Below are 57,671 nucleotides of genomic sequence, written 5' to 3'. Positions count from 1 at the left end.
ATTGAAAATCAACAAATTGTAAAACAAGGGGTATCAATTTTACAAGCTATGCTTACTGGTACAGAACATGGCGAGCATTAATTAAATTTTATTAGATGCAACCCTTTAAGGCTTAATCCTGTATTTATAATCGTTGTACAGAAGAAACTATTTCTCAATTAAACGTTATAAATTATGGATGTCACAAAAGAAAAAATTAATCGCCTTACTTTTCTAAAACAATTAGGATTATCAGGAGCTAGTCTAATGGCAGTGTACTGTGGTGTAACGATGACCTCCTGTACCAATGAAGGAGATATAGCAGGACCACTACCTACTGGCGGAATAACCTTTGATTTATCGGTAACTGCTAATGCAACCTTACTAACAAAGGGAGGATACATTGTAGATAGAACCAATAATATCGTTGTGGCTTATACTAATGTAGGTACTTACGTTGCTGTAACGTTGATTTGTAGCCATGAAGGGCAGAAACAAATAACCTATGCTACTGATAAATTTTATTGTACTGCACACGGAGCTACTTATGATAATAATGGCAAAGGAACTAATAGTTATGGGAGTGGTGGCTTAAGAACTTATACTGTTACACAAAGCGGTACAATTTTAACAGTAAGTTAGCGAGACGCTACACCCAAAAATTACGTATGTCTTTAATGACAGTAAACTACGAAATGGCTTTCAATAATTCATAAAGCCATTTCGTTTAAAAATTTAGACTTATGAAAAAATATCTATTAGTATTCAGTTGCCTATTGAGTTTCCAAAGCTTTTGTCAGGACGATCTCATGGATATGCTTAACAAGCAAAGTGAAACAAAAACTGAATATACTACCGCAACCTTTAAAGCTACGCGCTTAATCAATGGACAGACCATTGAAACGGTTAATAAGAAGCACCTTAATTTCTGGATTTCGCATAGATTCGGGGCAGTCAATTCAGGGTTTATTGATAATTTCTTTGGACTAGATGAAGCAAAAATCAGGTTGGGCTTAGAATATGGTTTAACCGATAACCTAACAGTTGGTGTAGGTAGAAGTTCGCAAGAAAAAACTTACGACTATTACTTAAAATACAAAGCTATTCGCCAGTCGACTAATGTGCCTGTTACTGTTACAGGGTATGTGAGCGGAGCAGCCAATACGATGATTACAGGTTATACCCTTGAATCTGGCTCAACATTGAAATTTAACGATAACCTTGAACGTCAGACTTATTGCGGACAAATCCTGATTGCTCGTAAATTCAGTGAGAAACTTTCCTTACAAGTCATGCCTACTATTATTCATTTCAATAAAACGGAGGTTACAGACATGAAAAGCGAGGTGTTATCATTAGGTTTTGGGGGAAGATACAAACTTTCTAAAAGGCTGAGCTTAAATGCCGAATATTACCTTACCGACCATGGCACTAGCAGTGTTTCTAGCAAATACCACAATTCTTTAGCCATTGGTTTTGACATTGAAACAGGCGGACACGTTTTCCAGTTGCATTTCACGAATTCAAAAGGAATGATTGAGCGTCATTTTATTGCTCAGACCATTGGACAGTGGAGTAATGCTGATATTTTTTATGGATTCAATATTTCCAGAACATTTAGTTTTGATGGAAAGTCAAACAAAAAAAAGAATTAATATGAAAAACCACTTCCTTACTTTTATTGGTGTTTTGTTGATAAGTCAAGCGAGCTACGCACAGTTATTCTATACGCAAACAGGCAAAACCAGCTTTTTTTCTAAAACGCCTTTAGAGGATATTTCAGCGGTAAACAGTGCTGTTTCGTCTATTTTGAACACGACTACCAACGATATTGCTGTGAGAATGAACATTAATCAATTCAAATTTCCGAACAGGTTAATGGAAGAACACTTTAATGAAAACTATTTAGAATCTGAGAAATTTCCTGCGGCAACATTCAAAGGGAAAATCGCTGAAAAAATAGATTTCACGAAAGAAGGTTCTTATGATGTTACTGTAAAAGGAGTCATGATGATTCATGGAGTAACGCGCGAGAAAGCCATTACTGGAAAACTAATCATTGGTAACGAAGGGATAGCCATAGAATCTAATTTTGAAATTGCTTTAGTTGATTATAAAATAGATGTTCCCAAATTAGTATGGGAAAAAATTGCAGAGAAAATATCCGTAAAGAACAATTTTATCCTGATAAAAAAGTAAGACACTTTGTAAAATGAAGCTTTTGAACATGTGTCATCCCGAATTTTAAAATCAAAAAAAGCGGTCGAAAAACTAATTTTGACCGCTTTTTTGATTTATGGATACAGATTATAGTTCCGTTAGGAACACTATATCGGTAGAAGAAGCATCCTATTAATCCCCCAAGCCCCATCGGGGCGAAATATTTCGCCCCGATGGGGCTTGGAGAGAATGTTATTTAGCAAATATAACTACCGATATTTCACCTCCATGAGGCTATTTTGTCAAACTTCCCTATTTTAAGAGAAATTCGGGATAACTCATATTTTTTATCGTTAAAAATTATCAAATATCATTTTTAATAAATACCGTTAACTGCTATTGATTAATCAAGCTAATCCTTCTTATTTTTAAAGCTATATTACCCTTCTTATCCTTTGTTCATTTCCGAACAAAAAGTGTATCATTTCCGAACACTTTTCAATAAAAATACAATACAATATACTAATTATCAGTAGTTTACATTTTTGGCATTATCTTCTCAATAAATTGTTCAAACAGAATGGTTAAATGATGAAACACATCTAATCTTATTAATTAATTTCAATACAATGGATAGAGTAATCGAAAAAAACAAATGGTCGGCAAAACGCATTCTTCCTTGGGTGGGGGGCGTGGCAATAGTTGGCCTGATTGCAGCAAGTTATTTCAATACCACAGGTAAAAGCAAATTGAATGTGGATGAAGGCAAAATTATGATTTCGGAAGTAAGCAAAGGAAGCTTCCAAGAGATTATTCCTATCAATGGTATTGTTTTACCTATTCAAACTATCTATTTGGATGCTAGTGAAGGCGGTAGAGTGGAAGAGCTTTTTGTGGAAGATGGTGCTATCGTAAAAAAAGATCAGCCTTTACTAAAATTATCTAACACCGACCTTGAGCTAGACCTTGCCAATCGTGAAACTTCTGTTTTTCAATTGATTACTCAAATGCAGTACACTCAAAACTTAGCCCGTGAAAACACCATTCGTCAACAAGCTAACTTAGCAGACATTGACAATGCATTGTTAGAAGCCAAAAGAGTGTATGATTTGAACAATCGTTTACATAAAGAAAAAGTGATTTCTGAACAAGATTATAAATCATCTCTAAACCTTTATAACTATAATGTTCGCCGTAAATCTTTGATTGAAAAAACGTTGAAGCAAGATTCAATCACAACGGCAACTCAGCTAACACAAATGAAAGAGACGGTGGCTCGTACGCAAGAAACGTTGAAGTTGATGCGTAAGAAAGCTTCTGATTTAATAGTAAAATCTCCTGTGGCTGGTCAGCTTACTTCAAGAAATGCAGAGGTCGGCGAAAACAAAGTACGTGGTGTAAGGTTAGGACAAATCGATGTATTGAGCGGCTTTAAAGTGCGTGCTGATATTGACGAACACTATATTTCAAGAGTATTCATTGGTTTAACGGGCGAGTTTACAATTTCAGACAAAACGTATAAGCTACGCGTTAAGAAAGTTTATTCACAAGTAACGAATGGACGTTTCCAAGTAGATATGGAATTTATAGGAACACCACCAAGCGATATACGTCGTGGACAAACTTTACAAGTACGTTTATCTTTAAGTGACCAAACTCAGGCTGTGTTATTAGCAAAAGGTGGGTTCTATCAACAAACTGGTGGAAACTGGATTTTCAAAGTAGGTGAAAACGGAGAAAAAGCTTATAAAGTAGATATTCAATTGGGTCGTCAAAACCCTGAATACTATGAAGTTTTGGAAGGCTTAAAACCAGGTGATAAAGTAGTAACGTCTAGTTATGAAAACTATGGGGATATGCAGGAATTGGTTATAAAGAAGGAGAGTAAGCAGTAAGCTGTGAGCTGTAAGCCATGAGTTTTGAGCTTTGGGTTAGATAGATTTTAGATTTTCATATATGTTATTATTTATGAAATCTTAAAAGTTAAAGCTCAAAGCTCACTTCTCAAAGTTAATAGCTATAATAGCTGTAAAAAATGAGCTTTGAGTTAGATAGATTTTAGATTTTCATATATGTTATTATTTATGAAATCCTAAAAGTTAAAGCTCAAAGCTCACTTCTCAAAGCTAATAGCTATACTAGCTTCGAACCATATCCATAAAGCATTTTTCTAATTTCGTTTACTTTATCATTAAGAAAATCATGGCTTTGTATGCTGATGTAGTTTAAATCTTTCGCTAATAATAATTGATACTCTAACTCAGAGGCAGACCCTTTAGCGATTGTTAAAAAACAGTTGAATTCGATATTACTTTCTCGACCACAACCTTCAGCAATATTGGTAGGAATAGATGAGCTAGAACGTCGCATTTGACTGATAAGTCCAAAAAGTTCATGTTTAGGAAAAAGAGTAGTTGTTTTATAAATTTCTAAGGTTAGTAAATGGCTTTTTTGCCACACTTGTAGTTTTTTAAAATCTCTCATTGTAGTATTTTTTAGGTATAAGATATGAGCCTTAAGCTGAAAGCTAATTGAACAATAATTTACTAATAACATAAATTAAAAACTAAAAAGTACAAAACTCATTGCTCAAAGCTCAAGGCTGAAAGCTAATTAAATAACATAAATCATAAACTAAAGTACATAGCTAAAACTCACTGCTTAAAGCTCAAGGCTCACAGCTCAAAGCTAAAAGCTAAAAATCTAAAACCATGTTAAAAATTACAGACTTAGAAAAGATTTACCGTACTGAAGACATCGAAACGGTTGCTTTAAATAAACTTTCATTAGAAGTAAAGAAAGGTGAATTTGTAGCCATCATGGGCCCTTCGGGTTGTGGTAAATCTACTTTATTAAATATCATTGGTATGTTGGACGACGCCGAAAAAGGTAGCTTTATGTTCAATGGCGAAGAAATCATTCATTTCAACGAGCGCCGCCGTGCTGACCTCCGCAAGCGTAATATTGGTTTCGTGTTCCAGTCTTTCAACTTGATTGACGAACTAACAGTGTATGAAAATGTAGAATTACCGCTTTTATACTTGGGTGTAGATGCCGCCGAACGCAAACAAAAAGTAGAAGCAGTATTAGAAAAAGTACAGATTATGCACCGTAGAAACCACTTTCCACAACAATTATCGGGTGGTCAGCAACAGCGTTGTGCCGTAGCGCGTGCCGTTGTAAATACACCAAAATTAATATTAGCCGATGAACCTACAGGTAACTTGGACTCTACGAATGGTAATGAAGTAATGCAGCTATTAACTGAACTAAACGAAGCTGGTACAACTGTTATCATGGTGACTCACTCTGAACACGATGCTCGCTATGCGCACCGTATCATACGTTTGTTAGATGGTAAAGTTGTAATGGAGAATATTTTGGGATAAAGAAAGCTATGAGTTGTAAGCTTTGAGCAGTGAGAAGTGAGTTCTTGTTGTCAAAGATAAAATTGCAAAGCTCATCGCTTAAAGCTCAAGGCTCATTGCTAAAACTGACAGCTAAAAAACCTTTAAAACCATGCTAAAGAATTATATAAAAATAGCTTTTCGCAATCTTTTGAGAAACAAAAGTTATGCTTTTATCAACATTGCAGGTTTGTCTTTAGGACTTACTTGTGCAATGTTGATTTTCGCCTTAGTTCGCTACCATTTTAATATTGATAAACATCACAGTAAATATGCAAATACTTACAGAATTGTAAGTGAATTTATATCAAGTGAAGGTGGTGAAAATTTCCATACACCGGGCATTCCGTATCCATTCGGGAAGGCTGTTTTAGCTTCGTATCCAGAAATCGAAAACCTTTCGATGACAGAAATACAAGGGGGCTATTTTGTAGCAGTTTCGTCGGGAAATGGCATAGATAAAAAATTTAAAGAAACCGAAGAAGGAGCATTCGTTGAGCCTTCTTTCTTCAAAATTTTTGACTATGAGTGGATTGCTGGTGGTAGTGAAGAGTTGAAAAACCCTAATACTGTGGTAATCAGTGAGAAAAATGCTATCAAGTATTTTGGAACAACTGACGTGCTTGGCAAAATCATTAAAAATGATGGTCGCTTGAGTCTAAAAATCGTTGGTGTTTTTAAAGATTATAAAGACAACACCGATTTTGCTTACCAAGTAATGACATCCTATGCTAGTTTGAAAGAATTTTATGGTTCAATCAACGATGATTTTGGCAGTACCAATAGTAGCACTCGCTGTATTGTTTCGCTGAATGATAAGTTCACTAAAGCCAATTGGGATAAGCAAATGCTGAATTTCGTAAAGAAATACAGACCAGATGAGGTAAAAACAATACGTTATCCGATGCAACCACTCAAAGAAATTCACTTTTCAGAAGATTATGGTGGCGTAAATAAAAACTTAATCCTATCACTCTTTGCCATTGGTATTTTCTTAATCATCACCGCAAGTATCAACTTTGTTAATCTAGCGACTGCTCAGGCATTGAAACGCTCAAAAGAAGTTGGTGTTCGTAAAGTTTTGGGTAGCTCTAAGTCGCAATTGTTCTGGCAATTTATGGCAGAAACTGCTATGATTACCATTACATCATTAGTGATTTCCTTATTTCTATTCCAATTTGGCGAGAAAATAGCACGTGAATATTTAGATGGAGCATTCAAATTTACTTTCTATTTCGATGCCTCAGTCATTCTTTATATCGTTGGTATCGTAGTAGCAGTAATTCTGCTTTCTGGAGCTTATCCAGCTTTAGTATTAGCAGGTTTCCAGCCCGTAATGGCTTTAAAAGGGAAAATTTCTACGCAACAAGTAGGAGGTTTTTCAGTAAGAAGAAGTTTAGTAGTAGTTCAATTTGCCATTTCGCAAATGCTAATCATTGGTATGGCTGTAGTTACTAGTCAGCTATCCTATTTCCAGAATACCGATTTGGGCTTCAAAAAGGATGCCATCATGACGGTGCAGCTACCATTTGTGCCTAGACAAGATATTGTAAAAATGAACACCTTTAAAAACTTAATTTCGGCTATCCCTGATGTTGAGAAAGTAAGTTTTTCAATGTCGGGTGCTCCACAATCTGGTTGGGTGAGTAGTACAAGTCTAAAATTTGATAACCGTCCGGAAAGTGAAAAATGGAGTACACACGCTAAAGGAGTTGATGCCAACTATTTAGATTTATATGGCATCAAACTAGTAGCAGGTCGAAACCTCTACCCTGCCGACTCTGTCAGAGAAGTAATTGTTAACGAAGCCTTTGTAAAGAAATTAGGGATTAAAGACCCTGCTCAAATCATCGGTAAAAAACTTGCCTCAAGAGGCAAGAATGTAGATATCGTTGGAGTAGTGAAAGATTTTCACCAACAATCGTTGGCAAATACCATTGACCCACTCTATATGACAACCGATGCTACTAATTTTTACTTTGCCAACTTAAAATTACGTTCGGCAAACTATCAAAAAGTAGTTAAATCGTTAGAAAAAGCCTTTAATCAAGTATATCCAGAAAGTTATTTCGATAATCAATTTGTAGACGAAGCCATCCAAAGAGCCTATCAGGAAGAAGAAACCATGGGCAACCTGATTAATTTCTTTGCGTTAGTGGCTATCCTGATTGGTTGTTTAGGGCTTTACGGATTGGTATCATTCATGGCTACTCAGAAAACCAAAGAAATCGGTATCAGAAAAGTATTAGGCGCAAGTGTTGGAAACATCTTGGCACTATTCGGAAAAGAATTTGCACAATTAATTATCATCGCATTTGTCATCGCCGCACCAGCAGCTTGGTGGATAATGAACGGTTGGCTACAAAACTACGAATACAGAATTAGCATAGGCGTAGGTATATTCTTGCTTTCTATAGGCACTACCATTTTAATTGCCGGCATTACAGTTGGTTATCGCTCTATTCGTGCATCGTTGGCAAATCCAGTAAAAAGTTTAAGAACAGAATAGTTTTGAATTTGGAGTTTTGAATGCAGCGTGAAGCGTATTTTTTTACCGAAATTCAAAACCTCAAATCCTTTAGTCATCAATCCCTAAAACTATGTTACAAAATTATTTAAAAATAGCTTTAAGAACTTTGCTGAGAAACAAAGCATATTCTGCCATTAATATCATTGGGCTTTCCGTAGGAATGGCTGTAGCGATGTTGATTGGTCTATGGATTTATGATGAAATTTCTTTTAATAAATACCACGAAAAATACGACCGCCTAGCACAAGTCATGCAAAACCAGACTTGGAATGGCGTAACAGGTTCGCAAACAGCAATGCCTTTGCCTTTAGCTCCTGAATTAAGAGCTAAATATGGTAGTGACTTTAAAAATGTCGTGTTATCGTCTTGGACATTCGAACGTGTTATAGCAGTTGGTGATAAGAAATTCACTAAAACAGGCAATTTCGTAGAACCAAAATTCCCTGAGATGTTTACCTTGAAAATGTTGAAAGGTACACAGCAAGGTTTGAAAGACCCTTATAATATCCTCCTTTCAGAATCAGTAGCTATTGCTTTATTTGGTAATACAGACCCAATCAATAAAGTAGTAAAGATTGATAATAAAACTGATGTAAAAGTAACAGGGGTTTATGAAGACCTCCCTCATAATACTAGTTTGAATGATGTTACCTTTTTATTGCCTTGGAGTTTATACTTGTCTACAACAGAGTGGGTAAGAAATTCACAAGACCAATGGAATAATAATTCGTTTCAAACATTTGCAGAACTGAACCCGCAGGCTGATTTTGATAAAGTTTCTGCTAAAATTAAATATGTGAAGTTCAATCACGATAAGCAAGATGCGGCTAAACCAATGGTTTTCTTGCATCCATTAAGTAAATGGCATTTATATTCAGAATTCAAAGATGGTAAAATTGTAGGTGGACGTATTCAGTTTGTATGGTTGTTTGGTATTATTGGAGTGTTTGTACTTTTATTGGCTTGTATCAATTTCATGAATTTGAGTACCGCTCGTTCTGAAAAACGTGCTAAAGAAGTGGGTGTACGTAAAGCTATTGGGTCTATGCGCTCACAATTAATCACTCAGTTCTTGAGTGAGTCATTATTGATTGTAGTTTTTGCTTTTATCCTTACCATTATTTTAGTACAACTTACGCTTCCTTGGTTCAATGAGTTATCGGATAAAAAGATGAATATACTATGGGGAAATCCATATTTCTGGATACTCAGTATTTCATTTTCACTGATTACAGGATTGGTTTCGGGAAGTTACCCAGCATTTTATTTATCATCTTTTGATCCTATTCATGTATTAAAAGGAACATTTCGTGTTGGGCGTTTTGCAGCTATTCCTCGTAAAGTATTAGTTGTTATTCAATTCACCGTTTCGGTTACTTTAATCATCGGAACCATTATTGTTTATCGCCAAATTCAGCATGCTAAGAATCGTCCAGTTGGTTATAGTCGCGACGGGCTTATTGCTATCAACATTAATACCCCTGAATTAGTAGGACATTATGATGCTTTGAGGAACGATTTATTAAAAACAGGTGCTGTTTATGAAGTATCTCAATCGTCAAGTCCGACTACTGGCGTATATTCTAATCAGATAGGTTTTGACTGGGAGAAAAAAGACCCTAATCTTCAAGCACTTTTTGGTGTCATTGCTGTATCGCACGACTATGGTAAAACCGTAGGTTGGCAATTTGTAGATGGACGAGATTTTTCAAGAAATTTCGCTACTGATACCTCTGCAATGGTTTTAAACGAGGCGGCAGCTAAATTCATCGGCTTTAAAGAGTCTGTTGGGAAAAATATCAAATGGAACGGTAAAAATTATAGAATAACAGGTGTTATAAAAGATATGGTAATGGAATCACCTTACGAGCCCATCAAGCCAACCATATTCTTTGTCAATTATGACTGGGCTAGTTTCTTCAATATCAAACTAAACCCTAAAATGAGTGCTACCGCATCATTAGACAAGGTAGGTGATGTATTCAGAAGATATAATCCTGGTAGTCCGTTCGATTATAAATTTGCCGACGAACAATATGCAAAGAAATTCAGTAGCGAAGAACGCATCGGAAAATTAGCGACTTTCTTTGCTTGTTTAGCCATCTTTATCAGTTGTTTAGGCATATTTGGTTTAGCTTCATTTACGGCAGAACAACGCACTAAAGAGATTGGCGTAAGAAAAGTATTGGGTGCTTCGATATTCAATTTATGGCAATTGCTTTCTAAAGACTTCGTGATTTTAGTAATGATTTCTTTCTTAATAGCTACCCCAATTGCTTATTATTTTATGAATGGCTGGCTGAAAAACTATGAATACCGTTCAGATATTTCATGGTGGATTTTTGGAATTTCAGGCTTAGGTGCTTTGGTGATTACGCTATTAACCGTAAGTTATCAAGCTGTAAAAGCCGCTTCAGCAAACCCTGTGAAAAGTTTAAGAACAGAGTAGATATAATACTGATTTTTGAGTTTTACCCGCTGATATTGCAGATTAATACCGCTGATTTTCGCTGACAAATAATAGTATTTGCGAAAATCAGCGGGTAAAATGGTACTTGGCAAATCCTGTGAAGACTTTTAAGTTTTACCCGCTGATATTACAGATTAATACCACTGATTTTCGCTGACAAATAGTATCTGCGTAAGTCAGCGAAAAAAATCTCTGAAAATCTGCGGGTAAAAACGCTATATCTAAAACATAAAACTTTCAGCATCTTTCAATGATATTACCAACCTAAAACTTTGAAACCCATGTTCAGAAATTATCTAAAAATTGCAATAAGAACACTGTTCAGAAATAAGGTTTATTCGTTCATCAATATCGGTGGATTGGCAGTGGGTATGGCAGTAGCGATGCTGATTGGGCTTTGGGTTTATGATGAATTATCATTCGACAAATACCATAAAAATTATGAAAGTATAGCACAAATCAGAAGACTTGGGACAGAGCCTACTACAGGGGAAATCAGAGGTGGAGAAGCCATGCAGTTTCCAATGGGGGCTTTGTTGAAAAAAACATATAAACAGTATTTTAAACATATTTTACTAGGCTTTTGGGTAGGCGACTTCACGCTTTCTCTCAATGATAAAAAGCTATCAAAAAGAGGTGAGTTTATAGAACCAGGTATTGCAGACATGCTTTCTTTAAAGATGTTAGCTGGAAACTATGCTGCCTTGAATACGCCTAACTCTATCATTATTTCAAAATCAACAGCCGATGCAATTTTTGGGACTACTGACCCAATGAACAAAAGTTTGAAGATTGATAATCGAATGAATGTAATTGTAAAAGGGGTGTACGAAGACATCCCTCGAAACAATCGATTCGGAGATTGTCAATTTTTTTCGCCTTGGGATTTATGGGTATCATCAAACGATTGGATTAAAAAAGCTGAAAACGATTGGGGTAATACTTCATTTATCATCTATGTACAGTTACAGCCAAACGTAACGATGGACGTTGCTAATGCAGGTATTCAAAAGTTTTATCAGCAAAATGGCCCTAAAGAATTGGAGGAAGATATCAAAAAATTCAAGCTCGAAATGCTATTATATCCAATGAAACAGTGGCATTTGTATAGTGATTTCAAAGATGGTAGACCAGCAGGTGGGCGAATCACATTTGTATGGCTTTTTGGTATTATTGGTGTCTTTGTGTTGTTTTTGGCTTGTATTAATTTCATGAATTTAAGTACTGCTCGTTCTGAAAAACGTGCGAAAGAAGTAGGTGTTCGCAAAGCCATTGGTTCTGCAAAAGGGCAACTTGTTCAGCAATTTATGAGCGAGTCTTTTCTGGTAGTAATTTTAGCGTTTACATTTTCTATTTTATTAGTTTCCTCATCAATAGGATGGTTTAATGAATTGGCTGACAAAGAACTAGCTATTCCATTTACAAATCCTATCTTCTGGTTATTAAACATTGTTTTTATCACCCTCACGGGTTTTATGGCAGGTTTGTATCCAGCTTTTTACCTTTCGTCATTTCAGCCTATCAAGGTATTGAAGGGAACGATTCGTTTAGGACGCTTGGCAGCAATGCCTCGAAAAGTATTAGTTGTTATTCAGTTTACCGTATCAGTCGTCTTGATTATTGGTACTATCGTGGTGTATCAACAAATCCAGCACGCCCGTAACCGACCAATTGGCTATAATAGAGAAGGGTTGATAACAATCCCTATGAACGACCCTAATTACAAAGGAAAGTTTAACATCCTGAAAAGTGAATTGCTGAATACTGGCATGGTGTCGAGTATGGCGCTTTCATCTAGTCCGCTAACAGCCGTTTGGAACAACATGGGTGGATTTAGCTGGAAAGGTAAAGACCCTGAAGCAGATTCAGACTTTGGATTAACTTTTGTAACCCACGACTTTGGCAAAATGGTAGACTGGCAGTTTGTAGATGGTCGCGACTATTCAAAAGCATTTGCGACAGATTCTAACTGTATTGTTATCAATGAAACCGCTGCTAAATACTTAGGCTTTAAACATCCTGTGGGGGAATTCATAAAAAATGAAGAAGCCAACATATCATGGCGGGTAATTGGGGTAATAAAAGACATGGTGATGAAATCTCCCTATGAACCTGTAAAACGTGGTTTTTTCAAGTTAGATGCCAACTACGAATCAGGGAGTATGATAGATATCAAAATAAAGCCTACCGTAAGTGCCAGCGATGCTATCCCAAAAATTGAAGCTGTATTTAGAAATATAGTACCCTCGGCATCTTTCGATTACAAATTTGTAGATGAACAGTTTGCTCAAAAATTCAGTCAGGAAGAACGCATTGGCAAACTTGCTACTTTTTTTGCCTGTTTAGCCATTTTTATTTCATGTTTAGGGCTTTTTGGTTTAGCATCTTTTGTAGCTGAGCAACGCACTAAAGAGATTGGTGTACGAAAAGTATTAGGAGCTACTGTAACCAATTTATGGGCTTTATTGTCTAAAGACTTTGTGTTATTGGTGATGATTTCGCTGTGTATAGCTTCGCCCCTAGCCTATTATTTTATGAATAATTGGGTACAGAAATACACTTACCACATAGATATTGCTTGGTGGGTTTTTGCAGCGGCAGGTTTAGGTGTTTTATTAATCACCTTATTGACTGTTAGTTACCAAGCCATAAAAGTAGCCTTAGCAAACCCCGTAAAGAGTTTAAAAACAGAATGATATGGAGCACCCCTCCGCCGAGCGACATAATGAAAATACTTTAATCCTTTAGTCATAAATCCTAAAGTCACAAATCTTAAAGTCCTAAAGTCTAAAACCTTAAAGTCTCAGAAACCATGTTCAGAAATTATCTAACAATAGCCTTCCGAAACCTTACTCGAAATAAGGTTTATTCGTTCATTAATATTGGCGGACTAGCAGTTGGTATGGCAGTAGCTATGCTGATTGGGCTTTGGATATGGGACGAACTAAGCTTTAATCAATACCACAAAAATCATGATCGCATTGCTAAGGTAATGCAACACATCAGCAATAATGGGGAAGTACAAACAAGAGAAAGCGTGCCATATCCTTTAGCAGAAGAGCTTAGGAAAAACTATGGAAGCGACTTTAAGCATGTTGTCCTCACGATGAACGATGTATGGAATGTATTAAGTTATAGCAATAACAAATTTTTAAAAGTGGGTTCCTATATAGAACCAGAAGGCTTAGCAATGCTAGGAGTGAATATGTTAAAAGGTTCTCGTGAGTGCTTGAATGACCCTTATTCTGTCATTTTATCCGCTTCGGTAGCTCGTGCACTTTTTGGTAGTACAGACCCTCTAGAGAAAGTGATTAAAATGGATAACCAGTATGCTGTAAAAGTTACGGGTGTTTATGAAGATTTCCCTGTTAATTCTACTTTCCATACAGTCTCTTTTATTGCTCCTTACAAATTATTTAATACTCGTTACGAATGGGTTAGAACAATGGGCGACCCTTGGCGAGCAAACGCATTCCAAGTGTATGTTCAACTTTCAGAAAATGCCGATTTCGATAAAGTGTCCTATAAAATTAAGGATGCAAAGTTGAAAAAGGTCAATGCAGAATTGGCTAAATTAAAACCTACGCTATTTCTACAACCGATGAGCAAATGGCATTTATATTCTGAGTTTAAAGACGGTTTTAACATTGGCGGACGGATTCAATACGTTTGGCTTTTCGGTATCATTGGCATATTTGTATTGCTTTTGGCTTGTATCAATTTTATGAATTTAAGTACTGCCAGAAGTGAGAAAAGAGCCAAAGAGGTAGGCGTTCGCAAAGCCATTGGGTCTGCCCGTAGCCAGTTGATTTCACAGTTTTTTAGTGAATCATTCGTTGTGGTGACTTTTGCTTTTATCTTATCGCTATTTTTAGTGCAATTGTCTTTACCATTTTTCAATGAGCTTGCCGATAAAAATATTACGATTCTATGGTCAAATCCTTTATTTTGGTTAGCAGGCATAGGCTTTAGCTTATTTACAGGGCTAATTGCAGGTACTTATCCAGCCTTTTATTTATCATCATTTCAGCCTGTTAAAGTACTGAAAGGTTCTTTCAGGGTTGGGCGCTTTGCATCCATGCCCCGCAAAGTGTTGGTAGTAATGCAGTTTACGGTATCCATCACGTTGATTATTGGGACAATTGTAGTTTTCCGCCAAATACAATATGCCAAAAACAGACCTATTGGTTATGAAACAAATGGACTGGTGTCATTACCACAAGCCATCAATGAAATTCATAAACATTTTGATGTAGTAAAAGACGAGCTATTAAAATCAGGAGCCGTTGTGAATGTTTGTGAAACCTCTGCACCGACTACAGAAAGTTGGTCATCTAGTAGTGCATTCAGTTGGCCAGGGAAAGACCCTAATCTATTAGCAGAAATTCCTAACATTGGTATTTCTTACGATTATGGTAAAACGATAGGTTGGCAAATGAAGGAAGGTCGTGACTTTTCTAAAAACTTTGCCTCAGATTCTACCGCCGTGATTTTGAATGAGTCGGCTGTGAAATTAATGGGTTTAAAACAGCCAATCGGCAAAGCAATATCATGGTTTCAGCAACCTTTCACGGTAATTGGAGTAGTAAAAGATGTAATCATGCAATCGCCTTATGAACAAGTAAAACCTACTGTATATAATTTCACGAAAGACGATGTATCGTATATCCTCGCTAAAGTAAATCCTGAAATAAGTGCAACGATAGCCTTGAGTAAAATTGAAACCATCTTTAAAAAGTATAATCCTTCACAACCCTTTGATTATAATTTCGTCGATGAAGAATATGCCAAAAAATTTGATAATGAAGAACGTATCAGTAAACTAGCTACCTTCTTTGCTATTCTTGCCATCTTTATTTCGTGTCTAGGGCTTTTTGGCTTGGCGTCATTTGTAGCCGAACAACGTACCAAAGAAATTGGTATCAGAAAAGTATTGGGGGCTACTGTCTTTAATTTATGGCAATTGCTATCAAAAGATTTTGTGGTTTTAGTATTACTTGCCTTTTTGATTGCCACACCTCTCTCCTATTATTTTATGAATAATTGGATTCAAAATTATGCTTACCACACAGACATTTCATGGTGGATATTTGCGTTGACTGGTCTCGGAGCCTTGTCAATTACCTTGCTGACCGTCAGTTTTCAATCAATTAAATCTGCCCTGATGAATCCAGTAAAAAGCTTAAGAACAGAATAAATGGAGTGTTATTAGATGTTTTGTAATTCTCTGACAAAAGTCATAAAGTCCAGTATCCTATAAGTCATAAAGAAACCCTAAAGTCACAAAAATCATGTTCAATAATTATCTAAAAATTGCATTTCGTAATTTACTGAGAAACAAGGTTTTTTCGGTGATTAATATTCTTGGGTTAGCCCTTGGCATGACTTGTAGCCTAATGATTATGCTTTGGGTTCAAGATGAGCGAAGTGTTGATGCTTTTCATGCTAATAAAAACCAATTGTATAGAATTTACATGAAGGAATTTTTTAGCGGAAAAACACAAGGGGTAATCTGGACACCCGGACCCTTAGCAGAAGAATTAAAAAGAGTAATTCCTGAAATTCAAATGTCAACCGCTTTTTCTTGGCCTAGTAGCCAAACGTTTATGGTGGGCGATAAAGTAAATAAACAAGAAACTAACGTAGCGGGAGCAGACTTTTTTAAAATGTTTAGCTTCAAACTATTACAAGGAAGTCCAGAATCTGCGTTAAAAGGCCTTAATAGCCTTGCTATTTCGAGGAAAATGGCCGAGATATTTTTTGGTAGTCCAGAAGCAGCCATTGGCAAAACAATCCGTTATGATAATCGTAATGATTTAGTTATTACGGCTGTTTTTGAAAACCTACCGAAAAATAGCACCTTGAAATTTGACTGTTTACGTAGCTGGGATGCTTACGTTATTGATAATGAATGGGCCAAAGATTGGGGCAGTACAGACCCTCTGACCTTTTTTATGATTCGACCAGATGCTAATCCTACGCTAGTAGCCAATAAGATTAAGCATGTACTAGATAAATATAGAAAGGGCTTGGATAAAACTGAATTGGCCATGCAGCCCTTTCATGAATACTATTTGAATAGCAATTTCAAAAATGCTGAAATGGAAGGTGGACGCATTGAATACGTTCGTTTATTTAGCATTGTGGCAGTTTTTATTCTATTAATTGCCTGTATCAATTTTATGAATTTAGCTACGGCACGTTCGGCAAAAAGAGCCAAAGAAGTTGGCGTTCGTAAAGTAGTGGGGGCTGTTCGTACTGCCCTAATCAAGCAATTTATCGGCGAGGCTATGTTGCTTACTATTTTTGCGATTACTATTTCTGTCCTACTGGTTACGCTATTGTTACCTTCTTTCAATAGCCTTACGGGCAAAGCAATCGTTTTGCCTATCAATGAAATTTCATTCTGGAGTTTATTAATAGGGCTGACTTTTATAACAGGTATTGTAGCTGGTAGTTATCCAGCATTCTTTCTGTCGTCCCTCAATCCTATTAAAGTATTAAAAGGTACGTTGAAATTCGACTCAGCATCTACTTGGTTAAGACAAGGCTTGGTTGTTTTTCAATTCTCACTTTCTATCATTTTGGTGATAGGCATGATTGTAATCTATCGCCAAATAGATTATATCCAACACAAAAACTTAGGTTTTAACCGTGAAAACCTTCTCTATTTTCCTGTAGAGGGCAATCTGAATAAGAAATATAATATTCTAAAAGAAGAAATCTCGCACCTTTCAAGCATCAAATATATATCACACATGACTGCCAATCCCGCAGGTATTGGCGACGGTACAGAAGCAATTAGTTGGCCAGGCAGTAATCCTAATGATAAAATAAGATTTACCCCAGTGGGTGTTGGGTACGATTTTGCGAAAACGATGAATCTTGAAGTGATAGCAGGCAGAGAATACTCAAAAGATTTTGCATCAGATTCATTAGGATTTATCATCAACGAAACGGCACAAAAGGCAATGGGTTTTAAAAACCCTGTTGGCGAGTCTGTTACTTGGGGTAGAGCAAAAGGTAGAATCATTGGAGTAGTGAAAGATTTTCACTTTCAATCTTTACACACGCCTATCAGACCCATGATTACTTACCTGAGCGATAGATATAAACAAGGCAACATCATTGTGCGTGTAGAAGCGGGCAAAACATCAGAAGCCATTGCACAATTAGAAGTGTTATGCAAAAAAATAAATCCAGAATATCCATTTACTTATTATTTCACCGACGAAGAATATGCCAAACAATACAGAAGCGAGCAAGTAGTAAGTACTTTATCTAGCCTGTTTGCTTTCTTGGCTATTTTCATTTCAAGCCTTGGACTTTTTGGGTTAGCGGCTTTTATAGCTGAACAACGCACGAAGGAAATCGGCATCAGAAAAGTATTGGGAGCGTCTGTACTGAGCCTTGTAAATCTTCTTTCTAAAGACTTTCTAAAACTGGTGTTATTAGCGTTTCTAATCTCTGCACCGCTTGCTTGGTATGTATCTAGCAACTGGTTGCAAGGCTTTGCTTACAGAACTGAAATCTCATGGTGGATTTTTGCTGTAGCTGGTGCATTGGCTTTGTTGGTTGCCATATTAACAGTAAGTATTCAAGCGATTAAGGCGGCTTTGATGAATCCTATAAAGAGTTTAAAAACAGAATGATTTGGAGTTTTGAGTTAGGAGTTTTGAGCAGTGTAGAGTTTTTTTACCCGCAGATATTGCAGATTAATACCGCAGATTTACGCTGATAAAATTCCAACCCCAAAATGACATATTTAACGCTGAATCTATTTAAAACATTTTAATCACCTCAGAAAACTAAATTTTGAAAATCATGCTAAAAAATTATTTAAAAATCGCATTAAGAACTTTGCTTAGACACAAGGTTTATTCTTTTATCAACATAGCAGGTTTGGCTACAGGTATGGCCGTTGCCATGCTGATTGGGCTTTGGATTTGGGACGAACTTTCTTATGATAAATACCATCAGCATTACGACCGTATCGCTCAAGTAATGCAACATAATATTTATAATGGCGAAAAAGCTACTCAGGAATCTAACCCTGCGGTGATGGCTGAAGAGATTCGTAGCCATTATGGTAGCGATTTTAAATATGTGTTACAGTCGTCATGGACGTCAGACCATATCTTGACTTTTGGAGAAAAGAAACTCACTAAAAGTGGTAACTACTTTGAACCCAAAGTAACAGAAATGCTTACGCTTAAAATGCTGAAAGGTACCAGAGAAGGGCTCAAAGAACCTTATTCAATATTGCTGTCTGAGTCTGTCGCAAAAGCCTATTTTGGCGACGCTGACCCGATGGAAAAATTGATGAAGATTGACAATAAAACAAGCGTGAAAGTGACGGGGGTTTATGAAGACTTACCTTATAATTCAAGCTTTAGAGAAATGAGCTATATTTTACCTTGGGAGCTATACTTGATTACCAATGATTGGATTAAAAAGATGGATAATCCTTGGGGAAGTAATTTCACCCAGACGTTTGCTGAATTGGCAGATAATGCAGACTTCGATAAAGTTTCAAAGAAAATCATCAATGTGAAATTCAATAACCTTGGTAAAGAAGAAAAACGATACAAGCCTGAGGTTTTTCTACAACCGATGAGCAATTGGCATTTGTATTCAGACTTTAAAAATGGTGTAAATATTGGTGGAAGAATACAGTTCGTTTGGTTATTTGGCATTATTGGCATCTTTGTGTTATTGTTGGCATGTATCAATTTCATGAATTTGAGTACTGCCCGTTCAGAAAAAAGAGCCAAAGAAGTAGGTGTCCGTAAGGCTATTGGGTCAGCTCGTGCACAGTTGATTGCACAATTTCTTAGCGAATCATTATTAGTGGTGGCTTTTGCTTTTGGGTTATCAATCCTGTTGGTACAGTTGTTCTTGCCATTCTTTAACGAAGTGGCCGACAAAAAGATGAATATTTTGTGGACTAACCCTTTTTTCTGGTTGACAGGTATCTTCTTTACTTTAATCACAGGCTTGATAGCAGGCAGTTATCCAGCCCTTTATTTATCTTCTTTCCAACCTGTAAAAGTATTAAAAGGAACTTTCAAGGTAGGTCGCTATGCTACTATTCCTCGTAAAGTATTAGTCGTTATTCAATTTACTGTTTCTGTTACCTTAATTATCGGAACCATCATCGTATTTCGACAAATAGAACATGCTAAAAGTCGTCCAATTGGTTATAATCGCGACGGGCTAATTATCATGAATATGGCCACACCTGATGTTCATAACCATTTTGAGACTGTCCGTAGTGAACTAAAAAGTTCGGGGGCTATTGTTGAAATGACAGAATCTGGAAGCCCTACTACTGAAGTATGGAACACAAATGGCGGTTTTGAATGGGAAGGAAAAGACCCAAATCTAGCCGTTGATTTCCCTAATAATGGCGTAACCTATGAATATGGCAAAACGATTGGATGGCAATTTGTAGATGGTAGAGACTTCTCAAGAGAATATGCTACTGACTCGTTGGCATTTGTACTAAACCAAGCCGCTGTAAAATTTATAGGCTTGAAAAATCCAATCGGTACAACCCTGAAATGGAATGGCAAGCCATTTAAAATAGTTGGCGTCATTAAAGATATGGTGGTTCAGTCTCCTTATCAGCCTGTTAGACCATCGTTATTCCATATCTCAAAAGATCAGGAAAATGTAATCATTCTGAAAATTAACCCCAACTCAAGTTCAAGAGAAGCATTGAGCAAAATAGAAACAGTGTTCAAAAAATATAATCCTGCTGCACCTTTTGAATACAAATTTGTGGATGACCAATACGCTAGGAAATTCGGTAATGAAGAACGCATTGGAAAGTTGGCTACCTTCTTTGCTATTCTTGCTATTTTCATTAGTTGCTTAGGGATTTTTGGCTTGGCATCTTTCACCGCGGAACAACGTACAAAAGAGATTGGTGTTAGAAAAGTATTAGGAGCGTCAGTATTTAATTTATGGCAATTGTTATCTAAAGATTTTGTGGTTTTGGTGATGATTTCCATCTTGATAGCCAGCCCTATTTCATACTTTTTCATGAACAACTGGATTGAGAAATATACTTATCGCACAGACATTTCATGGTGGATTTTCGGTCTATCAGGCTTAGGAGCATTAGTAATAACGTTGGCGACAGTAAGTTACCAAGCCATCAAAGCGGCCTCTGCCAATCCAGTTAAAAGCCTGAGAACAGAGTAAAGGGAGTGTAGATTTTTTACCCGCAGATATTTCGGATAAATACCGCAGATTTACGCTGACAAATAATATATCTGTGTAAATCTGCGAAATAAATCTCTGAAAATCTGCGGGCAAAAAAAATCAACATTGTGGCGAAGTACCGCTCAAAACTCATAATTGAAACATTGATCATATTACAAATGCTAAAATCTTGAAAGTCATGCTAAAGAATCATCTAAAAATAGCCATCAGGACACTGCTAAGACATAAAAATTATACCCTAATTAATGTCGTAGGATTATCGCTTGGTTTAACAGGAGGTTTACTGATTTTTGTGTTTGTAAAATTCAATTTAAGTGTTGATGGGTACCATAAAAACTTTGATAATATTTATAGGGTAGTAAGTGATTTACAATTTAGTAAAGACCATCTCGAACACGATAATGGTAGCCCCTACCCAATGGTAAAAGCCATTCAAAATGATATACCCGAAGTACAAAAGGCATCATATATCGCCAAAAATATGTCTTATACCGTTGGTATTCCTAAAAGTACAACTCAGGTAGATCGTTACTTAGAAAAAACAGGCATTGCCTATACCGATAAAAATTGGTTTGACATTTTCGATTACCAATGGATTGTTGGTAACCCAACAGTAATGAATGAACCCAATACCGTTGTTTTGACGAAAAAACTAGCGAAAAAATACTTTGGGAATGAAAACCCAATGGGTAAAACTGTTCAGGTTAATAATAAATTCACCCTGAAAGTAGCAGGTATTTTAAACGATTATCCAGAAAATACGGATAATAAAATGGATATGTTTATTGCTATGGAGTCATTTAAAACCATAGAACCAAAGCAACATATTGAAGATTGGGGGTGGATAGATTCAAATAAAGAAGTATTTGTTTTATTAAAAGACAATGTTGCTCCTGCTGATTTTGACCGTAAAATGATAGCTTTTTCTAAAAAATATCATGGTGCAGATGCCAACGTTTTTAAGCACCATCTTCAACCCTTGAGTGATATTCACTTTAATCCACTATATAGAGGTGTTATCAGAATAGAAACTATCTGGATTTTAGTCATAATTGGTGTATTTTTAGTTATCACAGCTTGTATCAACTTTGTAAATTTGGCCACAGCCCAAGCCTTAAAAAGAAATAAGGAAGTAGGTATCCGAAAACTACTCGGCAGTAAACGTAGCCATCTCTTTTGGTTATTCATTGCCGAAGTTACCTTGATTGTTGGGTCATCTTTGATTTTAGCTATTGCACTTACACAACAATTTTTACCCGTTTTAAGTGATTGGACACATACAAACTTAACATTTATCATTGACTATCAATTAGTTAGTTTTTTGATTATACTTTTCGCATTGGTTATTTTATTATCTGGCTTTTATCCAGCCTTTGTCTTATCTGGTTTCAACGTGACAAAAGCTTTGAAAGGCAGCAATACCAATCAGCAAATTGCAGGTTTTCCCATCAGACGAAGCTTGGTTGTTATTCAATTTACCCTTTCACAATTATTAATTATTGGCACATTTGTGGTTTTTCAACAAATGGATTTTTTCAAGAATAGTGACTTAGGTTTTAATAAGGATACTCTTTTAATCATTCCTGTCTTTGGAGAAAGACACAACCAAACGGATGTGCTATTGAATAAACTTCGCCAAGACCCCGATGTAAAAAATGTTAGTTTTTGCTTTCGTCCGCCTGCTGATAATAGTGGTTATGGAGGTTCTATAAGGTATGCGGGGAGAGATTGGGAAGGCTTCCCTGCTCGCTCTAAGCTAGCAGATACTAATTTTTTGGAAACATTTGGCATTAAACTCATTGCTGGTAGAAACATTGTGGCAAATGATAGCATCCGCGAATTTTTAATCAATGAAGAACTAGTAGCCAGACTTGGTATTAAAGATGCAAACGAAGTAATAGGGAAAGAAATAGAAGTGGGGGAATTTGGCATAAAAGCACCCATCGTAGGTGTTGTCAAGAGTTTTCATCAACGTTCGTTTCATGAGAAAATAGAACCCTTGGTTATTGGTATGCAAAAGAATAGCTTTCAGTTTGCTGGCATAAAATTAAGCGGGCAAGTGACTAGCGATAAAATTGATAAAATCAAAGCTATTTGGCAAAGTGTTTATCCTGAAAATGTATTCGAGTTTTCATTTATGGATGAAAGAATAGCGAAGTTTTACGAGCAAGAAACCATGATTTCTAAACTCCTAAATGTCTTTGCTTTGCTTGTTATTTTTATTGGTTGCTTGGGTTTATATGGTCTGGTAGCATTTATGGCAGAGACTAAAACGAAAGAAATAGGTATCCGAAAAGTTTTAGGAGCCTCTGTTCCACAAATATTATGGCTATTTGGTAAAGAGTTTGCTAAACTGGTAATCATTGCCTTTTTGATAGCCTCGCCTATTGCATGGCTTTCGGCTAATCAATGGTTACAGAATTTTGCTTATAGAATTAATATCAACATGGATATTTTCATAGTTTCATTCCTTGTTACGCTACTTTTTGCGACAATAACCGTGAGTTACCAAGCCACAAAATCAGCTTTGATGAATCCTGTAAAAAGCCTGAGAACAGAATAAATGAAGTTTAGAGTTTTGAATGCGGAGTGAGGGATATATTTTTTACCTAATCCCAAAACGCTTCAGTCTTTTAGTCCTAAAGTCATTAATCCTACATCTTAAAAATCGTAAACCCTAAAGTCTTTTGTCTTATTTCTAAAATCTTAAAGTCTAAAAAATTATGTTCAACAGTTACTTAAAAATCGCTTTGAGAATCTTGTTTAGAAACAAACTCTATTCCTTAGTTAATATTCTGGGCTTAGCTATTGGCGTAAGTGCTTGTTTGGTAATTTACCTGTTGGTAAGCTTTGAATTGAGTTTTGAAAATTTTCATCCCGACCGTGAACGGATTTACCGAATCACGTCTGGATTTAAAAATCAAGATGGCAAGTATTTCTTTAATGCAGGCTTATCTGCCCCCATGCCCGAATCCATCTTACAGGAAGTACCAGGCATTGAATACCTAACGGCTTGCCATGTTTGGGAGTCTAAAGTAACAGTACCAAACGATAAGAACGATACTAAAAATTTGCCTAAAACATGGAAAAGCAATAATGCTGAAATCTTGATTTGTCAGCCACAGTATTTTAATATTTTCAATTACGAATGGCTAGAGGGTAATCAAAAAACAGCCCTTCAAACACCCAATGAGGTAATATTAACAAAAAATGAAGCTGAAAAATATTTTGGCAAAATTCCTTTACAACAAGTTTTAGGCAAGCAATTATACTTTAATGATTCTTTGATTACAACCGTAACAGGTATTGTCAAAGAATTGCCTGATAATTCTGATTTCAAATTCAAAGTTTTTATTTCCTTTAAAAGCATCGAGGCAAAAAACTGGAGAAAAGAATTTCAATTGGACGAATGGACCAATACAAATTCTAGTTCTATGGCGTTTGTGAAACTTAGTCAGAATACCACAGCAGGGAATATCAATGCCAAGTTTCCAACTTTTCTAAAGAAGCATCTTGATCAAAAAGACGAATGGAATATTGGGCGTTCCCTTAGTTTACAAGCTTTGTCGGATATACATTTCAATGCTGAATTTGGTGATAATTTTTCCCGTCAGGTACATTTACCAACACTCTATGCCTTGCTAGGTATCGCAGTATTTTTATTATTGATTGCCGCTATCAATTTTGTCAATTTAGCTACTGCCCAATCTATCACCCGTGTAAAAGAAATTGGGGTACGTAAAGTATTGGGTAGCAATCGTAAAAGCTTGGTTACACAATTTCTATGTGAGACCCTCATCATCACTACCTTAGCGGTATTGCTGTCTATTTTGTTTGTAGAACCCATCCTTTGGGTATTTGAAGATTTCTTTCCTAAAGAATTACATTTTAATATTTTAGCCCCAAACATTATTGCTTTTTTAATAACCATTACCATCGTAACCTGTATTTTATCGGGCTTATATCCTGCTTGGATTATTTCATCTTATCAGCCTGTATCATCCTTAAAAAATCAGGTAGTGAATGGTCAAAGCCGTACAGCATTCCTCCGCAAAGCATTGATTACGTTTCAGTTTACGGCATCGCAAGTCTTCATTTTAGGGACAATCATCGTCGCTACGCAATCTAGGTTTATGATTAATAAAGACTTAGGTTTTAAAAAGGATGCTATCATTAATTTTTATAGCGATTGGCACGATACAGAAAATAATAAGAAGAATGTATTGATTCAAAAGCTAAAACAAATCCCTGAAGTAGAAATGGTTAGTCTAGGTGACAAACCAGCTAAAAATGGATATTCTACCAACAGGGTTACCTATAGAAATGGGAAAAAAGAAGTTAAGTTGGATGTTCACAGACGCTCTGTTGATGCAAATTATATCCCAATGTATGGCTTGAAAGTTATAGCAGGAAGAAATCTTACAACTAGTGATACCGCCAAAGAATTTGTAATTAATGAAAGCTATGCAAAAGCGTTGGGCTTTAATAAACCAGAACAAGCCGTTGGTCAATTTTTGATTTATTCAGGAGGTAAAGGAGATATCAACTTACCAATCGTGGGAGTAGTGGCTGATTTTCATTTACAACCCTTGCACAAGGCTATTCAGCCCTTATACATGATGTCGGAGAATAAATATGAAACGGCTTTCAATGTGAAAGTGCGTAGCAAAGGACAATCGTCTGCTGATTTCAAGGCCGTCTTAGCCAAAATAGGAAAGGCTTATAAGGAAGTATATCCAAATAGCTATGAAGAATTTAGCGCTACGTTCTTTGATGAAAGTATTGCGAAGTTTTATGAAAAAGAAAAACGTTTTGCTCAAATCCTAAATACGGCTACGGGTATTGCTATTTTGATTTCTTGCATGGGCTTATTCGGCCTAGTAGCCTTTACAACCCAACAACGCACGAAAGAAATTGGTATTAGAAAAGTATTGGGAGCATCGGTAAGTCAGATTGTGAAGTTGTTATCAAAAGACTTCTTGAAGTTAGTCATCCTAGGCATTGTAATAGCTTCGCCAATTGCCTATTGGGCAATGAATAAGTGGCTACAAGACTTTGCTTATCGAGTAGACATCAGTTGGTGGATTTTTGCTTTGGCAGCCATTGCTTCAATCATCATCGCCTTGATTTCAGTAAGCTACCAGTCTATCAAAGCAGCCTTGATGAACCCTGTAAAGAGCTTGCGAGCAGAATGAATGGAGTGAGGAGCTTGGAATGCGGAGTGAGGAGTATTTTTTCACCGAAATCCAAAATCCTTTAGTCCTAAAGTCTAAAAATCCTAAAATCACAAATACTAAAGTCTAAAATCTAGTGTCTAAAATCTTAAAGTCATAACTCATGTTTAAAAATCATCTTAAAATAGCTTTGAGAGTCTTGTTCAGGAACAAGGTTTACTCATTCATTAATATTGCAGGGTTGGCTTTAGGAATTTCTGCCTTTTTGTTGATTTTAGAATATGTAAGCTTGGAAAGAGGCGTGAACCAATTTCATGCTAATTTACCCAATATGTACCGCTTACTGAACCAGAATAATAAAGGCGAAACGTGGGCGCAAGTAGAACCAGGCTGGGCAACCAAAGCCAAAGAGCGTCTTCCAGAAATAAAAGCATATTGCAGGATAGCCGATGGAGTGGCGCAAGGCATTGTAAAAAATGAATCTAAGAACGTTTCGTTTAGAGAGAAAAATATTGCCTATGCCGAAGGAAATTTCTTTTCATTTTTCACCTTCCCTCTTATCAAGGGCTCGGCTAGTGAGTTAAATAAACCTGATGTAATTTTCATGGCTGAGTCGGCCGCTAAAAAGTATTTTGATACAGCAGACCCTATCGGCAAAACGCTTACCTTATATAACCAATTTGGCAAAAAAGATTATGCCGTAAAAGGCGTCTTTGCTGACATGGGCGATAATTCGGATATAAAGTTAGATTTAGTACTTTCTTTAGAAACCCTAAAAAATCCAGCCAATTTAAATGGCAATGATTGGGCAAGTATTGATAATTTAGACTCACAATATATTGACACGTATTTTTTGCTCAATCAAAAAACTGATTATTTGGCACTTGAAGGCAAATTAAACACCCTTAGAACTGAATTTAGCAAAGAAAACGATGCTATTAATTTCAGATTGCAACCCTTTTCTGAAATACATTTAGCCAGTAGTTTTTCAGATACTTATCAACACTATGGTAATGTAAAATATGTGTTCATTCTTAGTGGAATAGCATTCCTTATTTTGGTAATAGCATGGTTTAACTATATCAACCTTAGCACGGCCAATGCCCTGAAAAGAGCTAACGAAGTAGGCGTACGAAAAGTAATCGGTGCCACTAGAAGTAATCTGGTACTCCAATTTTTAGGGGAATCGATGTTAGTGAATTTGTTTGCCTTTGTGGGAGCTATCTTTTTAGTTACTTTATTACAACCCTTTTTCAACCAGACAATTCAGAAAGACCTGTCTTTCGCAACCCTCCTCTCCTCCTCCCTGTGGATAATAGGCTTAGGTTTGTTAATCGTAGGTTCTATTGGTTCGGGTGTTTATACTGCTTTTGGGCTGGCTAATTTCAAATTGATAGAAACGCTCAAAGGCAAATTACATAAATCGACCAAAGGAATATTCTTGAGAAAATCATTGGTAGTGACACAATTTAGTATTTCCATTGCCCTAATCATTGTTACTATCATTGTTTTCAGTCAATTGAAACACATGCAAAACCAAGATTTAGGCATGAATATCAAGCAATTGTTAGTCATAAAAGGCCCAGAAATTGGCAAAGATAGTACTTATAAAAGTCGAATAAGTGCCTTTGAAACAGCGATTGCCCAACAAAGCTTTGTGACTGATTATTGCACGAGCGGAAGCGTCCCTAGCAACTGGTATAATTTTACGACAGTTGGTTTCACTTCAGCAAAATCAAAAGCAGGTGATGAACAGAAAGCTTATTCATTTGTTATCATTGGCAATAACTTTTTGAAAACCTATCAGATTCCTTTAAAGGCGGGACGCAATTTTACGGCTAAAGAATGTGATGTTGATTGGAATGATAATAGCAAAGTGCTTTTGAACGAAAAAGCCATTGCACAATTAGGCTTTCGGTCGGCAACAGAGGCTGTAAATGCCAAAATCAAATGGGACGAGCGTTACCTTGAAGTAATTGGGGTAGTGAAAGACTATCATCATAAAAGCTTACAAACAGCTATCGACCCGATGATTTTCTATCCGCAGAATAGCTCTTCGTACCTGACTGTAAAGTTATCTGGAGACAATATGGTCTCTAAAGTAGCTAAACTAGAAAGCATATTTAAAAGCAATTTTTCTGGTAATCCATTTGAATATTCCTTTATGGATGACAATTTCAACAAGCAATATGAAACGGAAAGCCAATATAGTACTTTGTTCACAACGGCTTCTGTCTGGGCAATTTTCATTGCTTGCATGGGTCTTTTTGGATTAGCTACTTTCACGGTAGAATCACGTACCAAAGAAATTGGTATCCGTAAAATATTAGGAGCATCTGTATTGAGTATTGTACAATTGTTATCAAAGGATTTTTTAATACTAGTATTTATCGCCATTATTATTGCTTGCCCAATTGCCTATTATTTTATGCAACAATGGCTACAAGATTTTGCGAGTAGAATAACCATTGAATGGTGGTATTTTGTAGTGGCTGGAGCTTTGGCTTTAGGAATTGCTTTACTAACCGTTGGATACCAAGCCATCAAATCAGCCTTAATGAATCCAGTAAAAAGTTTGAGAACAGAATAAATGAGTGAAGAGTTTAGAATGCGGAGTGAGGAGTAGTTTTCATCAAAATTCAAAATCCTTTAGTCCTAAAGTCATATAATCATGCTACAAAATTATTTAAAAATCGCTATTCGTAATTTGCTTAGAAACAAGACTTTCTCAGCAATTAATGTCGTAGGCTTGGCTTTGGGAATTGCTACTTGCCTTATCATTATGCTTTTTGTCTATGATGAATTAAGCTATGACCGATTTAATGAAAAAGCCGATAGGATATATCGTGTTGTTTTTAAAGCCTCTATCAATGATGGAAAAATCAATGAAGCCAATGTGATGCCCCCAACAGCACAAGTATTGAAAAACGACTACCCTGAAGTATTAGATGCTACTCGTTTACGCACCAGTGGTTCGCCTGAAATTGTATATCATGATAAGAAATTCAAGGAAAACTCTTTTGCTTCTGTAGATGCCAATTTCTTCCAAGTATTTACTTTGCCTCTTCTGAAAGGCGATGCTAAAACGGCTTTGATTCAACCCAATACCGCTGTCATCACACAGGCTTTCGCTAAAAAATATTTCGGAAACGAAGACCCTATCGGCAAGGTATTATTTATCAAAAGTTGGAATGAGAATTATAAAATAACAGGGCTTATCGACAAAGTACCGCATAATTCGCACTTCCATTTTGATATTTTTGGTTCAATGGCCAGTGTAAAAGATGCAAAGAGTGATTCATGGATGACCTCAGGATTCTTCACGTATTTGGTGCTACCAGAAGGGTATGATTATAAGCAACTAGAAGCCAAATTGCCCCAAGTCATTAAAAAATACATGGGTCCGCAAATCCAAGTAGCCATGGGTATGAGCCTTCCGCAGTTTTTACAGAAAGGTAATCAGCTTGGACTTTTCCTTCAACCCTTAACTAGTATTCACTTAGACGCTGGTTATACTGGTAGCATGGAAGCCAGCGGAAACATTCAATATGTTTATATTTTCGGAGCGATTGCGATATTTATGTTACTCATCGCTTGTATTAATTTCATGAATCTTTCTACTGCGGGGGCTTCCAAACGTGCCAAAGAAGTAGGCGTTCGTAAAGTATTGGGTTCTGTAAAACAAGATTTGATTACCCAGTTTTTATTTGAATCGGTACTTTTAAGCATCGTTGCACTTTTACTTTCTTTGATGTTGGTGCAATTAGCCTTGCCAATTTTCAATGATTTAGCCGAAAAAGATTTACAATTAGATTTCCTCAAAAACCCTCTCCTACTTCTTGCTTTTTTACTTTTTGGTTTCTTGGTTGGCGTTTTGGCAGGTAGTTATCCAGCTTTTTTCCTTTCGTCTTTCAATCCTGTGGAAGTACTGAAAGGAAAATTCAAATTGGCAGGAAAAAGTATCAGTCTGAGAAGCGGTTTGGTAGTTTTTCAATTCTTTATTTCTATTGCTCTAATCATCGGTACAACGGTGGTGTATCAGCAAATTAAGTTTATTCAAAGTAAAGATTTAGGCTATGCCAAAGACCAATTACTCATCATGCGAAATACTTGGTCGATGGGAAAAAATGAAGAAGTATTTCGTCAGCAAATTTTACAAGACCCAAGAGTATTGAGCGTAACCAGTGCTGGTTATTTGCCAGCCGGACCGAGCGATTCAAATAATTCTCTGGGCTATCCCGACGGAGATGATTCCCAAATGATGCGAACGTTAGAGTACAAAATCGACGAGCAGTATATTCCAACGATGGGCATGAAAATCATTGCTGGACGAAATTTCTCTAAAGATTTTGCAACGGATTCTACTGCAATGATTATCAACGAAACAGCAGCAAAAGCTTTCGGTTGGGGTAAAAATGCCGTTGGACATACCATTACTCGCCTAAAAAATAACGAAGGCTTGAAAATTACATATAGAATCATTGGCGTTGTGAAGGATTTTCACTTTAAATCGCTCCACGAAAGTATCACACCTTTGTTGATGGTTTCTGAAAAAACTTATGGTTTAACTATCAAAGTAAAAGGCAAAGATGTGGAAGGTTTGTTGGCTTCATTGAAAAACCAATGGCAAAAGTTTAATGTAGAAGAGCCTTTTGCATATTCTTTCATGGACGAGCTATTTGAAAAAACGTATCAGAGCGAACAGAAAGTAAGTGTCATTTTAAGTATTTTCTCAGGGCTGACCATTTTTGTAGCTTGCTTAGGGTTGTTTGGCTTAGCTACTTTCACGGCTGAACAACGTACCAAAGAAATTGGTGTTCGCAAGGTCTTAGGTGCTTCGGTACAACAAATCGTAACCTTACTTTCTAAAGAGTTCCTCAAATTGGTATTAGTAGCCTGCTGTTTAGCTTTTCCGTTAGGGTATTGGCTCATGGACAAGTGGCTACAAGATTTTGCATATCGGATTGATATTAACGCATGGGTATTTGTATTAGCGGGAATATTAGCCATCCTCATTGCTTTGTTGACTATCAGTTACCAAGCGATTAAAGCTGCCTTGGCTAATCCCGTAAAAAGTTTACGAACAGAATGATTTGAATTGGGAGTTTTGAATGCAGCGTGAGGAGTATTTTCATTAAAACTCAAAATCCCAAATCTAAAATCCTACAGTCATTTAGTCCTGAAATCTTTAAATCATAAACATCATGCTACAAAACTATCTAAAAATAGCCCTTAGGAATTTATGGCGTAATAAACTGTATTCTATCTTGAATATTGGTGGGCTAGCTACGGGCTTAGCAGCCGCTATGCTGATTTTACTTTTTGTTTCGCATGAATTTAGCTACGACCAATTTCACGAAAAAGGTAATAGAATTTATAGAATATTATCGGTGAGCAAATACGGGGAACAAACTGTTCAGTTTACAGCCATGAATGCTAAATTGGGTGAATTATTAAAAGAAGCTAACCCTGAAGTAGAAGAGTTTATTAGAATAAACAATGAAAGGAATATTACTTTCAAAAATGCGCTTCATCCTGAAATCAAATTCAAAGAAGAATCGCTTTCATTCGTTGACCCTGCTTTTTTCAAATTATTTACGTTTAAAACCTTACAAGGCAACGATAAATCATTCTTAAACAATCCTTTCAGTTTGGTCATCTCAGAGAAGGTTGCTAAAAAATATTTTGGCAACGAAAACCCTATTGGAAAAACATTATTGTTGGAAGGCAAACAAGTTTTCACGGTGACGGGTGTTATGGCACAAATGCCTTCCAATTCAACTTTTCAATTTGAGTTGATTACGTCTATCGCCACTTTCCCAAAACTAGATGCCTCTCACCTATCAATTTGGGAGCGTGCGGGTTCATTTGAAACTTATGTGTTATTGAATAAACAGCAGTCTGTTTCTAAAGTAGAAAAAACGATTATTAAAGCGGGTAAACTCTCAGGGGGATTTGATGAAACTGCCACCTATTCACTTGAACAATTTGATAAACTTCATAACGGAAGCAATTTTTCGGATAAAGCAAATACAAAATTTGCCTTAATTTTTTCGGGCATAGCGATATTGATTTTAGTGCTGGCATTGTTTAACTACATGAGTCTGACAACTGCTAGAGCCACGATTAGGGCAAAGGAAGTAGGTATCAGAAAAGTAGTTGGTGCCGAACGCCTAGGTTTAGTAAAGCAGTTTTATGTAGAAGCCTTTATATATTGCTTATGTTCTTTTGTGTTAGCCTTTCTATTACTAGAAATACTACGTCAGCCATTTTACGACATTTTGGGCTTGGAGGTAGATACCTCTTTTATGAAAAGTCCTCTTTTTATAGGCTTACTGCTCTTAATATTTGTATTGAGTATTCTATTATCTGGAAGTTATACCTCCCTTTTTCTCTCTAGGTTCAGCCCGATAGAAGTGCTAAAAGGTAAGTTTTCAAGCCAACAGAGTGGTGCAATCGTTCGAAAGGGATTTTTAATTTTCCAGTTCTCCGTTTCGGTAGTCCTTATCATCTGCACTTTGGTAGTACAACAACAACTGGATTTTATGCGAAACATGGATTTGGGACTAACCAAAGACCAAGTATTGGTATTACCTATTGAAGAAAGTGCTGCCTCAAAAATCTCATTGTTCAACAATGAACTCAAGCAAATAAGTGGTGTAAAAAGTGTTTCAAGCGTTTCAACACCCTTGTATAAAGGCGTAAATGCATGGTTTACTAAGTCATTGATTTCTAAAAAAGAAGTTACATTATTTTCTATCAGCACCGACGAAAATTTCTTTAATACTGTTGATTTGAAATGGCTGAAAGCGCCTATTGACAATAAAAATTTAACAGCAAAAATCTATCTAAACGAAGTAGCTGTAAAACAAATGGAATTGGGTGATAATCCTGTAGGCAAATCTGTAAACCTTGGCAATGGAACAAGCATCGTCGGTGGAGTCATGAAAGATTTTCATTATGATGGTGTAAAATCAAAAATCGAAGCATTGATGATTTCAGTAGCTGCACCCAATCCTACTGAAATATTATCTGGTTGTATTTATCTACGGTTAGACTCAAAAACCGATGTGCAAGCAAAAGTAGCCCAGATACAAAGTATCTATGATAAATACCAAAGCGAGAAGCCCTTTGAATTTTATTTCCTAGATGAAGCATTTCAAAAGACATTTAGTGATGAAGTACGTATGTCAAAGATGTTTTTCAGCTTTACTAGTATCGCTATTCTGATAGCCTGTTTAGGTCTTTTCGGATTAATTACATTTCTGGCAGAGCAAAAAGATAAGGAAATTGGTATTAGAAAAGTATTGGGCGCCAACATCAGAAACATTGTATTCCTACTTTCTAAAGACTTCTTAGGGCTTGTTATCATTGCCAACTTCATAGCCATTCCATTGGCTTGGTGGGCTATGCAAAAATGGTTGCAAGACTTTGTCTTTAGAATATCCCTGACTTGGGAAACCTTTCTGTTGGCAAGTTTAACCAGTATGGCATTGGCGTTCATTACGGTCAGTTATCAAGCATTGAAATCAGCAGTGTCCAATCCCATTAAAAGCCTCCGTAACGAATAAAAAAACTAACCCATTAAAGCGATGTTACAAAACTATTTAAAAATAGCTATCCGAAACCTCCAACGCAATAAGGTGTTTTCGTTTATCAATATTGCGGGTTTAAGCATTGGCTTAGCTTGCTGTATGCTGATAGTACTTTATACCAAAGACGAAGTCAGTTACGACCGTTTCCATAAAAATGTCAATCAGATTTATAGAATCACCTCTACAGAAACTGCTCCAGATGGTAAAGTACAAAAATTTGGGATTACAGGCATGATGCCTGGCCCTAGTTTTAAAGAGCAATTGCCTGAGATTGAAAACTACGTCCGTATGCAAGGCGAAAGTTATAATATCAAAAAAGGGAATGATATTCTGGTGCAAGATGCCATGAAGGTAGATAGTTCTTTCTTCACCATTTTCACGTTTGATTTTGCAGAAGGTTCTGCTAAAACAGCTTTAAAAGACCCACAATCCGTGGTAATTTCGGAGGAGGTTGCCGAAAAATATTTTGGCAACCAGCCTGCTTTAGGCAAAACATTGTCTATTAATTACGATGATACCTTTCAAGATTTCACCGTGGGTGCTGTTACCAAAAAGACGCCCCAAAATTCTTCTGTCAAGATTGATTTATTGATGCCCTATCACCGCGATAAAACGCATGATGACCAATGGATAAACTTTTATTTAAACACAATAGTAACCTTAAAACCTTTTGCTAACCCAAAGGCCTTAGAAGCGAAATTTGCCAGTATTTATGCACGTGAAGCAAAAGGGCAATTGATTGAAGCGAAAGAAAAATGGAACTACCAAAGTACCATACAATATGGATTGCAACCCTTTTTAGACGTTCATCTTTCTACAGAATTCAGAGCAGCCAATGGACTAAGAGACGAAAGTAATCCCATGTATTCTTATGTATTAATTGGGTTGGCTATTTTTCTATTGTTGATTGCCTGTATCAATTTTGTAAATCTAACGGTAGCTCGTTCGGTCAAAAGAAGTAAGGAAATTGGTATCCGAAAAGTAGTTGGTGGCGACCGTAAGCAACTTATCTGGCAATTCATGGGCGAATCTTTTGTCTTGAGCCTCATTGCCTTTTTGTTAGCCATTGTTTTGGTAGAATTAACGTTGCCTGTCTTCAATGGTTTATCAAACAAAGCTTTATCATTGAAATACCTTTTTGATATTCAATTGATTGCCGCTTATTTTTTCTTGTTCCTCCTCACAGGATTTTTGGCAGGTATTTACCCAGCCTTGGTATTATCAAGTTTTAGTCCTGTCGATACACTCTATGGTCGCTTCAAGCTTTCGAAGGGCAGTTTATTACAAAAAAGCCTTGTCGTTTTTCAGTTTTCGTTAGCAGCCTTTATGATGATGGCTACCTTGATTCTATACGCTCAGTTTGATTTTTTAGTCAAACAGGATTTAGGTTATAAAGACGACAATATCGTAGAACTATCCACGGGCAGAATGACTTATACCGAAACACAGACCTTTAAACAAGAATTATTAAAAAATCCTGCTATCGAAAATGTAGCGCCACGACAAGGTGGTTCTTGGAATACGCTTGCTCGTATCAATGGTAACAAAGACATTGTTTTTGCCTTTGATATTGTTGACCAAGATTATCTCCCTACGCTACAAATACCAATGGTACAAGGCAGAAATTTCTCTAAAGATTTTCCTTCGGATACCGCACAAGCCATTTTGGTCAATGAAGCATTTGTAAAAGAAGCAGGATGGAAAAATCCAATCGGACAAACAGTTGATTTCTTTTCACGCAATAGAAAGTTTCAAGTAGTAGGCGTAGTAAAAGACTATCATTTTTCGTCCTTATACGAAACCATCAAGCCTCAATTATTCACTAGCAATCCAGAAATGAGTTCGTATGCGCAACTGAATATCAAAATTAAGCCAAGCAATACGCCTGCTAGTTTAAAATACATCGAAAAAGTATTTAAAAAACTACGCCCTACGCAACCCTATATCTATGAATTTAAAGACCAAATCAACCAGAAACAATATGAAAAAGAGGCAAAATGGAAGCAAATCATTAGCTTTTCGGCTATCTTAATCATGTTTATTTCTTGTATTGGTCTTTTTGGATTAGCTACGCTTTCTGCCGAAAAACGTACCAAAGAAATAGGTATCAGAAAAGTGCTTGGAGCAACTGCTTTAGCCATCGTAGCCATGCTGACCAAAGATTTTTTGAAATTAGTGTTTGTTTCCGTAGTATTTGCTTTTCCGTTAGCTTGGTGGTCTGCTAGTAAATTCTTAGAAAGTTACCCTTACCGTATCGACATTGGTGGTTGGATGTTCGCCTTAGTATTAGTCCTTTTAGTATGCATTACGATACTAACGATTAGCTACCAAGCCTTTAAATCAGCCTTGGCAAATCCTGTCAAGAGTTTAAGGTCTGAATAAGGCTAACCATCTTTTATAGAGCCTATATATTTGTTCAAAACCGCACAAGAAGTGTCCGAAAACGGACACTTCTTTTTTTGCAAAAATTTATAATCTACTGAAAATCAAATAGATAATTTTTTGGTGATGTTTTTGAAAATATATGTCACATATCAACATCAAAATAACCTCCTCACGCTATGTTCAAAAATTACTTCAAAATAGCCTTCAGAAATCTTGTTAGGAATAAAGTATATTCTTTTATCAACATCGGTGGATTAGCAGTTGGTATGGCTGTAGCAATGCTGATTGGTTTATGGATTCATGATGAGTTATCCTTCGATAAATATCATACAAATTATGATAAAATAGGTGTTGGGATGCAACATCAAACAGAAAATGGCACAGTTTATACAGGCAATGCTATGCCTTTTCCTTTAGGGCCTGAGCTTAAAAGCAAGTATGGTAATAATTTTAAATATTTAGCCATGGCTTCGTGGGAAGGAGACCATATTTTATCTACTAATGACAAGCAATTATCTAAAGGTGGAATTTACTTCGATACTGATGCCCCTAAAATGTTGTCACTGAAAATTTTGAAAGGAACGAATGAAGGACTGAAAACACCTAATTCAATTTTGCTTGCAGAATCAACGGCAAAAGCTTTTTTTGGAGATTCAGACCCTATTAATCAAACCATGAAAATTGATAATAAACTGAATGTAAAGGTAACAGGCGTATATGAAGATTTACCTTTTAATACTTCATTCAGAGATTTGAAATTCATTGCCCCTTGGGACTTATACATTTCTTCGGAAGAGTGGATAAAAAGAGCAAGAGATAATAATCAATGGGATAATAATTCATTCCAATTATATGCTCAGATAGCTGATAATACTGATTTTGAAACAGTTAACAAACGCATTCTTCGTTCAAAATTCAACAATCTTCCCAAAGAAGAAAGACGATTTGATGCTAAAATTTTCCTTCAACCTATGGCTGACTGGCACTTAAAGTCTAGCTGGAAAAATGGTGTGAATATCGGCGGATTGATAGAATATGTTTGGTTATTCGGTATTGTAGGTATTTTTGTATTGCTATTGGCTTGTATCAATTTCATGAATTTGAGCACTGCTCGTTCTGAAAAACGTGCGAAAGAAGTAGGTGTTCGTAAAGCTATTGGTTCAGTCCGTGGCCAATTAATTGCCCAGTTTCTGAGCGAGTCTTTACTAGTAGTAGCTTTCGCGTTTATCTTTTCAATCATTTTGGTAGAACTTGTTTTGCCTTTCTTCAACGACGTAGCAGATAAAAAGATGAAGATTCTGTGGACAAACCCTTTGTTCTGGATTCTCTCACTTAGTTTTAGTTTACTTACTGGCTTAGTCGCTGGTAGTTATCCAGCCTTATATTTATCATCTTTCCAACCCGTTAAAGTACTAAAAGGTACCTTTAAAGCAGGGCGTTTTGCGGCTATACCACGCAAGGTTTTAGTAGTATTTCAGTTTACGGTTTCAGTAGCACTCATTATTGGTACTATCATTATTTACCGACAAGTACAGTTTTCAAAAAATAGACCTATTGGCTATAATAGAGACGGACTAATGATGATAATGATGAAAACGCCAGACTTTTATGGAAAATTTGATTTACTGCGCAATGAATTAAAAGGCTCGGGAGCTATTGTTGAATTAGCCGAATCATCAAGTCCATTAACCGAAGTTTGGTCAAACTCAGGTGGTTTTTCTTGGGAAGGCAAAGACCCTAATTTAGATACTGACTTTGCTAACATCAGTGTTACCCATGAATTTGGAAAAACAGTAGGTTGGAAGTTTAAAGAAGGAAGAGATTTTTCAAGAGATTTCTCTACTGATTCATTAGGGCTAGTTATCAATGAAGCAGCCGTAAAGTTTATGGGTATTAAAAATCCCGTTGGAAAAACCGTTACATGGGGTACTGGTAAAAATGCACAAAATTTTACGATTGTTGGGGTAATTAAAGATATGCTAATGCAGTCGCCATACAAACCCGTAAAGCAAGCTTTTTACTTCTTGAGTTCACATAATGTAAATTGGATAACCCTTAAATTGAATCCTAATAAAAGTACGAGCGAGTCTATTTCACAGATTGAGGCTACCTTCAAAAAGTATATTCCCTCTGCTCCTTTCGACTATAAGTTTGCAGATGAAGAATTTGCTAATAAATTCAAAACTGAAGAGCGTATCGGGAAACTAGCCTTGTTTTTTGCTGCCCTTGCTATCTTTATTTCATGCTTAGGTTTATTCGGACTGGCTTCTTTTGTAGCTGAACAAAGAACTAAGGAAATTGGTATCAGAAAAGTATTAGGTGCTACGGTATTAAACTTATGGACATTGCTTTCAAAAGATTTTTTAATCCTCGTAATCGTATCACTCCTTACGGCAACGCCTCTTGCCTATTACTTTATGCACAATTGGTTACAGAAATATGAATATAGAACAGACATTTCTTGGTGGATTTTTGCTTTTGCTGGCTTAGGTGCTATCGCTATTACCGTATTAACAGTAAGTTTTCAGGCTATCAAGGCAGCGTTGGCTAATCCTGTAAAGAGCCTAAGGACGGAATAATTTGGAGTTAGGAGTTTTGAATGTAGCGTGTTTTTTGTCAAAATCCCAAATCTAAAATCCTTTAGTCTTTTAGTCTTTTAGTCATCAATCCTAAAGTCATATCATTATGCTTAGAAACTATTTCAAAATCGCCTTTCGTAATCTTGTTAAAAACAAGGGTTACTCTTTTATTAACATTGGTGGATTAGCTGTTGGTATGGCAGTGGCAATACTGATTGGCTTGTGGATTCATGATGAATTGTCGTTCAATAAATATCATAAAAACTATGATAGAATTGTACAAGTGATGCAACACCAAACCTTTAATGGCGAAGTGGGTACTCAGACATCTAATCCCTATTTACTGGGTGCTGAAATTCGTGAAAAATATGGAAGCGATTTCAAATTTGTACTCATGTCTTCTGGAAGAGGTAAGCATATCTTGAAGTTTGGTGATAAAAAGCTTTCTATACGAGGCGAATACTTTGAAGCTGAGGCTCCAGAAATGCTAAGCTTAAAAATGCTGAAAGGAACAAATAATGGGTTGAAAGACCCTTCATCTATCTTAATTGATGAATCAACAGCAAAAGCATTTTTTGGTAATGAAAACCCTCTGTTCAAATCTTTTAGAATTGATAATAAATTTACGCTAAAAGTGACTGGTGTTTATGAAGATATTCCTCATAATTCTGATTTTCATGATTTAGCATTCATCGCTCCTTGGGATCTTTACATCAAAAATGAAAATTGGGATGAAAAGCTAAGCAACCCTTGGCGAAGTAATGCCTTTCAGACGTATGCTCAATTGGCTGATAATGCTGATGTGGATAAGGTTTCTACAAAAATAAAAAATATCAAACTCCTTAAGGTCGATAAAGCAGGTGCTTCTTTTAAACCTGAAGTATTTCTTCATCCTATGAATAAATGGCATTTATATGCTGAGTTTAAAAATGGCATAAATACAGGTGGAAAAATCGAGTTTGTTTGGCTATTTGGCATTATTGGGATATTTGTATTGCTATTGGCTTGTATCAATTTTATGAATCTAAGTACGGCCCGTTCTGAAAAACGTGCTAAAGAAGTTGGTGTCAGAAAAGCCATTGGGTCAATGCGTAGTCAATTAATCATTCAGTTTCTTAGTGAATCTTTCTTAGTAGTATTTATCGCTTTTATACTATCCTTACTATTGGTAGAGATTAGTTTACCCGCTTTTAATGAAATAGCAGATAAAAAAATGGTTATCCTATATACAAGTCCAGCTTTTTGGCTTTTGAATATAGCTTTTTGTTTAATTACGGGCTTTATAGCAGGAAGTTATCCAGCCTTGTATTTATCTTCTTTTCAGCCCATATCAGTGTTGAAAGGAACTTTCAGAATCGGGCATTTTGCCTCAATGCCTAGAAAAGTGTTAGTAGTAGTGCAGTTCACCGTTTCAATTACTTTAATCATTGGCACGATTATCATCTACAATCAAATTCAATTTGCTAAGAATCGCCCAATAGGGTATGACAAAGAAGGTTTGTTAACAATGTTTGTCAATACGCCTGAATTATTACAACACTATGATGCCATCAGAAATGATTTGATAAAGACTGGTGCTGTATCAGAAATGTCTGAGTCTTCTAGTCCAACAACGGGTGTTTGGGCAATTAATAATGGCTATGATTGGAAGGGCAAAGACCCTAGTGTACAAGGCAATTTTGGCACAGTTGCAGTAACCCACGATTTTGGGAAAACAGTAGGTTGGCAATTCAAAGAAGGAAGAGATTTCTCAAGAGCCTTTTCAACTGATTCTACTGGCGTTGTATTGAACGAGGCTGCCGTAAAATTCATGGGCATCAAACAAGTAGTTGGCGAAACCATGAAAATTGATGGCAAACCTTATAAGATACTAGGCGTAGTAAAAGATATGGTCATGAACTCTCCGTATGAACCTGCTTTACGAACTGTTTTTGTATTAGACTATAAATGGATAAATATTATTAATATCAAAATTAATCCTAACGTAAGTCCCTCAGAAGCATTAGGTAAAATTGAGAATACTTTAAAAAAATATGCTCCTGATATGCCATTTGATTATTGGTTTGCTGACGATGAATATAATCTAAAATTTCTTAACGAAGTAAGAATCGGAAAGCTGACTTCATTTTTTGCAGTACTCGCTATTTTTATTTCTTGTTTAGGGTTGTTCGGACTAGCCTCTTTTGTAGCAGAACAAAGAACAAAAGAAATTGGCATCAGAAAAGTATTAGGAGCCACTGTTCTGAATCTATGGACTTTACTTTCAAAAGAATTTGTATTGCTTGTGCTAATTTCACTTTTGACAGCCACTCCAATTGCCTATTACTATATGCACAATTGGTTACAAAGCTATGAGTATAGAACTGATATTTCTTGGTGGATTTTCGCTTTTGCTGGCTTAGGAGCATTGATTATCACTTTATTAACGGTAAGTTTCCAAGCAGTAAAAGCAGCTTTGGCTAATCCTGTAAAGAGTTTGCGGACAGAATGATTTGGAGTTGGTAGTTTTGAGTGCGGAGTTTTTTTCAAAATCCCAAATCTAAAATCTTTTGGTCATTTAGTCATCAATCCTAAAGTCATATCATTATGTTACAAAACTATCTGAAAATCGCTTTACGAAATCTCGTTAGAAACAAGGTTTATTCGTTTATTAATATTGTTGGATTAGCCGTAGGGCTTGCTACTTGTATGTTGATAATTTTGTATGTTTTTGACGAACTCAGTTATGATAAACATCTTAATCAAGTAGCTCAATTATATAGAATTGCCATCCAGACTGAAACAGAAAAATGGGTGTCGGTTCCAGCACCTGTTGCAGATGCACTAAAGAAGGACTTTGCAGAGGTAGAGCAAGCAACACGTCTTTTGAAATTTCCCGGTATTGATAAAATGCTATTGAAAAACACTAAAAGCAATAAGCAATTTTATGAAACTAATGCTTATTATGTAGACTCTACTTTTTTTAAAATATTCACTTATGAGTCCAAATATGGTGATATTCAAAAAGCTTTATATCAGCCTAATACCATAGTTATATCAGAAAAAGTTGCTTATAAAATTTTTGGAAATGAGAACCCTATAGATAAAACAATCAGCGTTGAGATTCCTTATGGAAAATCTGATTATACTGTAAAAGGAGTATTTAAAGAAACCGAAGATAAATCACATATCAATGCCCATATATTTTTATCTATGCAAAATAGTGAAATTGGTGGGTGGGTAAAAAACCAAACCAACTGGGCAAACAATAGTATATTTCATACTTATTTTAAATTAAAAAAAGGCACAAATCCTATTTCTTTTGAAGCAAAACTGCCAGCTTTTTTTCAACATAACGGAGGAGCAGACCTAAAATCGTTGGGTGTATCAAAACATTTCTTTTTACAACCTTTAAAGGATATTTACTTAGAGTCAAATTTTGGAAACGAAATTTCTACAAATGGAAACATAAAGTATATCTATATTTTTAGTTCGATAGCAGCCTTTCTATTATTGATTGCCTGCATTAATTTCATGAATCTTTCAACAGCACGAGCTGAAAAAAGAGCGAAAGAAGTTGGTATCCGAAAAGCAATTGGTGCCTATCAAAGTGCATTGATTAGACAGTTTTTGGGAGAATCCTTGATGATGTGTATCATTGCACTTTTCATTGCAGTATTTATCATCCAATTATTTTTACCTGTTTTTAATGATTTTACTCAAAAGAAATTAATGCTGTTCCAAAAACCCAATACCTTATTTTGGATTATTGGCATTACACTTTCCACAGGATTTTTCGCAGGACTTTATCCTTCATTCTATCTGGCTTCATTCAAACCTATTGAAGTCCTAAAAGGTAAATTAATCAATCGTATTTCAGTAATTGCTATTCGCAAAGGGCTTGTTGTTTTTCAGTTTGTCATTTCAATATCATTGATTTTAGCAGTCGTGATTATCTGGCAACAAATGAACTTAATACGAAATCAAGATTTAGGTTTCAACAAAAATCAACAGATTATTTTACCATTTCAAAGTACAACATCGGCTAATAACTATATAGCCCTAAAAAATGAAATGGCGAAAAATCCAAAGATAGTTTCAATAACTGCTGGTTCAAGTTATCCTGGGATTCAATTAATTGAAGACCAGCTATTTTATGCAGAAGGTAATACCATGAAAGACAATGTGGATATTCATTTTGCCAGAGTAAACGACAATTATATTTCTACACTTGGTTATAAAATATTGATAGGCAGACCGCTTTCAAGTAATCCGCAGGCGGATACCAATGCGATTGTTTTAAATGAAACTGCCATAAAACAATTAGGTTTTAGTAGTGAAAATGCCATTGGTAAAAAAATTTACAGTGAGTTAAACAATCAACTTTTCGCAAGAGAAATTGTAGGGGTTGTTAAAGATTTTAATTATAAAAGCCTGCACGAAACCATATCTCCATTTGGGCTAATTAAACTTTTGGGTAACGACCAAATCCATTATTTAATAGCTAATGTACAGAAAGGAGACTACAAAGATGTAATTGCTGATATAGAGAAAGTTTGGAAAAAAATAAACCCTGACACGCCTTTTGAATATTCTTTCCTTGACCAAGACTTCCAAAGGAATTATGAAAAAGAAGAACGTTCGGCTGGTATTATTATTTATTTTACGCTTATAGCAATTGTAATAGCTTGTCTTGGTTTATTTGGCTTGGCTACTTTCACCGCAGAACAACGCACCAAAGAAATAGGTATCAGGAAAGTATTAGGAGCTTCGGTAATAAGTATTACAAGTTTATTGTCAATAGATTTCCTAAAATTAGTCTTGATGGCTTGCCTTATTGCATTTCCTTTAGGTTATTGGGCAATGACAAAATGGTTACAAGATTTTGCTTATAAAATTGAAATTTCTTGGTGGATTTTTGCTTTGGCAGGTATCACAGCCATTGTAATTTCCTTATTAACAGTAAGTTTCCAAGCAGTGAAAGCCGCTTTAGCCAACCCTGTAAAGAGTTTGAGGACAGAATAATTTCTATTAAAATGTTAAAAAAAGTTAAGCTAAATCAGAATATATATTAGTCTGATTATCTTCACTTTGAACTAATAAATTTCTGAAATTATGATACAAAATTACTTTAAAATAGCGTGGCGAAACTTGATGAAACGGAAGTTTTACTCATTGGTTTCTATATTGGGTTTATCTGTGGGTATTACTTTTACCTTACTAATAGGCACTTACATTTGGGGAGAACTACAAGTAAATGCTGATTTAAAGAATGTTGATAATCAGTATTTGATTAAAAGTAAATGGAAGCAAGCAGACTTCGGTTTAGAAATCACGACACTTGCTCCGCTGGCAAAAACTTTGAAAGTGAATTACCCCAATATGGTAGAAAATTACTATGGCTTTGAAGGCTATACTTCTACGATTTCAAACGGTGACAAAGCTTTCAGAGAAGATATTCAAATTGGCGATGCTACTTTATTGAAAATGTATGGTTTTCAATTGCTTTATGGCGACCGCCAAACGGCTTTAGACCAACCTTATTCAATGGTAATTTCGTCTGAACAAGCAATTAAGTACTTTGGTAAATTGGATTGTGTTGGCAAAAGCCTGACGGTAGAATCAAATGCTGGAAGCAAAAAGAGTTTTATGATTTCGGGCGTTTTGGGAAAAGTAAATACTAATTCGGTGATGCACTTACTTTCTGATACCAGAATCCCAATTTTAATGTCTTTTGAAAGCAGTAAATTCTGGGGAATCGAGAAGTACTTCGCTTGGAACAATCCTTATAATGTTGGCTTTGTAGAGCTGAAAAAAGGCGTAAATCCAGCAACGGTTACGCAAGTAATGGCTAAACTCATCAAAGCCAATGCACCCGAAAATATCAGTACCAATCTTCAAGCTTACCTTGTTCCGATGAAAGAGGTTTATCTTGAAGCCAACAACAGTATCGTAAAAAAGACTATTCTTACGCTGTTCTTTGTGGCTTTGTTTATTCTGCTGATGGCAATTGTTAATTTTATCAATATGTCTATCGGCAATGCTGTTACAAGACTCAAAGAAATCGGTGTTAGAAAAATGCTTGGTAGCCAGAAAAAGCAATTAATGCTTCAATTTTTGGCAGAATCTATCTTGATTTCTTTGTTCAGTTTATTGATTTCTCTGATTCTTTATGAAGTATTTCAACCTTTTTTCGGACAAATGCTCCACAAGAAAATACCTTCTTTGTTGTCGGTTTCACCATATTTTTACCTTTTTGCTATACTTTTTTCGGTGCTGATTGGCTTGATTTCGGGTGTTTATCCAGCTTTTATTTTGTCTAATTTGCCTTCCATAGATTCTTTAAAAGGCAAACTGAAATCTATCAAAGAGAATATTTTCTTGCGAAGAGTCCTTATCGTTTCGCAGTTTTCGATTGCTCTTTTTGTTTGTGTTGGGGCAAGTGTGATTAATAAACAGGTAAATTATTTTTTTAACAAAGATTTGGGCTATCAGAAAGAAGCCGTTGTTACTTTAAGTGTTCCCCGTGATTGGTCGCCACAAGGCGTTGATAAAATGGAACGCATCCGAGATGAGATGGCTAAACTAAAAGAAGTAAGTCAAGTAAGTTTGTCGTATGATATTCCAGCAGGTCATGGAGGAAACAATAATGCTTTTTATAAAATGGGGCAAGATTCCACCCAAGCAGTGTATGTTCAGACCATAGCAACGGATGAAAAATATGCTGATACGTATCAAATACCAATGATTGCAGGTGTATATTTTCAGCGTGCACAAGAAAGGTTTCAAGCTGGAAAAATTGTATTGAATGAAACTGCCATTAAAACCTTGGGGTTTAAAAATCCCACAGAAGCCATTGGTCAGGAAATTCGTATTCATTACTCTACACAACCTTTTACCATTGTGGGTGTTACGAAAGATTTTCATATAGGTTCAATGCATAAAGCCATTTCACCTTTAGTATTTATGAATGTAAAAGATTTTACTTATTTCCGATACTTATCTTTCAAAATTCAGCCAAGTAATCTTGCTCAGTGTTTATCAAGTATCGAGCAAAAATGGATAACATTAATGCCCGGTTCCGCTTTTGAATATACTTTTATTGATGATACGTTACAAAAGTTGTATCAATCTGAAATTCAACTCAAGAAAGCCTCGCAAATCGCAACGATTTTATCAGGAATTATTGTGCTATTGGGGATTTTGGGAATGGTTTCGATGAGCATTGCACGCAGAACCAAAGAGCTGGGTATTCGCAAAGTATTGGGTGCCTCGAGCATCAGTATCGTCATGCTTTTTCTGAAAGAATTTGTGGTTTTAATAGCCATTGCCATCGTAATTGCCTTTCCACTTGGCGTAATGAGTATGAACAATTGGCTCTCAGCTTATGCCTATCGTATAGATTTAAGTTGGCAAATGTTTGCCATCGTTGCTTTCGGATTCAGCATTATCATTAGCCTTTTTGTTTTCTTACAAACCTTTAAAACAGCTTTAGAAAATCCTGTAAAAAGCTTAAAAACAGAGTAAAAAATTACTTTTAAAAGTTATTGTCAGACAATTACATTTTATAAAATTAAAAATATGTTAGCACTCAAAAACATTTTTCGTTGGTATAATTCAGGAGTAAATAGAGCATTCGTTTTACGTGATGTAAGCTTGACTATTGAGCAAGGGGAGTTTGTATCCATTATGGGGCCTTCGGGTTCAGGCAAATCTACGCTATTGCATATTATTGGTATGATGGATGAACCCAATGAAGGAGAGTATTCTTTTATGGGACACAGCGTGCTTAAAATCAAAGAAAAACAACGAGCAGAATTATACAAAAAACATATTGGTTTTGTTTTTCAAGCCTACCATTTGATTGATGAACTAACGGTTTATGAAAATATCGAAACGCCATTGTTGTATCATGGCATTGGGTCGTCTGAAAGAAAATCTATGGTCGCTGATATTTTAGACAGATTCAATATTGTGGGTAAAAAAGACTTGTTCCCCAATCAGCTTTCGGGCGGACAGCAACAATTGGTGGGTATTGCTCGGGCTATTATCACAAAACCCAATTTGATTTTGGCAGATGAGCCTACGGGTAATCTGAACTCAAAGCAAGGTCAAGAAATCATGGAATTGTTTAAAACATTGAACGATGAAGGCGTAACTATTATTCAGGTAACTCACTCGGAAAAAAATGCTACTTATGGTAGCCGAGTAATCGAGTTATTGGATGGACGCATCGAAAGATAAAAATTTAGTTTTGGTTTAAGTGTTAGTCGCTCAGTGATATTCTCTGAGCGACTTTTTTATATCAACCTTTTTAAATTAACCGTTGTAAAAATCACATTTGCTCCTCTTTTTACTACTAAATTAATCGGCTTGCCTTCTCCTTTCTGAAATATCTTATAAATCTCAGTAATGGATACATCTTTGTACGATCTGTTATTGATAAATATTACTCTATCTCCTTGTTGCAAACCCGCTAAGTGTGCAGGGGAGTTCTCAATAATTCTTTCAATCATAAATTCATGATAATCGCTTCCACTTGCCATCAATTCCATTCCACTCATGTTGTGTTCAAAAGGTTCTCTCATCCTTCTATTGATAGGCTTCAAGACCACGTATTTATCACGATAATTGAAAGTAACTTTAAACCTTCTGAGAAACTCGCACCCTATATTTCCCTGACGTTCAGAAAAATTAGTTGGCTTTAAATGAAAAGAAGAGCTATCAGGGAACGACGCCACCACATTGTTTAATTCAAATTTCCCAAACTTAATTTTAGGTAGTCTCCCCAGATTGCCATTGATAATACCACTCAATCCTCGTCCAAGTTGTGCTTTCACTACTTTAGGAGGCAATTGTATATTAAATTTCTTATTTACTTCAATAGAAATAGCATGCCCAGCGCCTGTATCCAACAAAACTTTGATAGGCACCTTTTCTTCTCCATTTACCAATTCTACAGTACCTAGATAGGGTTTATTTTCTTCTATAGAAATAGGGAAGCGTTCTCCTTTAGAAGGTTTATATTTATAATGTTCTGGGTTCTCCAAAATCAATTGGTTTTCTGCAAAGTCAATCGTTACTGCAAAGCGATTAAAAAGGTCGTATCCGATAATGCCATGAATAGGCTTTCCGACAAATTCACTTAGTTTTAGGATATCGTCTTTTAACACGACAATATTTTGCCGATAGCCAATGGCATCTCCCATTCTGATAGTATTATCTAATACAATTCCTGCTTCAAGGTCATTGCCAATACCAACACCCGCAATTTTCACATTTCTACTATAATTCATGTGTTGCAATTGTGCTATTTTGGAATCAGTAAGAATGATTGAACTTACGCCAGTATCCAGAATAAAACGTAAGGTATCAGAGTTATTAACCCTGAGGGGTACTATCACTAAATTTGCATGAAATTCAAAAGGAATGATGGTTCTCTTTTTTTTCTTAAGTAACTGAAAACCAAAATTTTCCTCGACTACAGGCTTCAGTTTAAATTTCTTTGGATATTCATTTCGGGGAATGGTGGTGACTGTAACACCACTATTATTTTGTTCAGCAGGTACAATAGTATCTTGACAATACCCTGCCAGTGGTAAAGTACTGAACATTAATATTTTATGCCAAGTGAGTTTCATAGAGAAGAGTCAGTTTCTTAACTAAATATCAGAATAATATTACATATTTCCAAGGGTCTACATAGAAAAATTAATGTTTATTCAAAGAAAAGTACACAAAAATTTTCGTTAGGTATTTTTTAAGAAAAATAGCAGATTTAGCGTACCTAATAAAAGCAATTTTATTTTGAATTTATAGTCAATCTTGTACCCATTTGAGAGGTTAACTTTTTAAAAAAAACAAAATTTTCTCCTTCAGAATGAAGATACTTGTCCTTTTTTGTTTTTTAAAATTGTGATAACGAGTACTTTTGTTAAAGTATCTAATTTATAATTAACCAAAAAACAATGAGAAAGCAAATTGTAGCAGGAAACTGGAAAATGAATAAAACAGCTGATGAGGCATTAATTTTAGCCTCTGAAGTTGTAAACATGGTAAAAGACGAAGTAAATACTGATGTGCAAGTAATTATTGCTCCACCAGCACTTTATTTAGCTACTCTACAGAAATATACTGAAACAGTTTCAAATGTGGGTATTGCTGCACAAAACTGTTCAAGTAAAGCTTCAGGTGCTTACACTGGCGAGATTTCGGCTTCTATGCTAAAGTCAATCGGTGTTACACACGTTATTCTTGGACACTCAGAGCGTCGTCAATATTTTAATGAAACGAACGAAGAACTAGCTGAAAAAGTAAACATTGTACTTGAAAACGGATTAACGCCAATTTTTTGTTGTGGTGAGTCGTTAGAATTACGTCAAGGAGAAGATTTCCTTGCTTTTGTAGCGTCACAATTGACAGACAGCCTTTTCCATCTTTCTGCTGAAGATTTCGCTAAAGTTGTGATTGCTTACGAACCAATTTGGGCAATTGGAACAGGCTTAACGGCTTCTTCTGACCAAGCACAAGAAATGCACGCTTATTTAAGAGCTCATCTTGCTACAAAATATGGTCAAGAAGCTGCTGACAATACTTCTATTCTTTATGGTGGAAGCTGTAATGAAAAAAATGCGCCAGAATTATTTGCTTGTCCAGATGTAGATGGTGGCTTAATTGGTGGTGCATCATTGAAATCTCGTGAATTTACGAATATTGCAAAATCATTCTAATAAAATAATAATATAAAATCCCGTTTAGGAAAACCTATGCGGGATTTTTTGTAAAATAAATGCTAACTTCACTTATTAATCAAGGTCAACAACTTGATTAACAATATATTACTCAACTTTTCTTTAAACTCACATTCTCAATTATACCATTTTATACATGGCATTTAAAAAACTGAACCCTTTTGAAAAACTCTATTTAAAAAATACTAACAAAGACGCTTATCAAAATTATAAATATCAATTAAAGGTTAGCAATATTCCTTCTATTAAATTTTTAGATACCCCCAAACCCCTTGTTGACTTCAAACATAGTGGGCATTTGGGTGATATTATCTATGCTATTCCTACCATGTATGCTTTGGCTGAAAATGGCAAAGCACGCCTCCATTTGAATATCGGTCAGAAAATAAAAGTTGACGGAGAGCACCCTCTTAAAGGTATTGGACTAAACGAAAAATCGATACTTATGTTAGAGCCTCTTTTGGCTCATCAGCAACAGTTTCAGCAAATTGATATTTATGATAAGCAAGAAATTGATTATGATTTAGATATATTCAGAAAATTTCCTTTCGATTATTCTAAAGGAAATATTAGTAGATGGTACTTTAATTGTTTTGCTACTCATTACGATTTAAGCAAACCTTGGCTAGATGTTCCAAAAGATACCACAATGGCTGATAAAATCGTTATAGCAAGAAGTATACGTTATAATTCGCCAGTGGTAGATTATTCTATTCTAAAAAAATACAATAATCTAGTGTTCGTAGGGTTACCCGAAGAATACCAGTTAATGAAATCCATTATACCACAGCTAGAATACGTACCAGTCAATAATTTTCTTGAATTAGCCAGTGTGATTGCTGGAGCCAAGTTTTTTATAGGAAACCAATCATTCCCTTTTGCTATTGCTGAAGCACTAAAAACACCGAGAATGCTGGAAAGTTATTACAAATCCCCTAATGTTATTCCTGAAGGACCTAACGCATTTGAATTCTCTTTTCAACCTCAATTTGAGTTTTTAGTCAAAAAGTTGATTGCTCAATATTAAATATTTTGTACTTTATGAAAACTGCTGCTGTCGTAATACTTTATTATCCTACTTTAGAAACACTACATAACATAAGTACTTATGCTAATGCAGTGGATAAAATATTTGTTTTTGATAATTCAGAAGAAAGTACTTTTATGAAAGATAGGCTCTGTGAATTGCAGAACATAGTGTATTTTCATGATAAACATAATGCTGGCATAGCACAAAGATTAAACACTGGAGCCAAGATGGCTATCCACGAAGGTTTTGATTGGCTTTTAATGATGGATCAGGATTCTAGGTTTGACAATTGCTCCATCAAATTTTACCTAGATAGCATCAATGATTTTTCAGACAAAGCAAAGGTAGGTTTGTTTGGTCCACAATTTGACCGCAAAAATCAAACGTCGATTACCCAGTCTATCTCTAAAGAAGTAGATAGCATCATTACCTCAGGGACGATGTTAAACTTGGCTGCTTACAAAGAAATTGGGGAATTCGATGAAAAACTTTTTATAGATGGTGTTGATATAGAGTATTGTTTGCGGGTTCAAAAAGCTGGCTATAAAATTATTCAGTTTATGAATATATTTCTTCAACATGAATTAGGAAAAACAGCCACAAAGGCCTCTATCAAAACCCTTTATTTAGTCAAGAAAGAAAAAGAATTGCACTCGCCTTTACGATATTATTATATGTATAGGAACAACCTCTATTTACAGTCTAAATACAAAGAATTTGACAAGCAAAAAATGCAAAAAATTAATAAGAATGCAATGTCATTTTTAAAGAAAGGTTTTTTCTATGGAGACAGTTCTTGGGAAATAATTAAGTATGTTATTGAAGCTCATCGTGATTTTAAACAAAACAAGATGGGAAAATATCAGCCATAAATCAATGTATTTTATACGTTCCAAATATAGGGTAATGGTCTGAATACTTAATATCACTATGCGTTTGAAAATCTAGTACTTCAATAGATTCGCTACAGAATTGGTTATCGATTCTCACAAATCGTGGACTGCGATTCAGGGTAAATCCAAAGCCATTGCCCGCTTCTTCAAAAGAATTTTTCAGCCTATCACGAATATGTCCATAAGCATTGCCATAAGGCGTTTCATTAAAATCTCCACACACAATTACAGGATACGGACTTTCATCAATAAGTCTTTCGATTAGTTCTATCTCCTTTGAATGTTTAATGAATCCCATTTTCAAACTCCATAGAATAGCACGAGCTTCATCTCTTGCCTGACCAAATGAGCTTCCTTTTACTTCATCCACCACTTTTTTCACCCTTATTCCCATTGATTGTAATTGTAGATTAATTACTCTAATGGTATCATTTTTCAAAGCAATATCGGCTAGTAGATAGCCATTACCATTGTCTTTTCCAGGTTTTTGTCCAAACAAACTTTTTTCTTCATGAATGATAGGGTATTTAGAGAATATCGCTAATGAAAAAACTCTACCTGTGCCATAAATACTGTTGATTACATAATAGGGATTATCCACAATCATGGCATCAAAAGTATTAAAGGTTGGGTCTTCTCTAAAACTAGAAAATTCTTGAAAGCATTTAATATCAGCCTGAGTATCTACACAATATGAAATCTCGTTCTTTACCTTTTCTTTAATCTCGTTATCTTCAAAATGTTCATAATATGCACTATGTTGAAAACCATATACATTATAATCAAGTACAGATAAGCTTTTATCTGCTTCTTTGGCTATATGAAAACCAAATGTGCGTCGGATAAATGGATAGCCTATTAGCAAAACAATAATAGGCAGAATCATTCTGGATGGACGGATAAATAACCACGTAATGGCGGTGATAGCGCACAGTAACATGACGACGGGTAGGCTCATCATCATAAAACCAACAAACCAGTGATCAATCACTAGAGTATAAGCTAATAAATAGGTAAATAAAGTATATATATATAAAGGAAGACTTATTAGCCACAAAAGAGATGTTACTGTTTTTTTTAGCATGATGTAATCTTGGCAGTTAGCTTTAAACAAAAGTACTAATTTTGAATGTCTTGAATAAATAATAAAACATGAATATTTCAATTTAAGTGTGCCCTTGAATGATAACACGAAAAATATTCGTTTTATTTCAGTAATTAATTGTTAGATTAACAAATATTTCATAATTTTGCATTCCATTTCGGAAAACACTGGTAATCAAGTCTATTACATCGCTCTCAAGGCGATTTTACATAACAAATAAAAGAATTTTATCATGGCGAAGGTTTGTCAATTAACAGGAAGAAAAACACAAGTTGGAAATAACGTTTCTCACGCTAACAACAAGACTAAGCGTAAATTTTTTCCAAACTTACACACTAAGAAATTTTTCTTAGAATCAGAAGGTGTATGGGTACAGTTGAAAGTTTCAGCGAAAGCTATCCGTACTATTAACAAAAAAGGCTTAGAAGCTTCTTTAGTAGATGCTGCTCGTAGAGGTACTTTGAGTTTATAGTAATAAAAATATTTGCTTAAAAAGCTCTTTGCATTTGATGTAAAGAGCTTTTTTCGTTTAAGCCTATAAACAAAATATGGCAACCTCTAAAGAGATTGCCACACTTATCTGCACTATATATTATTACGCAAGCTTATGTTGATTATCCCATTTTAGCTACGATTTCTTCTGAAATACCTACAGAACAGAAACCACCATCATGGAAAAGGTTTTGCATTGTTACCTTCTTCGTTAAGTCAGAGAATAAAGTAATTACGTAATCTGCACATTCGTCAGCCGTTGCATTTCCTAGTGGTGCCATCTGGTTAGCATATTCATAGAAAGCATTGAACCCAGAAATACCAGTACCAGCAGTAGTTTTAGTAGGCGATTGTGAAACCGTATTTACTCTTGTTCCGTTTTTCTTTCCATAATGGAAACCATACGAGCGCGCTATCGACTCTAACATCGCTTTAGCTTGTGCCATATCGGTATAGTCAGGGAAAGAGCGTTGTGCTGCAATATAAGACAAAGCCACCACTGAACCATTATCAGCAATAGCATCCATTTTATCAGCTACCTGCAACATTTTGTGGAATGATAAAGCAGAAACATCTAATGACTTCATAAACCATTCATAGTTTAAATCGCCATAAGGTCTGTTTTTACGGATGTTTGTACTCATTCCGATTGAATGCAATACGAAATCTATTTTTCCACCCAAAGCATCCATTGATCCTTCATAAAGTTTTTCCAAATCTTCAACAGAAGTAGCATCAGCAGGAATAATCTTAGCTTCGCACTCTTCGGCTAATTTATTGATTTCTCCCATTCTCATTGCTAAAGGTGCATTTGTGAGGGTAATAATTGCTCCTTCTTCTTTAGCACGCTGAGCTACTTTCCAAGCGATAGAGTTGGAATCTAATGCTCCAGAAATAATTCCTCTTTTTCCTTTTAATAAACCGTATGACATTTTTTTGATTTCTGATTGTTGATTTTAGTGCTTAAAATTAAATTATTCTTCTAACAAACTTATATTCTGAGGATACGGAGTTCATTTTAAAATAATTAAGTATTTTAGATGGATACTAAAATCAAGGTTAAAATTTTGTCCAAAAGTACTATTTTTTTTCTTAAAACCATGAATATTCAAATTCGACAAGCCATAAAAGAAGATTTACCTGCTATCCTCAGTCTCTATGCTAAAGTCCTTGATAAAGGAGAAGTTCTAACCATTGAACAAGGTGAAGCTCTCTTTCAGAAAATGATGAGTTATCCTAACTATAAGGTATATGTCGCAACAAATGAGGAGGATATTATCGGCACTTTCGCCTTATTAATTATGGATAATCTGGCTCATATTGGCACTCCCTCCGCTGTGGTTGAAGATGTCGTGGTTTCTGATGTTTTTCAAGGAAAAGGAATCGGTAAAAAAATGATGGTTTTCGCCATGGAAAAATGCACAGAAGCAGGCTGTTATAAATTAGTATTATCCAGTAATTTAAAACGCCACGAGGCCCATGCATTTTATGAGAGTTTAGCTTTTGAGAAGCATGGATTTAGTTTTAGGGTAAATTTTGAATGATTTTTTCAATATTATAATTTTATTATGCTATTGTTTGCTGATTACTTTATCAAATACCTACTAAACCAACAAGGAAGCTTGCTTTCTAACACATTTTTTATTACTTTTGCAGAGAATTTAAAGGAAGAGGGGTCGATAGTCCCTCTTTTTTGTTTACTAGATTGTAGCACGGTAGTTTTATCGTGATAAAAAGAAATGACAAAAGAAAAAATAACCGAACTTATTGAACCATACCTTGAAGAAGGACGATTGTTTATTGTAGATGTTCAAGTAAGTGAAAGTAAGACAAGACAGAACATCACTATTCTATTGGATACTGACGAAGGTATCAAAATAGAAGAATGTGCTTCTGTAAGTAGAAGATTAGCCCATTTTATTGAAACCAACGAATTGATAACTGGTGCCTATAATCTTGAAGTATCGTCGCCAGGTATCGACCATCCGCTTACTTTTAAGCGTCAGTTTGTAAAAAACATTGGTCGTAATTTAAAATTAGTTTTGAAAGACAGCGTTGAAAAAATAGGAGCTTTAGAAGATGTAAGCGATGAAGGCATTATATTTAAAGAAGAACCAAAGAAAACAAAAAGTAAGAAAGTAGAGCCAATAGAGGCAGTCGCGATTCCTTTTTCGAGTATACAGCAAGCAAAAGTACAAATATCGTTTAAATAGTGGTCGAGTTGCCGAATTGTTGAATCATTGAAATTAGAGCAAATCTATTCCTCATACATTCTACTTGTTGGCTTCTTTTCACATTAATAAAATTATGAAAAGATGAACAGTGCAGAGTTAATTTCATCGTTTGCGGATTTTGCAAAAGAAAAAAATATCGACCGTCCGACGATGATTAAAGTGCTGGAAGACGTATTCCGCACGATGATTCGTAAAAGATACGGTACGGATGAAAATTTTGATGTAATTATCAACCCTGAAAGTGGCGACTTAGAAATGTGGCGTACACGTGAAATTGTTGATGACAATTCAGAAGATATTTGGGATTATGACAAAATTCCTTTGGCAGAAGCAAAATTAATTGAACCTGATTTTGAAATTGGCGAAGAAGTAGCGGAATTAATCAAACTAGAAGATTTCGGTCGTAGAATTGTTCAAACGGCTCGTCAGACATTGATTCAAAAAGTTAAGGATTTAGAAAAAGAAGGCCTCTTTGAAAAATACAAAGACTTGGTGGGTGAAATGGTTTCGGGAGATGTTTACCAAATTATTGGAAAAGAATTTATCATTACTGATGGTGAAGGCAACGAGTTGACTTTACCGAAATCAGAAATGATTCAGAAAGATCGTTTCAAAAAAGGTGAGGCAGTAAAAGCAGTTATTCATAAAGTAGATATGAACAACGGTACGCCAAAGATTATCCTTTCTCGTACTTCTCCTGTTTTCTTGGAACGTTTATTTGAACAGGAAATTCCTGAGATTTATGATGGACAAATCATGATTCGTAAAATTGTGCGTGAACCAGGTGAGCGTGCAAAAGTAGCGGTAGAATCTTATGACGACCGTATTGATCCAGTAGGTGCGTGTGTGGGGATGAAGGGTTCTCGTATTCATGGCATTGTTCGTGAATTACAGAATGAAAACATTGACGTTATCAATTATACAGAAAACCTTGAATTGCTAGTTGGTCGTGCTTTAAGCCCTGCCAAAGTAAGCTCAATGAAAATTGATAAAGAAAGAAAGAGAATTGCGGTGTATTTACAACCAGACCAAGTTTCCTTGGCCATTGGTAAAGGAGGACAAAACATTAAGTTAGCAGGCAAGTTAGTAGGCTACGAATTAGATGTGTATCGTGATATTAAAGAAAGTGAAGTTGACGAAGAAGATGTTGACTTAACTGAATTTACTGACGAAATCGAGGATTGGGTAATTACAGAATTACACAAAATCGGTCTTGATACGGCAAAACAAGTACTCAAATTGAATAGCGATGAATTAATTCGTCGTACTGAACTTGAGGAAGAAACCGTAAACGAGGTATTATCAATTCTACGTTCGGAGTTTGAGTAATTTAGAATGAGTAAGTGATAGAATGATAGAATAGTCATTGTTTATATCTCACTTACTCATAAAAGCTATTCTATCATTCATTACTTAAAATTACAAATTACTATAGAAAAGTATCAACAGAAATTATGGCAGAAGATAAAATGATGCGTTTGAGCCTTGTGGCAAAGCAGATTAACGTGGGAACCTCAACCATTGTTCAATATCTCTCTGTCAAAGGTCATAAGGTTGAGAACAACCCCAACGCCAAACTAAATTTTGAGCAGTTAAAGCTCGTAGCAAAAGAATATGGAGCCGAATCCTTATTAAAGGATGTTGGTGCAGCAACTCCTGTAGTTTCATCAAAACCTACAGAGGAAGAGTTTGTACCTGTAAAAAAACAGGATGATGATATGCCTCTTTACTTCCGAGGAAAAGAGAATACAGAAGCATCAGAACAAACAAAAGTAACCGAGCCAGCAAAAGCTGAGAAAGAATCAGATGTTATTTTGGGAAGAGCCGAAGTACAATTTAAAGTACTTGGTAAAATAGAATTGGATGCTAAAGGCAATCCTGTTCCTCAAAAGCCTGCAATAGTTGAACCAAAACCAGCGCCTACAGTAGAAGAGCCCGTGGTGAAGGTTGAAACTGTTAAACCTGAGCCACAACCTGAAATTCAAGTGAAAGTTGAACAACCTAAAGTTGAAGAGGTAAAGCCAGCGATTATTCCTGTGGTAACCCAAGAGGTTAAAGTAGTAGAGATTCCAAAAGTTGAAACGGTTAAGGAAGCACCAAAGCCTGAACCTGTGGTAGTATTAGAAAAACCAGTAGTGATAGAAGCAGTCGCAACACCAGTAGCAGAACCAAAAATTGCTGAAGCAGCAATACAGCCTAATAATCAGAACCAACACAATAGACCACAAGGTGGGGTGAATAATAATAATAACCAAAATCAACACAACAAGCCACAAGGCGGAGGGAATAATAACAACCCGAATCAGCCAAATAAACCGCAAGGTGGCGGGAATCCGAATCAAAACCCTCAGCATAATAAGCAACAAGGTGGCGGGAATTCCAATCAGAACCCTCAGCACAACAAACAGCAAGGCGGTGGTACACACCACAATCAGGCTCGTCCAGTACAACAGGGTGGCAACTTACCAACTCCTAATCCAGCTCCTCAGCCGCAACAACAACGTCCTAATCCAGCACCAGCACAAAAGCTAGGACGTAACGATGAAATTCCTGAAGATACTTCAAATGTGGAATTAATCGAAGCTAAAGGAGAGCAACTAAAAGGATTAACAGTTTTAGGGAAAATTTCTTTACCTGTCGAGCCTTCTCGCGGTGGTTCTAGAAATAACAACAACAAT

The 57,671-nt window shown here is 35.8% G+C and carries 35 protein-coding genes (2 of these 35 only partly in view); 31 read left to right on the top strand and 4 right to left on the bottom strand.

The features are described 5' to 3' along the window. From AC07N0_RS06285 to AC07N0_RS06265, 5 genes are all read left to right on the top strand, one after another. Positions 1–81, top strand: partial view of an efflux RND transporter periplasmic adaptor subunit gene (locus AC07N0_RS06285; RefSeq protein WP_494588530.1) — the end only. 1,098 nt of this gene lie to the left of the window's left edge; only the last 81 of its 1,179 coding nucleotides appear in the window; its start codon lies beyond the left edge, outside the window; it ends in the stop codon at positions 79–81. Between the two features lie 93 nt (positions 82–174). Beyond that, positions 175–621, top strand: coding sequence for a Rieske 2Fe-2S domain-containing protein (locus AC07N0_RS06280; RefSeq protein ID WP_494588529.1), 447 nt, complete (start codon positions 175–177; stop codon positions 619–621). A gap of 101 nt (positions 622–722) precedes the next feature. Then, positions 723–1,634, top strand: coding sequence for a DUF5777 family beta-barrel protein (locus AC07N0_RS06275; protein ID WP_494588528.1), 912 nt, complete (start codon positions 723–725; stop codon positions 1,632–1,634). A gap of 1 nt (position 1,635) precedes the next feature. Next, complete coding sequence (locus tag AC07N0_RS06270; protein ID WP_494588527.1) at positions 1,636–2,178, top strand: YceI family protein; 543 nt, start codon at positions 1,636–1,638, stop codon at positions 2,176–2,178. Positions 2,179–2,768: 590 nt separating this feature from the next. Further along, on the top strand, positions 2,769–4,034 hold the full coding sequence (locus tag AC07N0_RS06265; protein ID WP_492801548.1) for an efflux RND transporter periplasmic adaptor subunit: 1,266 nt from the start codon (positions 2,769–2,771) through the stop codon (positions 4,032–4,034). Positions 4,035–4,272: 238 nt separating this feature from the next. On the opposite strand, the gene AC07N0_RS06260 is transcribed toward AC07N0_RS06265, so the two are convergent. Next, positions 4,273–4,623, bottom strand: coding sequence for a four helix bundle protein (locus AC07N0_RS06260; RefSeq protein WP_494588526.1), 351 nt, complete (start codon positions 4,621–4,623; stop codon positions 4,273–4,275). Positions 4,624–4,850: 227 nt separating this feature from the next. On the opposite strand from AC07N0_RS06260, the gene AC07N0_RS06255 reads away from it, so the two are divergent. The 18 genes from AC07N0_RS06255 to AC07N0_RS06170 all read left to right on the top strand — a co-directional run bounded on the left by AC07N0_RS06255 (position 4,851) and on the right by AC07N0_RS06170 (position 46,732). After that, positions 4,851–5,528 (top strand): ABC transporter ATP-binding protein, encoded by a 678-nt coding sequence (locus tag AC07N0_RS06255; protein ID WP_309922375.1) that lies wholly within the window; start codon positions 4,851–4,853, stop codon positions 5,526–5,528. Positions 5,529–5,658: 130 nt separating this feature from the next. Next, the gene (locus AC07N0_RS06250) at positions 5,659–8,055 is read left to right on the top strand and encodes an ABC transporter permease (RefSeq protein WP_494588525.1); all 2,397 of its coding nucleotides are present in this window, start codon (positions 5,659–5,661) and stop codon (positions 8,053–8,055) included. 91 nt (positions 8,056–8,146) lie between these two features. Next, on the top strand, positions 8,147–10,525 hold the full coding sequence (locus AC07N0_RS06245; RefSeq protein WP_494588524.1) for an ABC transporter permease: 2,379 nt from the start codon (positions 8,147–8,149) through the stop codon (positions 10,523–10,525). Positions 10,526–10,827: 302 nt separating this feature from the next. Beyond that, positions 10,828–13,242 carry an ABC transporter permease gene (locus AC07N0_RS06240; protein WP_494588523.1) on the top strand — a complete coding sequence of 805 codons (2,415 nt, stop codon included), beginning with the start codon at positions 10,828–10,830 and terminating at the stop codon, positions 13,240–13,242. 116 nt (positions 13,243–13,358) lie between these two features. Beyond that, positions 13,359–15,743: an ABC transporter permease gene (locus AC07N0_RS06235; RefSeq protein ID WP_494588522.1), complete on the top strand. Its 2,385-nt coding sequence runs from the start codon at positions 13,359–13,361 to the stop codon at positions 15,741–15,743. 94 nt (positions 15,744–15,837) lie between these two features. Continuing rightward, positions 15,838–18,198: an ABC transporter permease gene (locus AC07N0_RS06230; protein WP_494588521.1), complete on the top strand. Its 2,361-nt coding sequence runs from the start codon at positions 15,838–15,840 to the stop codon at positions 18,196–18,198. A gap of 172 nt (positions 18,199–18,370) precedes the next feature. Continuing rightward, positions 18,371–20,755, top strand: coding sequence for an ABC transporter permease (locus tag AC07N0_RS06225; RefSeq protein ID WP_494588520.1), 2,385 nt, complete (start codon positions 18,371–18,373; stop codon positions 20,753–20,755). Positions 20,756–20,954: 199 nt separating this feature from the next. Further along, positions 20,955–23,339 carry an ABC transporter permease gene (locus AC07N0_RS06220; protein ID WP_494588519.1) on the top strand — a complete coding sequence of 795 codons (2,385 nt, stop codon included), beginning with the start codon at positions 20,955–20,957 and terminating at the stop codon, positions 23,337–23,339. A gap of 160 nt (positions 23,340–23,499) precedes the next feature. Next, positions 23,500–25,971: an ABC transporter permease gene (locus AC07N0_RS06215; protein WP_494588518.1), complete on the top strand. Its 2,472-nt coding sequence runs from the start codon at positions 23,500–23,502 to the stop codon at positions 25,969–25,971. Between the two features lie 142 nt (positions 25,972–26,113). Then, complete coding sequence (locus AC07N0_RS06210) at positions 26,114–28,540, top strand: ABC transporter permease (RefSeq protein WP_494588517.1); 2,427 nt, start codon at positions 26,114–26,116, stop codon at positions 28,538–28,540. An 81-nt stretch (positions 28,541–28,621) separates the two neighbouring features. Continuing rightward, a complete protein-coding gene (locus tag AC07N0_RS06205) occupies positions 28,622–31,042 on the top strand; it encodes an ABC transporter permease (protein WP_494588516.1) in 2,421 nt (806 codons plus the stop codon). A 112-nt stretch (positions 31,043–31,154) separates the two neighbouring features. Beyond that, positions 31,155–33,521: an ABC transporter permease gene (locus AC07N0_RS06200; RefSeq protein ID WP_494588515.1), complete on the top strand. Its 2,367-nt coding sequence runs from the start codon at positions 31,155–31,157 to the stop codon at positions 33,519–33,521. Between the two features lie 21 nt (positions 33,522–33,542). Beyond that, entirely contained in the window at positions 33,543–35,927 is a 2,385-nt protein-coding gene (locus AC07N0_RS06195) for an ABC transporter permease (protein ID WP_494588514.1), read from the top strand. Positions 35,928–36,106: 179 nt separating this feature from the next. Next, on the top strand, positions 36,107–38,509 hold the full coding sequence (locus tag AC07N0_RS06190) for an ABC transporter permease (RefSeq protein WP_494588513.1): 2,403 nt from the start codon (positions 36,107–36,109) through the stop codon (positions 38,507–38,509). 106 nt (positions 38,510–38,615) lie between these two features. Beyond that, complete coding sequence (locus AC07N0_RS06185; protein WP_494588512.1) at positions 38,616–41,000, top strand: ABC transporter permease; 2,385 nt, start codon at positions 38,616–38,618, stop codon at positions 40,998–41,000. A 95-nt stretch (positions 41,001–41,095) separates the two neighbouring features. Beyond that, entirely contained in the window at positions 41,096–43,513 is a 2,418-nt protein-coding gene (locus AC07N0_RS06180) for an ABC transporter permease (protein ID WP_494588511.1), read from the top strand. Positions 43,514–43,603: 90 nt separating this feature from the next. Continuing rightward, positions 43,604–46,015 carry an ABC transporter permease gene (locus tag AC07N0_RS06175; protein ID WP_494588510.1) on the top strand — a complete coding sequence of 804 codons (2,412 nt, stop codon included), beginning with the start codon at positions 43,604–43,606 and terminating at the stop codon, positions 46,013–46,015. 54 nt (positions 46,016–46,069) lie between these two features. Further along, complete coding sequence (locus tag AC07N0_RS06170; protein WP_323247056.1) at positions 46,070–46,732, top strand: ABC transporter ATP-binding protein; 663 nt, start codon at positions 46,070–46,072, stop codon at positions 46,730–46,732. Between the two features lie 56 nt (positions 46,733–46,788). Here the strand turns inward: AC07N0_RS06170 and AC07N0_RS06165 are convergent, their stop codons facing one another. Then, on the bottom strand, positions 46,789–48,129 hold the full coding sequence (locus AC07N0_RS06165; RefSeq protein WP_494588509.1) for an aspartyl protease family protein: 1,341 nt from the start codon (positions 48,127–48,129) through the stop codon (positions 46,789–46,791). Positions 48,130–48,456: 327 nt separating this feature from the next. On the opposite strand from AC07N0_RS06165, the gene tpiA reads away from it, so the two are divergent. From tpiA to AC07N0_RS06150, 3 genes are all read left to right on the top strand, one after another. After that, positions 48,457–49,218 carry a triose-phosphate isomerase gene (tpiA, locus tag AC07N0_RS06160; RefSeq protein WP_323247059.1) on the top strand — a complete coding sequence of 254 codons (762 nt, stop codon included), beginning with the start codon at positions 48,457–48,459 and terminating at the stop codon, positions 49,216–49,218. Between the two features lie 157 nt (positions 49,219–49,375). After that, entirely contained in the window at positions 49,376–50,266 is an 891-nt protein-coding gene (locus tag AC07N0_RS06155) for a glycosyltransferase family protein (protein ID WP_494588508.1), read from the top strand. Between the two features lie 14 nt (positions 50,267–50,280). Continuing rightward, positions 50,281–51,141, top strand: a complete 861-nt coding sequence (locus AC07N0_RS06150) for a glycosyltransferase family 2 protein (RefSeq protein ID WP_494588507.1) — start codon at positions 50,281–50,283, stop codon at positions 51,139–51,141. 1 nt (position 51,142) lies between these two features. Here the strand turns inward: AC07N0_RS06150 and AC07N0_RS06145 are convergent, their stop codons facing one another. Then, positions 51,143–52,246: an endonuclease/exonuclease/phosphatase family protein gene (locus tag AC07N0_RS06145; protein WP_494588506.1), complete on the bottom strand. Its 1,104-nt coding sequence runs from the start codon at positions 52,244–52,246 to the stop codon at positions 51,143–51,145. 253 nt (positions 52,247–52,499) lie between these two features. Between AC07N0_RS06145 and rpmB the strand changes: the two genes are divergently transcribed. Beyond that, positions 52,500–52,739 carry a 50S ribosomal protein L28 gene (rpmB, locus tag AC07N0_RS06140; protein WP_184137596.1) on the top strand — a complete coding sequence of 80 codons (240 nt, stop codon included), beginning with the start codon at positions 52,500–52,502 and terminating at the stop codon, positions 52,737–52,739. Between the two features lie 142 nt (positions 52,740–52,881). On the opposite strand, the gene AC07N0_RS06135 is transcribed toward rpmB, so the two are convergent. Beyond that, positions 52,882–53,691 (bottom strand): enoyl-ACP reductase FabI, encoded by an 810-nt coding sequence (locus tag AC07N0_RS06135; protein ID WP_492801510.1) that lies wholly within the window; start codon positions 53,689–53,691, stop codon positions 52,882–52,884. Between the two features lie 168 nt (positions 53,692–53,859). On the opposite strand from AC07N0_RS06135, the gene AC07N0_RS06130 reads away from it, so the two are divergent. The 4 genes from AC07N0_RS06130 to infB form a co-directional block, all read left to right on the top strand. Next, positions 53,860–54,303 (top strand): GNAT family N-acetyltransferase, encoded by a 444-nt coding sequence (locus tag AC07N0_RS06130; protein WP_494588505.1) that lies wholly within the window; start codon positions 53,860–53,862, stop codon positions 54,301–54,303. A 195-nt stretch (positions 54,304–54,498) separates the two neighbouring features. After that, positions 54,499–54,972: a ribosome maturation factor RimP gene (rimP, locus tag AC07N0_RS06125; protein WP_494588504.1), complete on the top strand. Its 474-nt coding sequence runs from the start codon at positions 54,499–54,501 to the stop codon at positions 54,970–54,972. Between the two features lie 102 nt (positions 54,973–55,074). Next, positions 55,075–56,322 (top strand): transcription termination factor NusA, encoded by a 1,248-nt coding sequence (gene nusA / locus AC07N0_RS06120; RefSeq protein WP_492801482.1) that lies wholly within the window; start codon positions 55,075–55,077, stop codon positions 56,320–56,322. 125 nt (positions 56,323–56,447) lie between these two features. Continuing rightward, positions 56,448–57,671, top strand: partial view of a translation initiation factor IF-2 gene (gene infB / locus AC07N0_RS06115; protein WP_494588503.1) — the 5' portion only. It continues 2,253 nt past the right edge of the window; 1,224 of the gene's 3,477 nt are visible here — the first part of the coding sequence; the start codon lies at positions 56,448–56,450; the stop codon falls past the right edge of the window.

It is taken from the genome of Arcicella sp. GW821-FHT09D11 (assembly GCF_059416265.1).
This window is presented reverse-complemented; position numbering and strand designations above follow the sequence as displayed.

What these genes read in the sequence shown, in the direction of transcription:
- AC07N0_RS06280 (WP_494588529.1), top strand. Translation starts at nt 175, where the DNA reads ATGGATGTCACAAAAGAAAAAATTAATCGCCTTACTTTTCTAAAACAA.
- AC07N0_RS06275 (WP_494588528.1), top strand. Translation starts at nt 723, where the DNA reads ATGAAAAAATATCTATTAGTATTCAGTTGCCTATTGAGTTTCCAAAGC.
- AC07N0_RS06270 (WP_494588527.1), top strand. Translation starts at nt 1,636, where the DNA reads ATGAAAAACCACTTCCTTACTTTTATTGGTGTTTTGTTGATAAGTCAA.
- AC07N0_RS06265 (WP_492801548.1), top strand. Translation starts at nt 2,769, where the DNA reads ATGGATAGAGTAATCGAAAAAAACAAATGGTCGGCAAAACGCATTCTT.
- AC07N0_RS06260 (WP_494588526.1), bottom strand. Translation starts at nt 4,623, where the DNA reads ATGAGAGATTTTAAAAAACTACAAGTGTGGCAAAAAAGCCATTTACTA.
- AC07N0_RS06255 (WP_309922375.1), top strand. Translation starts at nt 4,851, where the DNA reads ATGTTAAAAATTACAGACTTAGAAAAGATTTACCGTACTGAAGACATC.
- AC07N0_RS06250 (WP_494588525.1), top strand. Translation starts at nt 5,659, where the DNA reads ATGCTAAAGAATTATATAAAAATAGCTTTTCGCAATCTTTTGAGAAAC.
- AC07N0_RS06245 (WP_494588524.1), top strand. Translation starts at nt 8,147, where the DNA reads ATGTTACAAAATTATTTAAAAATAGCTTTAAGAACTTTGCTGAGAAAC.
- AC07N0_RS06240 (WP_494588523.1), top strand. Translation starts at nt 10,828, where the DNA reads ATGTTCAGAAATTATCTAAAAATTGCAATAAGAACACTGTTCAGAAAT.
- AC07N0_RS06235 (WP_494588522.1), top strand. Translation starts at nt 13,359, where the DNA reads ATGTTCAGAAATTATCTAACAATAGCCTTCCGAAACCTTACTCGAAAT.
- AC07N0_RS06230 (WP_494588521.1), top strand. Translation starts at nt 15,838, where the DNA reads ATGTTCAATAATTATCTAAAAATTGCATTTCGTAATTTACTGAGAAAC.
- AC07N0_RS06225 (WP_494588520.1), top strand. Translation starts at nt 18,371, where the DNA reads ATGCTAAAAAATTATTTAAAAATCGCATTAAGAACTTTGCTTAGACAC.
- AC07N0_RS06220 (WP_494588519.1), top strand. Translation starts at nt 20,955, where the DNA reads ATGCTAAAGAATCATCTAAAAATAGCCATCAGGACACTGCTAAGACAT.
- AC07N0_RS06215 (WP_494588518.1), top strand. Translation starts at nt 23,500, where the DNA reads ATGTTCAACAGTTACTTAAAAATCGCTTTGAGAATCTTGTTTAGAAAC.
- AC07N0_RS06210 (WP_494588517.1), top strand. Translation starts at nt 26,114, where the DNA reads ATGTTTAAAAATCATCTTAAAATAGCTTTGAGAGTCTTGTTCAGGAAC.
- AC07N0_RS06205 (WP_494588516.1), top strand. Translation starts at nt 28,622, where the DNA reads ATGCTACAAAATTATTTAAAAATCGCTATTCGTAATTTGCTTAGAAAC.
- AC07N0_RS06200 (WP_494588515.1), top strand. Translation starts at nt 31,155, where the DNA reads ATGCTACAAAACTATCTAAAAATAGCCCTTAGGAATTTATGGCGTAAT.
- AC07N0_RS06195 (WP_494588514.1), top strand. Translation starts at nt 33,543, where the DNA reads ATGTTACAAAACTATTTAAAAATAGCTATCCGAAACCTCCAACGCAAT.
- AC07N0_RS06190 (WP_494588513.1), top strand. Translation starts at nt 36,107, where the DNA reads ATGTTCAAAAATTACTTCAAAATAGCCTTCAGAAATCTTGTTAGGAAT.
- AC07N0_RS06185 (WP_494588512.1), top strand. Translation starts at nt 38,616, where the DNA reads ATGCTTAGAAACTATTTCAAAATCGCCTTTCGTAATCTTGTTAAAAAC.
- AC07N0_RS06180 (WP_494588511.1), top strand. Translation starts at nt 41,096, where the DNA reads ATGTTACAAAACTATCTGAAAATCGCTTTACGAAATCTCGTTAGAAAC.
- AC07N0_RS06175 (WP_494588510.1), top strand. Translation starts at nt 43,604, where the DNA reads ATGATACAAAATTACTTTAAAATAGCGTGGCGAAACTTGATGAAACGG.
- AC07N0_RS06170 (WP_323247056.1), top strand. Translation starts at nt 46,070, where the DNA reads ATGTTAGCACTCAAAAACATTTTTCGTTGGTATAATTCAGGAGTAAAT.
- AC07N0_RS06165 (WP_494588509.1), bottom strand. Translation starts at nt 48,129, where the DNA reads ATGAAACTCACTTGGCATAAAATATTAATGTTCAGTACTTTACCACTG.
- tpiA (WP_323247059.1), top strand. Translation starts at nt 48,457, where the DNA reads ATGAGAAAGCAAATTGTAGCAGGAAACTGGAAAATGAATAAAACAGCT.
- AC07N0_RS06155 (WP_494588508.1), top strand. Translation starts at nt 49,376, where the DNA reads ATGGCATTTAAAAAACTGAACCCTTTTGAAAAACTCTATTTAAAAAAT.
- AC07N0_RS06150 (WP_494588507.1), top strand. Translation starts at nt 50,281, where the DNA reads ATGAAAACTGCTGCTGTCGTAATACTTTATTATCCTACTTTAGAAACA.
- AC07N0_RS06145 (WP_494588506.1), bottom strand. Translation starts at nt 52,246, where the DNA reads ATGCTAAAAAAAACAGTAACATCTCTTTTGTGGCTAATAAGTCTTCCT.
- rpmB (WP_184137596.1), top strand. Translation starts at nt 52,500, where the DNA reads ATGGCGAAGGTTTGTCAATTAACAGGAAGAAAAACACAAGTTGGAAAT.
- AC07N0_RS06135 (WP_492801510.1), bottom strand. Translation starts at nt 53,691, where the DNA reads ATGTCATACGGTTTATTAAAAGGAAAAAGAGGAATTATTTCTGGAGCA.
- AC07N0_RS06130 (WP_494588505.1), top strand. Translation starts at nt 53,860, where the DNA reads ATGAATATTCAAATTCGACAAGCCATAAAAGAAGATTTACCTGCTATC.
- rimP (WP_494588504.1), top strand. Translation starts at nt 54,499, where the DNA reads ATGACAAAAGAAAAAATAACCGAACTTATTGAACCATACCTTGAAGAA.
- nusA (WP_492801482.1), top strand. Translation starts at nt 55,075, where the DNA reads ATGAACAGTGCAGAGTTAATTTCATCGTTTGCGGATTTTGCAAAAGAA.